Raw genomic sequence first — 57671 nt, 5'->3', positions numbered from 1 at the left:
CTAGACAGAAAAAAATATATCAAGTACTGAAAAACTTTTATGAAATAACAAAAGTACCTATCATATGTAATACTTCGTTAAATGATAAAGGTGAACCTATCATCAATAATATCGAACAAGCTATCAATTTCGCTCTACGTAAGAAAATATATGTTATGTATATTGATGGGAAACGGATTGAATTGATGAATCATGAAAACTATGGTATTAAAACTCCTTTAAAAAGGGATGTAACTTTGTATATGTGGAAAAACAAAGAAGAATATAGAAAGTTTGTCAAGGATTATAACCCATATGATATTTCTTTAAGAGCTATATTTTATTATATTCATACTAAAGTTAACGATATTCAGTTATTACAAGATAAAAGAGAGTGTAAGAGGTTAGAAATCAAATCCCAGATGTTTTTTAATACCTTATCACCTTTTATGAAAGCTGATTTGAAAAAAGCTTTTAAAGATAATAATTATTATAAAGAATTGGAGGAGGAGTTAGGACTATGAACATTGGAGTAATAGGAGCAGGAGTAATGGGCAGAGGTGTAGCATTAGCTTATGCTCAATATGGTCATAATATCGTATTGGTGGATAAAGAAGAAAATATACTGGAAGATGCTAAGAAACAAATAAAAACTGATTTCCGTTTTCAAGGTATGTATGGAAAGAAATGTGAAGATACAATAGAAAATATTCTCGGACGTATAACATTCACTACTCAGTTGGAGAATGTTAATAAGTGCGAGTATATAATTGAGAATGTCACTGAGAACTGGGAGATAAAAAAGGATATATATACACAATTAAATAAGATATGTAATGAAAGTACACTATATGCAGTCAATACCTCCTGCTTTTCCATAACTCAAGTTGGTGCTCTCATGAATAAACCAGAAAATGTGATAGGTTCCCATTATATGAATCCAGCACATATCAAATCAACAGTAGAAGTAATAAAAGGATATCATACATCGGAAGGAACAATAGATACCACATTGAATCTATTGAAGTCAATTGAAAAAGAAGGCGTTGTAGTCAATGATCTTCCTGGATTCGTATCCAATCGTGTATTGATGCTGACAGTTAATGAAGCTATCTATTTGGTACATGAAGGAGTAGCAGAAGCAAAAGATATTGACAAGATATTCAAACAATGTTTTGGACATAAGATGGGACCATTAGAAACTGCTGATCTGATTGGTCTTGATACCATTTTATTTTCTGTAGAGGTTCTATATGAAAGCTATTGCGACAGTAAATATAGACCATGCCCATTATTGAAAAAGATGGTAAATGCTGGATTACTTGGTAGAAAAAGTGGAAAAGGATTCTATGTATACAATTATTAAAAAGGAGAATGAAGGATGAATAGAGAGGAAATCAGTAATAAATTAAAATCATTTTTAAGTAAATTTTTTGGTAAGAAAAATGTTGAGTCATTAGGTGATGATGATGATTTCTTTAGTTTAGGTTTTGTTAATTCATTGTTTGCTATGCAGCTCATAACATTTATGGAAACAGAATTTGACGTGACTATTGATGTGGCAGAATTGAATATGGATAACTTCAATACATTAAATAAGATTATCAATATTATTGAAAATAAGACTAAGTAACTTAATAGAAGGGAGTTATGGTTACATGTCAGATAAAAATAAAAAAATAAAGTGTGTAGTATGGGATCTAGATAATACTTTATGGGATGGGGTTCTTATTGAAGATGGTGAAGTAACATTAAAAGACAATATCCTGAACATAATAGAACAGCTTGACCATAGAGGTATTCTTCAATCCATATCAAGTAAGAACAATTATGAAGATGCTATGACCAAGTTGGAGGAATTCGGTATAAAAGAATATTTCTTATACCCTCAAATCAGTTGGAGCAGCAAGTCTCAAGCCGTAAAAGAAATTATCAGCTGTTTGAATATAGGTGCGAATACAATAGCTTTTATTGATGATCAAAATTTTGAAAGAGATGAAGTCAAGAACTCTATACCAGAGGTTTCATGTTTTTCAGCAGATGAAATAGGAGATATCTTGGATAATGAATTATTCATTCCCGATTTCATCACAAAAGATTCAATGAGAAGAAGAGAGATGTACATAGCCGATTATCATAGAAAAAAAGTTGAAGAGACTTATCAAGGACCACAAGAAGATTTCTTGGCATCTTTGAATATGAACATCAGTATAAGGAATGCAAGAGATGAAGATTTGGACCGTGTAGTTGAACTTACAGAAAGAACCAATCAGCTAAATACAACAGGTTATACCTATTCTTATGAGGAATTGAAACTTATGCAGGATTCTGATATTCATAAATTATTGATCATTGGACTTGACGATAAATACGGAACTTATGGAAAAATTGGTATCATTTTAATTGATACAAGTAATGAACAATGGGTATTGGAACTATTTATCATGTCATGTAGAGTCATGTCGAGAGGCATAGGAACTATTTTACTTAATTACATTATGGATATGGCTCAGACAGCAGATAAAGAATTGTATGCTAAATTTATTCCAACAAATAAGAATAAAATGATGCAGTTGACATACAATTTGGCAGGATTCAAAGTGTTTGAGAAAAGAGATGACTATATTCTTATGAAGAATGACTTAACTAGAATACAAAAGATACCTGAATATGTCACATTGGTTTCAGAACTTCATGAATATGAAGAGGATGGGAGTAGGAGGATATATGGATAAAATAGCTTTAGTATTTCCAGGTCAAGGAGCCCAATATGTGGGTATGGGAGAATCTTTTTATAATAATTATTTAGTATGCAGGCAGACTTATGAAGAAGCCAGTGATATATCGGGAATGGATGTAGCCCAATTATGTTTTAAGAGCAGTCTTTCAGCTCTTAGCAAAATGGAAAATATGCAGTTAGCTGTAACAACAACTTGTGTTGCCATTGCTCGTGCCTACTTCTACGAATATGGAATGACCCCACAGTTCTGTGCGGGACATAGTGTAGGGGAGATTTCTGCATTTATAACTTCGGGTGCTATCCGTTTTTCAGATGGTATCAAGATATTAATGAAGCGTGGAGAGTTATTGAAGGAAATATATGACCAACATATGGGAACTATGCTGATTGCTGAAGAGATTGATTATAAAAGTGTGGAACAATTGATTGATGATACTAAATTACATAAGGAAGTTTTCATTTCATGTGAGAGTTCCAATAATCAGATACTAATCAGTGGAACCAATGAAGGCATTGAAATAATGCAAGAAAAACTTCTTGATAGTGATGCAAGGATTACACCTCTTATAACAAGTACACCTATGCATTGCCCTCTAATGGGAAGTATAGAAAAACAATTTTATGATTACCTCCTTGGATTCGAATACTTTCCTTTTAGGATACCTGTAATTACTAATATTCAGGGTAGACCTTTTAGTGATCCACAGCTCATTCCACAGATTATGTCCAAACATCTGACTAATCCTGTTAGATGGAAGGATATAGTTGAATGTATGAAGCAGTATGGGGTATCTGTATCATTAGAGATGGGACCCAAGAATTTAATTACGAATCTTATTGAGAATATTGCGCCTGAGATAACATCCTACTGTTTCGGTAAGAAAATGGACAGAAAATATTTTCATGAGAATTTCCTAGCTGATGAAAATTATAAGAAGGATATTCCAGAGTTCATGAGCAGGTGTTTAGGAATTGCAGTAGCAACTAGAAATAATAATACATCCAGTGAGGAGTATCAAAAGGGTGTAGTTGATAATTACAACAATATCAAAAAACTCCATAAAGATATCACCGACAGTCATAGAAAGATACTAAAAACCGATATGGAGATGGCATTACAATATCTGGAAAATATATTGAACACAAAAAAAGTTCCAGAGAAAGAACAAAAGAATTGGATAAAACAATTGCTGGATGAAACAAGCAATTATTACCTGTTAGAAGAATATTATGCTTAATCTAAATCTTAGGATAAAGTATATGTATATATAATGAATTAATAAATGATTATTAGTATTTTATGTGGAAAGGATTGAAAAACATGATACTATACTGTGTTCCACATGCTGGAAGTTCAGCGCTCAATTTTTATCAATGGAAATCACATATAAGAGATAATATTAAGATAGTTCCTCTAGAATTGGCAGGAAGAGGTGCTAAGTCCGAGCAACAATTATATGGATGTTTTGATGAAGCCGTAGATGATTTGATAGAAGATATCATGAATAACAAGTCTGATGAAGATTATGCACTATTCGGACATAGTCTAGGGTGTTGGTTAGTTTATGATATATACTTCAGATTAATTGAAAAAGGTATGAAACCACCAGTACATATATTCTTTTCAGGTAGATGGTCTCCATTAACCAAGAAAGAAAAACTTATGTGCAAAGACATGACAGACCAAGAGTTCATAGAAAAAATTGGGGAAATGGGTGGTACAAGTAAAAAAATAATGAATTCGGCTGAATTTCAAGACAAGTATCTTAAAATATTAAGAAGTGATTTTGATATTATTGAAAACTATAAAAGCAAACAAAACAAATTGATTGAGAGTGATATTACCATACTAAGTGGTACACAAGACAGTTCTATCAAAAATTCAGATCTGCTTAAATGGCAAAAGACGACGAGCGGGATGTGCACTATATGTAAAGTTAATGGAGGACATTTTTTTCACCTCGAGAATATGCAAGAGACCATTAACATCATAGAAAGCAAACTGGAAGTTGGATAAGCAGCATTCATAGGAAAATGAAAAAAGGAGGAATATTATGAAAACAATAAAAAAGTTACTCTATGCTCTAAAAGATGAAAAACAAAAAGGAGTATACTTTATTCATTCAGATGATGAGGATGTTAAATTTACTTCCTATCATGATTTATTTAAACAGAGCCTATGGATGAAAAATTATCTATATGAAAGAGGTATCAGACCCAACGATGAAGTTATTTTATCTACGGACAACTCCGAGTGGTTTTATATTACGTTCTGGGCATGTATATTAGGAAATTTCAAGGCTGCCCCATTAAGCGTCAGTAGTGATAATCTAGATAATCTTAGGGGTGTACTAGAAGTTTGCTATCATGCAGCTATTGTTACGGATAATGAGACCCTGCTGCAAGAAATAGATAAATCAGACCTTAAATTGAAAGCTTGTATATGTTGGGATGAAGGAATGTCAGAAAAACTGAATGAAGTGTTGATACATACAGAATCAGAAATTGATGATTCGGTAGTATGCTGTGAAGAGAATGATATGGATACGGCATATATTCAATTCTCTTCTGGTTCAACCAGTGATGTAAAAGGAGTAGGAATAACTAATGCAGGTGTAATACTAATCGCTGAAGGTTTTAATATAGCTAGACATCTGTGTGAAAAAGATGTATTTGTAACTTGGGTTCCTTTATACCATAATTATGGTTTGTTTTTCAATATACTCTTACCAATCAATTTCGGTTGTGATGCCCATGTTATCGATACACAATATGTGATAAAGAACCCTTTATTCTATCTAGAATACTGTAATAGAGTTAAAGGGACTGTTTTATCATCAACCAATTATTATCTTAAGTTCATTTGTAAGTTATTACAGGAAAGAGGAGCTGAAGATTATTGGGACCTATCTTCAATTAATACAATTATGTTAGCAGCGGAACCCATCTCAATGAACTTATGTAATCAGTTCACTGAATACTTGAAAGACAGTAAATTTCAAAGAATAGCATTGAATCCAGCTTATGGTTTAACAGAAGGTACTTTTGTTGTTACTCTTACTACCGATGATAGTTGTACTAGAAAAATCACTGTCAACAAAGAAAGTTTAAGTATCGGTCACCCATTGGAGATTGTCTCAGATGACGATCTATTGGCTTCTGAGATAATAAGCGTTGGTAAGCCTCTACCTTTTTTCCAGTTGAAGATACTTGATCTAGCTGGCAATACATTGGAAGATGGTTGCATAGGCTTGGTTTTCATAGCAGGGAAATGTGTATTAAATGAATATTATAATCGTGGACGGGACGATAATTTTGTTGAAGAGTGGTTTAATACAGGTGATATAGGTTTTATGTATGAGGGAAATCTATATATTACAGCTCGCTATAAAGAGATGTTCATATATAATAGCCTTAATTATTATGATAATGACATTGAGAAATATATTGAGAAATTGAATATTTTTGATGAGGAAAGGATAGTTGTGCATGGATATCGTAAAAACGTGGACGACATCAATGATGAAGTTATCTGTTTCATAGAAGGAAAAACCCCTATTGAAACCCTAGTCATTAAAATAAAAAGTGTTCTATCTCACATAAACAACGATCTAGGAATATATATTACTGATTTTGTACTAGTAGACCATATCCCAACTACAGTAAGTGGAAAAATACAACGTTATAAATTATTGAAAAACTATATAAAAGGTGAGTATGATTCTCAAATAGCTGAGTTAACTAGGGAAATAAAAAGGGCTAACAATATTATGGAATGTGATGTATCTTCTATTGAGAATTTCATCGTAGATACTCTAGAAGATATTGTAGATACTCAGATTGATTATAGTGCTTCATTCATATCTATGGGACTAGATTCACTTCAATTATCTAAATTGCATATGGCTATCAACATACAATACGGAGATTGCATTGCCATTGCAGAGATTTTTGAATATACCAGAATCGAGACATTGGCAGAATATATAATGGAGAAGATACATATGAAAAGAGAAACGGAAACTCTAATTAGTTAGGGAGAGTGAATATGAAAAATAAAAGTGATAAACAAATAATAGAACAAAGGGAAGATATTGCTATTATTGGTATCGGATTAAAAATATCTTGGGCCAGAGATTTAGAACAATACTGGGAAATAATTAACAATAAAATATGTTGTACTGAGGACTTCCCCAAATATAGGGCAAAAGGTGTTGAAGGATTGGTAAACGTTCTTTATAACAGTGACAAAGAACCAAAATTCCATCAAGGCTCTTATATCGGAAGAATTGATGAATTCGATAATGAATTTTTTCATCTATCTCCAAGAGAAGCTTCATTAATGGATCCTGCCCAACGTGTATTTCTGGAGACCATAAGAAATACATTTGATGATGCAGGTTATACGGCTAGACGGCTAAAACAGTCAAAGACAGGAGTGTTTCTAGGGTATACCTCATCATCTTTAAAAGATAATTATATTGTTGATATAGTTTTTAATCATCGTGATCTATTGCCTTATTCAATGACTGGTAATATGGCACCTCTAATTCCATCAAGGATTTCACATTTGCTGGATTTAAAAGGACCTACTATGGTTATGGATACAGCATGTTCTTCAGCTCTTGTTGCTGTTCACGAAGCTTGCGAGCATATCTTGTCAGGTAATTGTGAAATGGCTATCGCGGGAGGACTTAAACTTAATGTCATGCCTTTGATAATGGACGACATGAGTATAGGGATAGAGTCATATGACGGTAAGACAAGAACCTTTGACTCAGGTGCAGATGGATCTTCCATGGGTGAAGGATGTTGTACTATTCTTTTGAAGCCATTACATTTGGCTGAAAAAGATGGAGACATCATATATGCCACTATTAAATCAAGTTCCATTAATCATGATGGTACAGCTTCAGGTCTGACAGCACCTAATCCAACAGCACAATCAGATGTTTTGGTGGATGCTTGGAACAAGGCTAATATCAATCCTGAGGACATACAATACATAGAAGCACACGGTACTGCCACAGGATTAGGTGACCCTATTGAAATACAAGGAATAAATAAAGCTTTTAGCAGGTTTACTGATAGAAAACAATTTTGTGCTATAGGAGCATCAAAAAGTAATCTAGGACATATGTACGAATGCTCAGGATTAGCTGCATTATTGAAAGTAGTCGCATCTATGAGGCACGATATAATACCTGCTACAATTAATTTTATGACTCCTAATATAAACATTGATTTTATTAATTCACCTGTCTATGTAAATACAGAAACAAGAGATTACGTAGATAATGGAAAGAAATATATCGCTGGAGTAAGTGCTTTTGGCTTAAGTGGAACCAATTGTCATGTTGTATTGGAGAAATACGATAAGAACAAAGAAGATAAGACCATATCCGTTGATAAGCCAACACTCATCAATATTACTGCCAAGTCAGATTATAGTCTTAATGCTAAGATTGATAATTATCTGAACTATGTGAATGAAAATTATGACCAATTGGACTATTATAATTTTTGTTACAATGTTAATCTCTATAATGATATATATGACAGAAGAGTAGCGTTTGTCGTAGAAAGCAAAGAAGAATTAAGGGATAAATTAGAATACATCCATAAAAATGGATTGAATCAATATGAAGATAAAAAAATATATCATCATATTATTGAAAGGAATAATAATGATTATAAAATTCGTAAAGCCATAGCAAAAGAGATAGACGATCTGACAAATAAAGTCAATGAAATCTTACAGAGAGATGAGTTAAAGCGAAATGATTATGAAAATGCATGTGAGCACATAATTTTGGGTGCTATTCCAGAATGGAAACATATGTATTCGGATTATAAAGGTGTACATATTCCTTTGCCAGTGTACCCATTCCAACGAAAAAGATTATGGCTGCCTGAAAAAGTGTACAAGAATAAGAAGAAATTATACTATACCAAAGATTTTAAAATGGAACATATCGTAAATATCAATAATGCTCCAGAGAACACTTTGATTATTGCTTGGGATGAGACCAGGTTAGATTATTTGGAGCAATCAGTAATGAACAAACAAAGTGATGCAGAAACTATTTTATTAAAAAATATCAATGAATTAGAGCAAAACAAGGAAGTAATTCTAGAAAAATTAAATAAAACTTCTCATATTATATATTCAGGATATGAATGTGATTCAGAAAACTTGGATAATCTTGTTACAATGCAAGAAAATAATCTACATACCTTATTATGGTTGGCCAAATTTATCAATAATAATGATAATCAGTCAAATGTGAAGTTAGTGGCTCTATCAAGCAATGGTATTGGAATTACTGGTGATGAAGAATTATTGAATCCACAGAATACAACGGTTTTGGGATTAGGTAAATGCATATGTAAAGAATTCAAGAAAATAGATTTCTGTTTCCTTGATTATGACAATGAAACAACTACTGACTGTCTTATTCAAGAAATCAACTCTAAGAATAAAGAGAATGTAGTAGTCTATAGAAACAATATAAGATATGTGGAAAGGTTAAAAGAAATCATTCCAACAAGTCATGACAATAGTAAATTGACAATTGATTCAGGTGTATACGTCATTACTGGTGGACTTGGAGGAATAGGATATGAGACAGCAAAGGAAATCTGTGAAACAACAAAAGATACTACAATTATAATTTTCGGCAGAAGTGACCTTAATACTAATGGAGATATTAATCCAGATGACAAAAAAATGATAGAAAAGTATAATAGATATACTATTTTGTCTCATTTGTCCAAAAATATAGAATACTTCAGTTGTGATATATCTGAATATGATAGAATGCAAGAGATATTAACAGCAGTAAGAAAGAAATATGGAAAAATAAATGGTGTCATACATGCAGCTGGAATCGGTGGTGGAAAATTAATTGAAAATACAACCACACAAGATATTGACGCAATGCTTAAAACCAAAGTGTATGGTACTTGGAATCTGGATCAATTGACTAAGGAAGATAATTTAGATTTCTTTGTCCTATATTCTTCTATTGCCACTGTTTTCACTAGTATTGAATTATCTGCTTACACGGCTGCAAATACATATCTTGACTATTTTTGTCAATACAGGAATGCCAATAGAAGTGGAAAGACATATACTATCAATTGGGCGACATGGTCCGAGACAGGAATGTCAGTAGAACATAATTTTACTGTTGATACATTATTCAAGACCATTACGACTAAAGATGGAATAAAAGGTTTTATGGATGTCTTAGGATGTGACTATACTAATGTAATAATTGGTGAATTGAATTTTGACAGCCAAATAGCTTTGATGATGAACAATTATCCAATCAAGTATTCAGATTATATTATGGAGCAGTTAGCTGCTTTGAAGGATAAGAATAAGAAAAAGGCTGGAACGAATAGACCTAAACTCATATCAGGTACAGAGGATTCTAATTACAGTGATATTGAAGTGGAAATCGCCCGCGCATGTCAAGAGGTATTGGGGTATGAAGAAATTGATATTAATGACAATTTCTTTGAAATGGGTGCAGATTCCATTCTTATGGGACATATTTTTAATATTATTAATAAGTATTATCCTGACCAATTACAATTGATGGATTTATTTGCTTATCCTAGTGTAAGGCAATTATCAGAATATTTGGATTCCAAACAGGATGTAACCTCTAAAAGAGATAAGGAATCTAAAGAGAGAGTTAAAAATGTACCATTACACAGTGGCGAGAAAGATGTTGCAATCATAGGTATAGGAATTGATTTTCCTTGTGCTAAAAATATTGATGAGTACTGGGATCTGATTATCAATGGAGTCAGTGTAGTAAGGAATATCCCGGAAAAAAGAAGTAAGGACATTAGAAAACATTTTAGATATTTAGGCATGGAAAAGGATGAAATCAAATTCAATAAATGCGCCTATTTAGAGGAAATCAACAAATTTGATTACGAACTCTTTAACATGTCACCTAGAGAAGCTAAATTGATTGACCCTATAAATAGACTTTTCTTGCAGTGCTGTAACAGCGCAATTGAAGATGCAGGATATGGGGGATTGAAGATAAGAGGAAGCAACACAGGAGTTTTTCTTGGTTACACAGCTAATCTGGGTAATCTGTACAGTCGTATCTTATATGAAATAGACGCAGAATTATTCGGAGAATCATTACCAGTAAATCAAGTAAGTATGGCAGCAAGCCGAATAGCTTATGTGAATGACCTTAAGGGACCTACTATGATTATTGATACAGCTTGCTCATCTTCATTGGTTGCTATGCATACGGCATGTCAACAAATACGAAGTGGCGAATGTGATATGGCCTTGGTTGGAGGTGCATCCATTACACTGTCACCTTTAGCTTGTGGATTTAAAGTCGGATACGAGTCCAGTGAAGAAAAGACAAGATCTTTCTCAGAAGGAGCTATGGGTACTGCTGTTGGAGAAGGTATCGGAGCGATATTATTAAAACCTCTATCGAAAGCTTTGGAAGATAAGGATAGTATATATGGGGTCATCAAAGGAAGTTCATCCAATCAGGATGGAAGTTCATTCGGTATAGCTGCTCCTAATTATCTTGCACAATCAGAAGTAATACAAAAGGCTTGGCTACAGTCGGAAGTAGAACCAGAAACAATCAGTTATATTGAAGCTCATGGTACTGGTACAGCATTGGGAGATCCTATTGAGGTTAAAGGTATTACTCATGCTTTTCAATCCATAACAGATAGAAAGCAATTCTGTGCATTAGGTACAATCAAGCCGAATATAGGACATCTTAATGAAGCATCAGGAATAAGTGGTGTCATTAAAGTCATATTGATGATGAAATATGGAAAGTTACCACCTACAATGTTTTTTCAAGAGCCTAATGAGAATATTGATTTCATTAATTCACCTTTATATGTTAATGCAACCAAAAGAGAGTGGAAGAGTAAGGATACCCCTAGACGAGCTGGAATCACAGGCTTAGGAATGAGTGGAACCAATTGCCATGTTATTCTTGAAGAACCACCAAAGGTTGAATATGAGGAAATAATTGATAATATTCATAATTTCTTTGTTATATCAGCTAAATATCAAGAGGGATTAAGAATTATGGCACAGAATTTACTTGATTGGCTATGTCATAATGAAGATAAGAATCTATATGATGTATTATATACTCTTGCTACAGGAAGAGGTCATTATAATCATAGAGTAGGATTCCAGGTAAATAGTATAAGCGAACTTATTTCTTCTTTGAAAGCTTATCTCAATGATTGTGATGAACATAATGAAATTCATGAAGGAAAATATGCTATAGTATCTGAGAATAAAAAGAATCGACAAGATTTTGAATTGACAGTAGAAGAACATAAAGCATTGAATCGTAGGGCAGAAGAACTTCTAGAAGATGTTATATATAATAGTGATAACCAATGTGAAGAGGAATTGTTGGAAGCTTATACGAAAGGTGCTGATATTGATTGGTTCAGACTGTTTGATAAGACAGGATGCCATTTGCATATGCCAACTTATCCATATAAGAAAGAGTATTGTTGGTTCGCACCTCCTTCTGATCCAGATGAAATAGAAAGTGTTAATTTTGATGGTTTCTATTACACCATGAAATGGATAAGAGAAGATTATCAAGAAAGTAACCTGGATAATAGTCAATTAGGAAAAACTTATATGATTTTCCATAGTAATTATTCTGATATGCATAATATAGTAGACCTTCTGACTGAACGAGGTATTAATGTGATTCAAGTATTCCTTGGTAAAGAATACAAGAAGATAGATGATACAATTTATGAAATCAATAATTCTCTTGAATCTTGTGTACAATTATTTGAGGCGATTAAATCTTATGATATACATAAAATCATACACATGGCTTCCATAAGTGAAAAAAATAATAAGATAGTAAACGCCAACTTAAAAGATAGAGGATATGAGTATATTGAAGAAAGCTTGGATAATGGTTTCTATCATATCATTAATATCATTAAAGCAATGATAAATACTCATTATAATAGGAATCTTGAATTAATCATCTTGTCACAATGTGGTTACAGTATCAACAAGAATGAAAAAGCATTATATCCTGAAAATGCTGTAGTACTAAGTATTGGTAAGGTAATAGAACAAGAATATCCTAATATTGAGTGTAGAGCTATAGATATTCAAGATGTTGATGATATGCCATTGGTAATAGATGAAATTCTATCTAAAGACAGGAAACTTTATTTAATCGGATTTAGAGAAGGTCTAAGATATGTGGAATACTACACAGAAGAAACAGTTAATCCTCAGAATGATATCATTAGAGAGGATGGTAACTATATTGTTACAGGCGGTTTAGGTGATATAGGTATAGAAACGGCTAAATATCTATCAGAAAAAGGTTGTAGGAGTGTAATTCTATTCGGTAGAAACGGTTTCCATCCTAGAGAGGAATGGAATTCACCTAACCTAAGCGACAGGGATAAAAACAAGGTATCCATTCTTAAGGAAATAGAAGAGAATGGTGTCAATGTATTTATTTATGCGGTAGATGTTTCGGATTATGATGGTATGAAAAATGTCTATCAGCAGATAAAGGAAAATGTAGGTAGAGTTCATGGTATTTTCCATTCAGCTGGAATTGCTGGTGCTGGTTATATACTAAGAAAGGAAAAAGAAGAATTCGCGCAGGTATTAGCTCCTAAGGTAAGAGGAACTTGGATACTTGACCAGTTGACTAAAGATGACAACTTGGATTTTATGATGTTATATTCATCGTCAGTCACTTTCTCAGGAGAAGCAGGTCAAAGTGATTATGTAGGTGCTAACTCTTATCTAGATGCCTTCACTGATTATAGGAATGCTAGAGGAGACAGAACCTATGTTATCAATTGGGTTTCTTGGAAAGAAACGGGTATGTCTGTAAGATATGGTATTAATGTAGATACTATCACAAAAGCGTTAACCACAGCTCAGGCTATTCACTATCTTGATCGATTGTTACAGAGTCCGGTGAGAAAAACAGTTATTGGACAGTATAATATCACTGAGAATCTATTGATTATAGGTGATTACAGTAGAAATAGGATTTCAGAGGATATTCAAGATAAGATGGAACAGCTTAAGAAAATCTTCATGAACAGAGATGAAGGAGATCGTATACTTAAGGAAGATGGCTTTGAAGTAGCTCAAGTCAAAAAAGGAAAATTGCTGATTCTTCCTCATAGCGAGAAAACTAAGCATTTAAATGATGAAGATGACCTGAACCTTGAAAATAAAGTTATTTCAAACAATATCGAGGACATACAGGATAATTTATGTAAGATATATTCTAGAATCCTTGGATATGATGATATTGATATCTATGACAACTTCTTCGAGATGGGTGGAGATTCCATTCTATTAACTAGAATGCATGGATATATTGATAACCTATATTCAGATACGGTAAATGTGGCGAATCTATTTGAATATACATCAATCTATACTTTATCACAATTTATTCATGATGAGCTGGTTAAGAGAGAAGCAGCTGATGAAGTAGGTGAACAAAAAGGTATTCTAAGTAAATATAAAGATACTGAGTGGACAGGTGAATTAAGCTATGCTCAAAAAAGAATGTATGTAGTGTATAAAAGAAGTAAGAATAAAAAAGTATATAATAATCCTTTTGTATATAAGATGGATAAAATGGAATCGAAAGAAATTTTTTACTATCTTATCAAAACACTTATGGATAGACATGATATCCTTAGGACAAGTTTTTATTTTGATGGAAAATCAATATGTCAAAGAGTCGAAGAGAATATTGAACCAGATATTACTTATTATTACAAAGAGAATATAGAAGATATCGACTATAATGAATTATTGACTGAATTCGATTTAGGTAAGGCACCACTCTTCAAATTGATAGTTATTGAACTTGGTGATGGTAGCTGTGTATTGTTTTTTGATATGCATCACATCATTATCGATGGTTATTCATCAAGCATCATTAATAGCGAGTTGAATGATATCATTACTTATACACCTTTAGATGAAGTTACATATCAGTATAGACACTATATTGAATATGAAAAAGATTATGTGAAATCAGCAGAGTATAAAAAGATGGAAGAGTATTGGAACGATCGATTGAAGGATTATGCACGAGAAAACTATTTACAAGAATTGAAAGCAGATGATATACAAGAACAGTGGGGAAGTTTTAACCTGACATTGGATAAAAAGCTGATAGATAATCTTGAAAAAGTTGCTAAGATGAATAATGCTTCATTGTTTTCCATGTTATTGACGGGTATTAATTTATTGATTCATATGTATGATTCCAGCGAAGACATAATCGTAGGGGTTCCATGTATAGGACGTGTACATGAGGATGTCATGAATATTGTTGGAATGTTTACGAATACTCTTCCAATGAGAAATTACCCAATGGCAGATAAGATGTTGAGTGATTTCATTGGTGAGATAAGACAAAATATCAATAGTGACTTGGCAAATCAATGCTATCCATATGATAAAATGGTAGAGAAATATAGGAAATTACATAAAGATGGTAGTTCCAACTTGTTTAATATCATGTTTGATTATGAGAGTTCCAATATGGATATTGTAGAAGGAGAAAGAAGAGGTTCAGGAGATATAATCCTTCCAATTAGTTTCGCCAAATATGATATTGATATACAAATCACTAATAAGAATTCTTCTCTAGTTATGAAAGTTGATTTCACTAATGAATTTAGAGAAGAAAAGGTTCATGAATTTATTAATAAGTATCTAGCCCTATTGGATAGACTTACTAAAATAACAGGAAAAGAAAAAATAGGTGATATTATATCGGATGTAATAGAAGGTAAATTTATTATTACGGCTTAGTGAGGAGAATGAATATGAATAGAGAAGAAATTAAAGTTAAACTATTAGAGTATATTAAAGAAAAGCTTGAGGCTGATGATATTACAGAAACCAGTAAACTCGAATTCTATGATGAATTCAGCTCCATTTTTGTAGTTGAGCTTATATTGTTCATAGAAGAGAACTTTGATGTTGAGGTATCTTATGAAGACTATAGTTTGGATAAATATTCAGATGTATCAAGCATTGTGGATCTGGTTATAAGAAATGAACGTAAGGATTGATGATACTTCACTATAAAATCTAACAAACAGCACAATATGTTGAATAATAATATTAGAAATTTAACATATTGTGCATATATAGATTTAGTTGGAATTATGAAGTCTCCAATAACAAAGCTGTATTCGCTTACGTCTACATGAAGGAATACAGCTTACTGATAAGCATAAGTTAGAGGGGTGTATATGAAAAAAAGAGTAAATCATAATATAGCGTTAATATATGGTAAAGGTTATAAAAGTATGCTCATAGTAGTGTTCTTCGGATCATTCATAGGTGCTTTGGCACAGCTTTTTTATACCTATGAGATAGGAGTTGTCATTGATTTATCCAATTATAACGAAATTATAAGAAACACTATTCTAATTGGTATTGCAGTTGTAGTTAGGGTTCTAGCAAGCTTCATAAATAAAAGAATCTCTTTTAGGGTACATAATAGATTCTTATATCAATTCAGGAAAAAAGTAACAGAAAAAATATGTTACTCCAATTATAAGGAACTTGAAGCAAGTGATGACAAGAAAATATTGTCTATCATATCTGCTGATGTTGCAGGGTTCAAGAAATGGTTGAATACTCTATTTGTTTTAGGTGAACTACCAGTAAAACTAGTATTATGTTTTGCATATGTGATTTATATGTTTTATGCAAGCAATAGCCTTATTGACTTAGCGGTTATTTTGGGGTTTATGGTTCTATCTCTAGTTTTAAATAATATTTTGTCTAAAAGAATATATTCCCTTACCATGAAGGAAAGAGAGAATGAGGGACAAGTCATCAATTATTTTATTAATTCATTGAACTTCAGAATGATGATAAAGGCCTACAATATGGAGAAAAAGTTTCTGCATGATAATAAAATCAAATTATCTAACTTAAAAAAGGCAGAGCGTAAATCCTATGTTTTTGACAGGATCATGAATTATTATGGGGCCATGAATGGTTATTTCGGTTTTTTATTTGTATTGGGTATTGGAGCTAAAAACATCATCAACGGAACATTGCAGTTAGGACAATTAGTTTCTTTACTTTTTTTAATGGATATAGTTGGACAAGGAATAACCATTATGCAATCTATACCTCCCAATTATCAGAATGCGAAAGCATCAGTTGATCGTGTAAATAGTCTACTGAATTTAAAGGATACTAAAGATATTAAAAAATCAGAAGAGAATATGTGCAATAATTATGTTGACTCTACCGTATATGAAATAAAGAATGTATCATTTAGTTATACGGATACTTATGTACTAAGAGATATCAGTTTTAAGATAAATAAGGGTGAAAAAATTGCTGTCGTCGGGAAAAGCGGATGCGGCAAGACTACTCTATTGAAATTATTATGCAATCTGTATGAACCACAAAAAGGTTCCATAGAGTTTATGGGACATGATATCAATAATATAGGCAAGAAGAACTATTATGAACAGATAGCTGTGATAACGCAGGAAAATTTTATTTTGGATGATACCATTGGTAATAATGTTCATATAGTTGATGAAAATAGAGAGTTAAAAGATGTTAAGAGAGCTATAGTTAAAGCACAATTAAATGATTATGTTGCTACTCTGGAAAATGGATTAGATACGGTTATTGGTAATGGTAGGCATACTTTATCTAACGGTCAAAATCAAAGGATCAATATTGCAAGGACTTTTTTGAAAGATAGTGAAGTTTATCTATGTGATGAACCAACATCGGCTTTGGACGAAGATAATACCAATAAAATTATGGATATCTTTTTTAATGACCTAAAGGATAAGACTCTAATTGTTATTAGCCATAGTGGCATTGATTTTGAGAGATTCGATAGAGTTCTGTTTATCAAGGATGCTGAAATAGCAGGTTATGCACCGCACATGGAACTAATGGAAAAGAATAAAGACTATAGTAGAATATTTACAGAGATGTGATTCAGGTTTCTAACATGGATATAAGAGAGGTAATGTATATGAAAGCTACTAAAAAAATGATAAGGATTATTAAACAACGTCCAATATTATGGATTATTGGTATATTAGGATATCCGGTGACGACTTTAGTTGCTCGCTTGATTTATGCCTATGGATATGAAAAGTATGTTGAGAAACTTGAAGATACGAGTATTACCTTAATGAATATTGTATTACTGCTGGTCCTTATTTTTGTAAGTTTAATAATAGCCAATCTCCTTGAATACATAACTGCATTTTTGATAAAACTATTTCGTTTATCTGCAAGAGCCAACATACAGCAGGAAATCTACAGCAAGATGCAGAATGGACCAATAACAGAGACGTCCAAGTACGATAACGGGGAAGCGTTAACAAGGTATAACACAGATTCAGAACTAGCAGCAGCTATGGTGACAGATGATGTCGTACTATCAATTTATCCTATTATCGTTGGTTTAGGGTATATTACATCAATCATGCTAGTGAATATCTATATTGGTATAATGGTCTTAATTATAGGTATACTGATTATTTTCTTCAATAAATATTTTATCAAGTATCATAAAAAACTTAATCGAATGCATCTGGATGCTGAGGCCAAGTTCATGAATCTATACCAAAATACAGTAAGAGGGAAAATGAGTATACGTCTAATTAATGCTGAGAAGAAAATCAGTTCAAAATTGCAGGATAAGGCTAAGGATCTCAAATCAGTTGAAGATAAGATGGGAAAATTGGAATCTTATAAAATCATTACGTTAGATTTATTTTCCTATACATGTTCAACTCTTATGATACCTATAGCATGTCTATTTAGTGCAAGGGGATACATGACTATTCCAGAAGTGATTCTGGTTACTCAACTATGTAGAGATATTGTAGTACATATATCAGGATTTGGTAGAGCTGTATCTAATTTAAAATCTCATGAAATTTCCTTGGACCGTGTTTTGGATATTATGGATATTGATGATGAGAACAACGGAATTTCACTTTCTTATGGCGAAGAGAATGAACCTTTGCTGAAGTATGAGAATGTAAGAGTGTTGTACGGTGATAAATGTGTATTGGATAATATCTCTCTAGAATTCTCTGAAGGGGAAATAGTAATGTTCTCGGGACAAAGTGGTTGTGGTAAATCAAGTCTTATCAAGGCATTACTAGGATTCGCAGAGTATAATGGCAAAATATTATATAAAGGTATTGATATAAGAAATTTTTCTATTCAGGAATTACGGAAAGAAGTTTCATATGTACCAGAAAAGGCTGATATGTTTGAAGGTACAGTACTTGATAACATACTATATGGAGATTTCGATGCAACGAGAGAGCAAATAATGGATGCCTTGTCAAAAGCGGCTATCCATAAAGAGTTGGATATGGACTATGAAGTTGGGTCAGAAGGGATTAATCTATCAGGTGGACAAAAGCAGAGAGTTGCAATTGCAAGAAGCCTAATGAAACAAGCATCTGTAATAATTTTGGATGAACCTACTGCAGCCTTGGATAGTGAATCCGAGAAAATTATTTTGGAGACACTAAAAGAATTAAAAAATCAAGGGAAATGTATTATAGCTATTACACATAGAGAATCCACATTGGCTATTGCCGATAGAGTAATATACATGTAAGCGTAGAGGTGTGTAGAGAGAAAGAGAGGATTTTTGAATGAATAACAATTATAGTATATTATACAATGAATATTTTTGTTTAGATGAGAATGATTGTTACTATGTTGAAGATTTGGATAATAGAATCTGTGAGTTTCTAAAAGTATTCAATGCCAAAAATATAATAATACCTACTTTCATTAGAAGAGATATTTTAAAAAAGAGTGGCTATTTTGGTAAAAATAAGCATCAATTGACGGCCGTAGCGGTTGCTCATCCAGATCATTATGAACAAATTGAAGCAGAGAGTGAGATTAAAGGTGAAACGGCTCAATTAAGTGGATTATATTTAACACCTGCAGCTTGTCTTCATGTTTACCCAATGTTCGAAAATAAAGTTATTACAGAACCTATGTGTCTTACTGCAAAAGGAAAAGTTTATAGATATGAAGGTGGGGATCATGATGGATTACAGCATGTATGGGAGTTCAATGTAAGAGAGTGTATATTTATTGGAACAGAGTCATACGTTAGAGAATCCTTAAAACAATTTGAAAATTGGTTGTATCAGTATGTGTTGACAATAGATAATGATGCAACTGTGCAACCAGCCTTCGATCATTTTTTTGGTTCTCCAAACCAATTAAAAGCATGGAAAAAATTCCAGTTGAAGAATCAAATGAAACGAGAATTGATTGTTCATGTTGATGATAAAGAAATTGCTCTTGCATCATTTAATTATCATGGTACACAATTCAGTAAGGCATATAATTTCGATGATAATAATGAGATAGTATCAGGGTGTGTAGGTGTCGGGCATGAAAGATGGTTAAAATTAATCAAGTGGATGAAGGAAAAGTAATTCCAGTATAGGTCTGAGGGGGGAGAGGACATGGAAATAAAACTACCTTTAGCAATACCACCTTTGACAGGTCGTATGCATATAGCTTTTCCATTAGCAATCATGTTGACTAAGGATACCAATAAGGTATGGTTCTATAATCACTATATTCAAATGATGTGTTCAAACACTTATGACAAATATGGGTTTCTGGATTATTCATTTTATGTGGGAAGTATTTGCAACGGGTGGTGGAACAATCCATTATTGGAAGTACAATATTTTAATACTGATATAGTTTTCAAGTCGAAAAAAGATATTTTGGATTTCATTATTAGCATGTTGAAGGATAATTATTACATACTGACTCAGGATCTTGATTATTTCAGAAAGAAGTTCCTTAAGAAACCGCGGACATCTTATCATTACATTTTCGGTTGTAATACAGATGAAAATGTACTGTATACGGTGGGGCATCAAAATGGATATCACGGAGGTAATAAATTATCTTTTAAAGATTTTGTAGATGATATGAAAACATATACCAACCAACAAATTGTTCTTTTGAAAGTAAAAGAATACCCGTTGGAAATAGATTTACCTTTTATAAGAAAACAAATCCATGATTATGTTTATTCACGAAATTCATCGGAGGATTTAAAAGTTTATCAGACCACCAATACAACCTTTAGTTATGGATTAAAAACTTATGATAATATATTCAGCTATTTTAATAAGTTACTTGATGGTAAGGTTAAAAATGATATTAGAATACCTCATATATTGTGGGAACATAAAAAGTGTATGTATTTAAGGTTAAGCTATATTGATACTAATGTATTTAGTATAGATAAAGAATTGTTGGAACATTTCAAAGAGCTATCCAGAATTACTTCTCTGGCTAAGAATTATATGGTTAGATCATTAATAGATGATGATCCGAAATATATAGAAAAGCCATTCAACCAGATTAGATCTTTGAAAGAAGAAGAACATAAACTTATGATGGATTTGCTAGATATATTGCCAGGGGAAGGAGATTGATTATGAATATTGTTATTGAGGAGAATCCCGCATACGACTGTTTGGATATGTTAATAGCAGCTATAGCTAAATATGATAATAAAGAATATAGGTTAATGTTTATTGATGCATGGCGTTTTCTATATAATGATATTGAATGGGATTATCTTGGAGATAAAATGGCGCAATTTTCTCTGAAATGGGCATATTTAAAGAAATATCATGGAATGAATGTAAATGTTATTAAAAAGAATACACATACAGAAAAAGTTGAATTCATAAAGGAACAAATTAAACTTGAAAAACCTGTAATCATGAAAATTGATGTATTTTATTGTCACTGGATAATTAGAAGTTACAAAGTAAGACACTCAGATCATTATTGTATCGTAGTTGGCATAGATGACGAGAATGTCTATATAATTGATTCATATGGTATAAATAAAAAAATAACTTTGCCTTATGAAGATTTTGTTGCTGGAAGTTCAATATTTTTAATATTTGATTATATTTCTAATGTTGAAAAAGTGAATTGGAAACATCTATTAATAAAAGAATTGAAATGCATAAAAAGATATGATATGATTAATTCTATTTTGGAATTCTCTAAAGATGTACAAAAGTATTTTGACGCAAATAAAGAAATTCAAAATACTGGGAATATGAACTCTTCTACTACATTACATAAAATTGGTCAAGTATTACGAAATAGGCGGCGTTTTGCCCTTTCACTAAGCTGTTTAATGGAAAGATATGATATAGATAACTTGAATTTTATCATAGATAAATTATTATATGTTGCAAATATATGGGGTATGGTATATGGAATGATGATGAAGACTAGTCATATTGATGATCCATCATATTACATAGGTAAGATCACTAATAAAATAGAAAAAATAGCTGGAGTGGAACAAGGAATTATAGATGATCTATATCTAATAATAGATGATAAACCTATACAGCCATTTAATCCATATAAAAAATATGAAAAATGCAACATCAGCAAATATTATTATTTGAATTTAACAAATGATTTTAATAATAACGCTATTGGATATAAAGAAAATCAGAAATGTTATCCCGATTTAACAGGGGATGATAGATTCATAGTTATAAATGATGAGATAAAAAAAGGATATTTAGAAATAGATAATATGAGATTCACATTGCCTGATTATATAAATGGAACATGTGATAATATTGAATGCTATTCTCAAGTATTGGATATAGCCCAAACAGATGGAAACAGTTATGATAATATTTTTATATTAGGATGTTGTGATATTGGGAGTCATTCAGATGACATTATAATTAATTACAAGGATGGTACTAAGGAGATTAAAGAACTAAGATTATCCTCTTGGCTCAGTGAAGCACGTAGATTTAATGATATATTGGCATGGATAAGTCAAGGTGCTGTAATAAGAGGGGATATGATTAAGTGTTATGATTTTGATATTCATTTATATGCTAATTTCATTGATGTTAATCCTAATAAAATCATTGATACTATTGAATTACCTTATTGTCCAAACATACATCTCTTCGCAATTACACTAGCAAAAAAGAGTAATTAAAATGTACAAATATGACATTTAATAAATAAGCCTCTATAATATTAATTAGGTAAATAGAATATTATAGAGGTTAATATTAACTTACAAATAAAGTAGATAACTTAACTTTTCCACCTTTAATTTAATGCAAACTAATAAAGGGCTATTTTCGCAATTTTTTCTCTATCAACTCTATTTTTGCAATAAGGACAGGTATGATCTTTTGTTCCTTTATTTGAATATCTTTTAATAATGATATTATTGTCGTTAGGTTTTCCTTGCGTTTTGTCAATTTGTATTTTAAGAGAATAGTACGTATTGAATAACACATTTTTTGAACATCTAGATATTGGATATAAATTTCTTCTAATCCAATAGCAGCTTTTTTATACTTATCTAATAGAAACTGAATCCTTAGCACCATACACTTTTTATGTTCCCACAATATATGAAATGGTCTAATATCGATTACCACTAAATTATTGTACAATAATCTGAGATAAGTAATTAATTGATTATATATGTCCATTCCATAAACCAAGTTGATATTAGGGTTTCTAATTGCAGTATATCTATAGTTGGAGTTTTTACCATAAAGGTATTCGATTAATAGATTTTTAATAGATTTCAAGTCTAACTCGTATAAAAAACCATCTTTAGCTTTCATATGTAAGAATTTGATATCATGTTCTTTAGATGCTTGTTCAAATTCGGAATAACTTATTTTGCTACTACAAAAAATGCCTCTGAAATCAAAACCTAATATATCATACTCCTTCTTAATATTATCGAAACCGAAAATCAAATTTTCATGTGGGTAATGTTCCTTTTGGTATGAATAACGTTTAGGTACATAGAATTCATCTAGATGGCAGACAATATAGTTATTTTGAATTAATGAATTAGTAATGATTTGGTCTTTATTTAAATTGCAATCAATAAATGTTTGACTAGATATGGAATTCCTATTTAACCATGGTATACCAGGATATACAGAATCAACCCATGGCATTCCCGTGATAGCTGTACATATGGTAAAAAAATCAAAAAAATTAGTTTCGAGTTGAGTATTGCATACCAGTTGTATATAGTTGCAAAAAAACCAAGGCATACATTTAGCATGATTGAAAATTATTGATAATGGGAAGGCATGTACTACATAGCCAATAATTGGAGGCCTAGTAATTGGTAATTTTTTTCTATTCATATATTATAGTCTCCTTAATCAAATAAGTTGGAAATATCTCATTGAAACATTGTAATATTTGGATTGAATAAATACAAATATGGTTAATGGCGCTTATATTTGTATAATTATATCAGCTATATTTGTTGGTGTCAATTAATAAGGCACATTTCTGTATTTTATAATTTTATAGATAAAGCCACAAATAATTAACGAATATCCTTGCATTCATATGCCAAATAACTTAAAATAGGTTTATCATGTGATGTGAGGTTTTTTTATGGCTAAAAATAAAATAATTATAATAGGTGGCGGAGCTTCTGGCTTAGTAGCTGCAATAGTAGCTGCAAGAAATGGAGCAAAAGTGACTATACTAGAAAGAAAAGAAAGAATAGGTAAGAAAATTCTAGCTACTGGAAATGGAAGATGTAATTTAACGAATTTAAAGTGTGTTTCTGACGCTTTTCATGGTGGTAGTGAAGAATTTATTAATAACATTTTAAAACAATTCAATACAGAAGATACATTAGCTTTTTTTAGTGAATTAGGAATATATCCTATAGAGCTTGAAAATGGTAAGATTTATCCGAATTCATTACAAGCTGGATCAATAGTAGATGTATTACGAATGGAAATTGATAGATTAAAGATTAAATTAGAATGTAATGAAGAAGTAATGGAGATAGAGCAAAAGAACAATTTCGTTGTTCATACTAAAAATGACAACAAATATTATGGTAATAGAATAATCATATCAACAGGTGGAAAATCTTCTCCAGATTTAGGTTCTAATGGAAGTGGATTCACATTAGCAAAATCACTTGGACATAAGATCGTTAAACCAATACCTTCTTTAGTTCAAATGAAGTCAAATGCTGGTTTCCTAAAACAATTAAAAGGTGTTAAAGTTAATGGATTAGCTAAGATTATAGAGGATAATAAAATACTTCGTGAAGAATATGGAGAAATTCTTTTCACTGATTATGGTATATCTGGTCCACCTATACTTCAGTTAAGTCGGATAGCTTCTACTTTAATTCACGATAATATAAATGTGACAGTAGATATTGATTTTTTTAGAGATATGACGAATGAACAGTTAGATAAAATGTTAATGGATAGATTGACTTCTATGTCTAATAGAACTATACAAGATAATTTTATCGGATTAATAAATAAAAGATTAATCAATGTTATTATAAAAGTATCTGGTATACAATTAAATAAGAAATCAGGTGACATTACTAGAGAAGAAAGAGCTAGACTAGTTAATAGTCTAAAAAAATTCACTTTAAATATAACAGGAACAAACCAATGGAATCAGTCTCAAGTCACAGCTGGAGGGATATCTACCAGTGAAATAGATAACCATACTCTTGAATCCAAGTTAGTAGAGAATATATTTCTTGCAGGAGAGATAATTGACGTCGATGGAGATTGTGGAGGTTACAATTTACAATGGGCTTGGAGTACTGGGTTTATAGCAGGAATGAATGCTAGTAAATAGCAAATAAAATAATAATACGACTTATTGAAAGGATATATATATGTTACGTCTACAACAAATAAAATTACCACTAGATCATAAAGAGATTGATATCTACAATAAAATAAAAAAAGAATTAAGGATAGTTGATGAAACCAAGTTCTCATATAAGATAGTTAAAAAATCAATTGATGCCAGAAAAAAGAATGATATTAGAATAGTATACACTGTTGACATTAAAATAAAGAACGAAGGTAGAATACTCAAAAATAAAAAAATTCGTTCAGTAAGTCTCGTTAGCAGTAAAAAATACAAATTTCCCAATAAAAATACTGATTTGAATAATAGACCTATTATCATTGGTTCTGGACCTGCAGGATTATTTTGTGGACTTATATTAGCCGAGAATGGTTACTTACCTATTATCCTAGAGAGAGGTAAGGATATGGACAGCCGTATTAAGGATGTAGAACAATTTGTGCTAACTGCAAAATTATCTACGGAGTCCAATATACAATTTGGTGAAGGGGGAGCTGGTACATTTTCTGATGGAAAACTAAATACTCTTGTGAAAGATAAATTCCTAAGAAATAAAAAAGTACTGGAAGAATTCGTTGAATGTGGAGCACCAGAAGAGATTTTATATTATAATAAACCCCATATCGGTACAGATTATCTTAGAAAAGTTGTCAAGAACATTAGAAATAAGATAATTGAATTAGGTGGGGATGTGCGATTCAATAGCAAGGTCACTTCATTAATGGTAGATAATGATTCAATAGCAGGAGTTATCATAAATGATGATGAAAAAATATTATCAGACAAAATTATTCTTGCTATAGGACATAGTGCAAGAGATACTTTTTCTATGCTAAAAGATAATAAAATTCTTATAGAAAAGAAACCTTTCGCAATAGGGGTTAGAATCGAACATCCACAGGAATTGATTAATAAAGCACAATACGGTAATAGTTATGAAAACAAAAATCTTCCTGTTGCAGATTATAAATTAACCCATCATTGTAAAAATGGAAGAGGAGTATATTCATTTTGTATGTGCCCAGGGGGTTATGTGGTTAATGCTAGTTCAGAAGAAAATAGAGTCGTAACAAATGGTATGAGCAATTATTTACGAGATGCAGAAAATGCTAACAGTGCACTTCTTGTCAATGTAACTCCTATGGACTTTCCTGAAGATGATGTACTGGCTGGTGTAGCTTTCCAAAGAAAGTGGGAAGAGTTAGCGTTCATGGCAGCAGGAAGTAATTATAATATACCTGTACAGAAATCAATAGATTTCATAAATAATAGAATTTCTACAGAAGTTGGTAAAGTAAAACCTTCTTTACAAGATAATGCCAGTTTAGCCGATCTCAATGAGTGTTTGCCTTATTATGTATGTGATGCCATTAAAGAAGGAATAGCTGCTTTTGATAATAAAATAAAAGGTTTCGGATTAGATGATGCGATTCTATCAGGAGTTGAAACAAGATCTTCATCTCCTATCAGGATAATAAGAAACAAAGATTTTGAGAGTAATATAAAAGGATTATATCCATGTGGTGAGGGAGCAGGTTATGCAGGTGGCATTATGTCTGCTGCAATGGACGGAATAAAAGTAGCAGAGGCTGTAACCTCCAAGTAGATATAATGTTAATCTTGATAAAAATATCTTACCTTTATAAAAAGCCAATCCAGTATCAATTACTAGATTGGCTTTTGTACCATAGGTATTAATGATTATAGTTCATATATCTTGCTATATTTTTCTTCTAAATAATCAGTATAATATTTTGCATTGAGGGACTCACCTGTTGCTTTTTCAATTATCTGAGATGGTGTAAGTAACCTTCCGTATTTATGAACATTATCTCTTAACCAATTCCTTATGTTTGCTAGATTACCATTTTTTAGGTCATCATCAAAATCTATTGATTTTTTCATGGTATGTGTTAATTGTGAAGCATAAGCATTACCTAATGCATATGAAGGGAAATATCCAAAAAGTCCTTCAGACCAATGTACATCCTGTAATATACCTTCAGCATCATTTGGAGGTACAATTCCCATATATTCTTCATACTTCTTATTCCATAGTTCTGGTAAGTCTTTGACTAGAACCTTATTTTCGAATAATAATTTTTCTATTTCGTATCTTATCATGATATGTAGAGAATAAGTCAATTCATCGGAATCGGTTCTAATTAATGATTCTTCTGTTTTATTAGCTGCCAAATACATATCTTCACATGATACATCTTTCAAATTATCAGGAAATGTTTCTTTTACTATAGGATATAAGAATTCAATAAATGGTTTTGACCTTCCGATAACATTCTCAAAGAAACGTGATTGGGATTCATGTATTCCCATGGAAGTTCCAGTACCTAGAGTCGAGAAATTCAATTCTTCTCCTATGTTTTGTTCATAAATGGCGTGTCCGCCTTCATGTATTGTACTGAACAATGCTGGTAGCAAATTGTTTTCAAAATAATGTGTAGTGATTCTTACATCGTTTCTATCGAAGTTAGTAGTAAAAGGGTGTTCACTTTCTGCCATGATACCAGAATCCATATTGAACCCTAATTGCTCTAAGATACTTTTATTAAGTTCTTTTTGTTTTCCTATAGGATAATTCTTTTTGATGAAGCTATCATCAATTTCAACTTTTGATTCTTTTATCTTGGAAACTAGAGGGACAATACTATTTTTCAATTGACTAAAAAATTCATCTAAAATATCTGTAGTCAAACCTTTTTCATAATCATCTAATAAAGTATTATATGGGTGTTTCTTATATCCTCTATATTCAATAAACTTTTTATTGAATTCAATAACTTTCTCAAGATGTGGAGCAAAAGTTGAAAAATCGTTATTTAGCTTTGCATCTTCCCATGCAGCACTTGCTTTTGCTTGAACTTCTGTATAGTCAATTACAAGTTGTTGTGGTAATTTAGCTGTTCTATCATATTCATCACGGAATTCTTCTGCTTTTCTCATAGTTACATAATCAAGTTCGCTTTTATGATTTTCTAGATAAGTTAATAGTTCATTGAACTCATCGTTCACGATAGTTTTATATGCTTCTCCTGCTAGTATGGATAAAGTTTTTGCTCTGCCTTCTACGCTATTTTTTGGTGCACCTGTTGAAGCATCCCAATGTATAAGTGCTCCTGCATGATTAATTGCATGTAATTTATAGTCGATATCATTAAGTTGTTTGATTGCCTTATTAATGTCCATAAGATATCACCTCTCTTTTATATTTGGAACCTTATTTTTCCATAAATACATTATAACAATAAAATAATGATAATGGAACTTATTTTCCTTGATTATTTTACCTATGTCATGTAAAATAGAAGAAGTTTATTATTGTAATACAATAAAGTTATGATAAATTACATAAATTACTGCAGAATATAAGGTGGAATTATTAATGAATATACGCGAGAAGTTAAGAGACAAAAAGAAAATAATAGTTAAAGTTGGTTCTTCTTCATTGACATATGAGGAAACAGGTGAAATAAATTATTTTCGATTAGAGAGACTTATTAGAGAAATAACGGATCTGAAAAATATGGGTAAAGATGTTATTCTAGTAACATCAGGTGCTATTGCTGTTGGAACCAAAACCATGAATTTACCTAATAGACCCAATTGTTTAGAAGAAAAACAAGCTGTTGCAGCTGTAGGACAAGCAAATTTGATGATGATATATCAAAAGATATTTAGTGAATATAATCAACATGTAGCCCAGATACTAATTACTAAAAATTTGATTGACCAGCCAGTAAGAAGACAAAATGCACAGAATACTCTTAATACGTTATTGAAAATGGGAGCAATACCGATTGTTAATGAAAATGATACGGTTGCAACTGAAGAAATAGTGTATGGTGATAATGATACATTATCTGCAATAGTTGGTAAATTAGTTAGTGCTGATTTATTGATTTTATTATCCGATATAAATGGTCTATATGATTCGGATCCTAGAAAAAATGATGATGCTAAACTTATTCCTCATGTTACGGAGATTACAGACAACATTCAACATATGGCTGGTGGTGCTGGTACGGTTAATGGCACAGGCGGTATGGCAACTAAGATTAGTGCAGCCAAAATAGCTACTAGCAATGGGATAGATATGGTTATTGCGAATGCCAGTGTTGATAATGTTATTGAAAAAATAATTTACGGAGAAGAGATCGGTACTTTATTCATAGCAAAATAGTACTTTGAATTTTATCATTAAATTAAAAATACTAAAGGATTATAATTACTAAATACATTGATAGGTAGAGTTATTTATATTTCCTATTAAAGCTTTTCGTTTAAGAAATGAAAAGAGAAGTAATATAATCCTTTAATTTTAAATTCTTTTAATTTCAAGTTTTATAATATAAATATTATTTACTACTAATTAATTTCTAGCTGGTTTTATCTATCAAACTATTAATTGATTTAACTGCAATCTTGTTAGATATTTCTATTACAGGTATATTTTTTTCTTGTACTTGACTCATTAAGTTATCTATTATTGAACTCAATATCTTAGCATCTTTTTCACTAACTTTTTTAGCATTTTCAGATTCTTTTTTCCATTCACTTTCTAATTTTGTATAAAAACCATTAATGTCATCAAATTTCTTTAATTGAGCTAGATATTTAATTTTATATAGATAATATTTTAATTTTATAAGTCCAGCTTTTTTATCTTTTTCTTCTAGAGTCAGAACATAACTACAATATTTATAAAGGTCAGCTGCTTTATTTTGTATAGCTAAATCATTATCAGTTGTTACTAGTTCAGGATATTCTTTTAACAACTCTTCTTGCGGTAAAATGATTTCTTCTGGTTTTTCTTCTTCTTCAGATTTATTTTCTTCTCCTGCTGTACTGGATGAACCACTACCAGATGATTCACCACTACTTTCACCATCACCACTACTAGAACCACTTGATTTAGAAGTATCTTGCCCCTGTGATTCTTCTTCTCCACCTTGAGAGCCCTGTTGGGAAGACATTTGTGTGATAAGTTTGATTTGACTCTTTTCAACATCAATAGCAACTTTCTGAATCTTTTGTTTATTAGCTTCATCAGTTATGTTTTTACTTAGATCATTAATTAAGGCTTTGAAATCTACTGCATTTTCATCATTATCGGTAATATAATATATTCCAACTTCATTGGCTTTTTCATGGAAATTAATTAGTTCTTCATAACATTTTATATAATCTTTTTGTTCTAGAAGGTCAATAATTTCATCAGTAATATTTACTAATTGGTATTTTAATGATTTATTTACAAGAGTAGAATTTGTTTCGTTTTCTTTTTGTTCACTATTTGAACAACCAGTAATGACCATTATTAATAATATAAATGGTATAATAATTTTTCTATTCATCTTATTCACTCCAAGTTTATATAATATTGTTGGACTATAGTTATTATTTGATATTAGCTGTGAAAAAATACAATTATAATATAAAAAAAAATAAAATAAGGGGCATCATAATAATATTTTATAAGAAAAGCTTGATTAGTTACGTATTTGAGATTAGAATAGACATAATAAATATATAACTGCAATGAATGATTAGTAGTAAATGACAGGAGGAAAATATGGAAAAGAAAAAAATAGACCGTATTAATGAGTTATATAAAAAAAACAAAATCGAAGGGCTTACTGATGAAGAAAAAATCGAACAATCACTCCTTAGAGAAGAATATCTAGAATCTGTAAGAAAAAATTTTAAAAGCACAATGAATACCATTAAATTAAAAGATGAAAAAGGCAATATAACTCCGTTAAAGCCTAAACATAAAAATGACTAAAAAAGAAATAAGGGAATGCTATCTAGATAGACGTAAAAAAATGTCTAAGGATGATGTGATTAATAGAAGTATGGTTATATATAATAAAATAATAACCAGTGAGTTATATAAAGAATGTAATGAATTGTTTATATACGTAAGTAATTTTAATGAAGTTGATACTATTAAGATTATTGAAAAAGCATGGGAAGATAATAAAACAGTAGCTGTCCCTAAGGTAGAAAAAAAGGGAATCATTAAATTCTATTATATTAATTCTACAAAAGATTTAAGAAAAGGTAAATTCAATATATTGGAACCTAGTACTTTAATAGAAGCAGTACCATCAAATAAAACTCTTTTTATAATGCCTGGAGTGGTATTCGATAAAACTAAAAATAGAATTGGTTTTGGCGGCGGTTATTATGATAGATATTTGTTTAAATATAGAGAAGTTTTTATAAATATTGCTATATGTTATGACTACCAGTTACTGGATATGATTCCATCTGATGTTTATGATGTTAAACCAGATTATATTTTTACAGAGTTACAAGTTATTTAATAGATTCCTTTACTATTTAACAGTAAAATAAATTAACAGAGGTGAATTGACATGAATGAATTAAACATAAAAGGTCAAAAAGCAAAAAAATCTAGTTTTACACTGGCACAATTATCTTCAAATGATAAAAACAAAGGGTTGAAAGCAGTTGCTGATGCCATATTATTAAACGAAAAGGATATAATTGAAGCTAATAAAATTGATGTGTCAAATGCAGAAAAAAATGGTGTGAAAGGTTCTTTGGTTGATAGATTGACTCTTGATTCTAATCGTATAAAATCTATGGCTGAAGGTATTATGAAGATTATTCAACTAGATGATCCTATTGGTGAAGTAATGTGGATGAAAAAAAGACCTAACGGTCTTGAAATAGGGAAAAAGATTGTACCACTTGGTGTTATAGGAATTATATATGAAGCAAGACCTAACGTTACCGTAGATGCTTTCGCATTATGTTTTAAAACTGGTAATGCTGTAATTCTTAGAGGAGGTAAAGAAGCTATAAATTCTAACCTCAAAATCATAGAAATCATTAAAAATGCTTTAATTAGTGTTAACATGCCTAGTGATGCTGTGTCACTCATTGAAGATACTAGTAGAGAATCAGCAACAAAAATGATGAAACTTAATGAATATCTGGATGTATTGATTCCAAGAGGAGGAGCTGGACTTATTCAAGCTGTTGTAAATAATTCGACAGTTCCTGTAATTGAAACTGGAGTAGGTAATTGCCATTTATATGTAGACGAATATGCTGATTTGGAGATGGCAGTGAATATTTTGGTTAATGCTAAGACTCAGAGACCTGGAGTATGTAATGCATGTGAAAGTATTGTAGTCCATACGGACATAGCAGCGAAATTTTTACCTACAGCATGTAAAAAACTTAGAGAACATAATGTGGCTATTGTAGGAGATCCTATAGCGAAATCAATTGTACAAGACATTGAACCTGCTTCTGAAGAAGATTATGGAAAAGAATACTTAGACTATAAGATATCAATTAAAGTTGTTAACAATATAGATGAAGCGATTGAACATATTAATAAATATAATACTAAACATTCTGAATCAATTATTACTGAAAATTATTCTAATGCAAGAAGATTTTTGAATGAGATTGATGCAGCAGCTGTTTATGTTAATGCTTCTACTAGGTTCACAGATGGTTTTGAATTCGGTTTTGGAGCTGAGATTGGTATCAGCACCCAAAAACTTCATGCTAGAGGTCCTATGGGGTTAAAAGAATTGACAACATCAAAATATGTGATTTATGGAAATGGACAAATAAGAGAATAATATATCTGTTATATAAATAATATAAAAATAAAATTTATATAGACAAAGATTATTATAATAAGTAATTTATTTAAAGCTAAAGTTGTCATATATTTGACAACTTTAGCTTTATGTGAAATTTATTGGTCATCATCTATAGAATCGTCTTCTTCTTCTTCAATAAGCTGCATAAATGTTTTGGATACTATATCAAATTCATCATCATCTTCAATATTATCAAGTTCGATATCATCATCACTGGATGCTATATATTTATAAAGAAGAACGTCATCCTCATCCTCTGGAAGTAAAGCAATATACTCATTATTGTTTGCTTCGAATACCCCCAAAACTAAGCATTCAAGAGTTTCGTCATTGTCAAGAGTCAATGTTATAGTCTCATGATCATGTTCATGCTCGTGATTGCAACAATTTTCCTCATGGTCATGACAATGGCAATCCTCATGCTTTGAATTGTGTTCATTATTGCAATTACAGTTGTTATTATTTTCTTTACTCATTATAATTCTCCTGTCCATATAATTATAATTAATTATATTTAATATTTTAACTTTTTATGAACTTAATATAATTGATATATGAATAAGTTCAATATTAGTTTGTTAAGTAAGATTAATATTATTGAAAATCTACCTAATCATTATATTATATATATTAGCATATTGAAAGGGAAAAATTAATAGATATCTATGTTTTTCACTCTAATACCATATCTGGATATGATTAATAATCATTATAATAATATTATTATTTGTATTTTCCCCATTTTTCCCAAATAATATCCTAATATATATATCATATAATTGATTTACGCTATATACAAAAAAGACAAATATATATATAATAAAAAATATATTGCGATAAAAATCTAAATAAAATGATGAATTCTATCATGAATTTATACATATATAATTTTTAGTTAGGATAGGAGGAGCAAAATGAATAACAAGTGGTTACAATGGGCTAAACAATTACAATCGATAGCTCAGTCAGGATTAGCATTTTCCAAAAATGAATTTGATATTGAAAGATTTGAAAAAATAAGGAACATCAGTATAGAAATAATGAGTGAATATACAGAGTTAAGTAATGACAAGATTAGAACATTATTTGCTAACGAATCAGGATACCAAACTCCTAAAATAGACGTTAGAGCTGCTATATTCAAGAATGGCAAGATACTGTTAGTTAATGAAAAGAAAGATAAAAGATGGTCAATGCCAGGAGGATATGCTGATATAGATTTAAGTATATCCGAAAATGCGAAAAAGGAATCTATGGAAGAAGCTGGAGCTAATGTAGATCCAAAACGTATTATAGCTGTTCTTGATAGAAATAAATATATCAAAGATGATTATCCATATGCCATATATAAGATATTTGTTGAATGTGATTATATAGATGGTAGGTATACTGACAATTTAGAGACATCAAATGCAAAGTTTTTTGAATATGAAAATCTACCTGAACTGTCTGTAGGTAGAAATACTAAAGATCAGATTAAAATGTGCTTTGAAGCAAGAGAAACAGATATACTTGAACCAATATTTGATTAGGTTACTATAAGAATATGAACTATGGAGGTATACAATGAGTGATTACATACATGAATTAAGAAAAGAGGTTGGTAATAGACCTATAATACTCAGTACATCAGGTGCTGTCTTAATTGATAATAATAATAGGTTCCTGATGCAACATAGGACTGATAATGATACTTGGGGACTACCTGGTGGTGTTATAGAATTAGGAGAAACAGTAGAAGAAGCTGCAAGAAGAGAAGTATTCGAAGAAACTGGATTGACAGCTTATGATCTTAAGCTATTTAATATTTATTCCGGTGAAGATCAACATTACACTTATCCCAATGGAGATGAGGTATATTATATTTGCATAACTTATTATACTAGAACATACGAAGGCAAAATAAAAATAGATGGAATAGAAAGTAAAGACATTAGATTTTTTGATGTTAACAATTTGCCTAAAAATATAAGTAAGCCTGTTAAATGTATTGTAAATGACATAGTTAATAAGATTACTAATGAATCAGTCTAAAAAGTGTGGAATATTAATTATATTCCACACATCCATTACAAGAAATATCTTCTAAAACAATATTATTACTATGAATTAATTTTACTTTGATTTTTGCAGACATACTTTCGATGATTTTCCTATTCATATCTCCATTTTTAGGTGCTGTGAGTATATTGTTATTACTACAAAAGGTATTTATCTGCAATGTGTAATTACCTTGAGTAATCTCTACATGTAGCTTATTTCTCGAACACAGCAATTTCTTTATTCTAGCATTTAGATAGGTTGCGAATCTATATTCTTTACCATTAACATATACTACACATATTAATCCTGTAAAAGTCCGTTTGACAAAAGGTATAGATGCTATGGAACACATTAAACTTGTATTGCTGTTTGCAAATGTATTTGAATGTATCCACACCCACTGTTTTGGAAAAGATGTACCGAAATCTTTTTCTAGATATCCGGTACCATTATTAAAATTGATAACCTTGCCGTTAACATTCAGATAACCTTTCAGAGAATGAGATAAACTAATCAAGCTGTGAAAGCATTCCATAAACGGAATATATCGATAATATCCCATAATTGTAGGTAACTTTACATTTCTTTTTATATCTGTAAATTCGCCAAGAATAATTTTACCTTTAATATTATAATGGATATGTTCAATATTAACTATTATTCGGGATTGTGAAAAAATACAGTTACCAATATTAATAACAAAGGGTTTATCAGAGTATGAAAATGATTTTATCGGATATGGAATGTATATTGGGAAATTATTCGAATTGTCAATGAACTGAATGAATGCATGACGTTTATAATGGTTATTACTAGTTGAAAACCCTGGGATAAATGAACAAGAATAATTATTGTCAGCATCTACACATTTGTAATACCAACCTTCAAAATAATGCCTTTTATTTATATTACCTTGTACACAAATGGGATTATAAAGTTTATACAGTTTATTCTTCTTCATAATCATCAACATCCAATTCAATTCTTTTTAGATTTTCATTAGCCGGACCATCTATAAATGTTCCATCATAATTAAAACGTGAACCATGACATGGGCAATCCCATGTTTTTTCAGCATCATTAAATTGTAATTTGCATTTCATATGTGGACAAGTAGTGTCTACTAAATATAATTTATTATTCTCATCACGATAAGCACCAATGGTTCTATTGTTAACTTTAATAACTATACCTTCAGTTGGTTTTATCCTGTCAATTTCTTCAGAAGTTACTTTATATCTACTAGTTATGAATTCACTGCCAGAATTTACTGAGTCAGTAAACATATTTTTAATACTGTCCATTGTAAAAGTACGTGAAGGATTAAAAATATCTTGCCAAGGGTTAGTACCTTCTACTATTAAATCCTTTATGATCATAGCTGCTACTGTACCATTGGTCATCCCCCATTTACCATATCCTGTTGCTACATAAATATTATTATAATCTTCATTCAATAAACCAATATAAGGAATTTTGTCTATGGTGATATAATCTTGGGCAGACCATTTACATTGCATAGTTACATCACAGTATAATTCATTAGCATAATCCATGAGGATCTTATAATTATTATTTTCATCTTCATTTTCACTCTGACCGGTTTTATGAGTTTGACCACCTATTAGTAATAATCTATCATTGGCATCTTCTGTATATCTAAAAGAACGAGTATTTCTATCACAGCTTATATACATTCCTTTTTTTAACTTGGATTTGCCATCAATACCTATAACATATGAAGTATAAGGTGACATTCTAGCAAAATATAAATGACCTTTTGAGAAAAAAGGATAGTGAGTGGCTATAATTATGTTATTAGCAGTAATCGTATTAGAATCAGTAGTTACAATACTCTTTTTGGGGTCAATATCTATAGCTTGTGTATTTTCATATATCTTACCCCCGTTTTTCACAAAAAGACGTGCTAATTCTAAGATGTATTTTCTTGGATGAAATTGAGCCTGTTCCAAAAAACGTATTCCTCCGTCAATACCAAAAGGAAGGTCAGTAGAGTCAACAAATTCCGCAGGCAAACCTAGGCTTAGTGCCGCCACTAGTTCTTTGTTGATTAAAATATTGTTATATTCATCTGTAGTATAGACGTAAGATGGTTCTATATTAAGATCACAGTCAATATTATATTTACCTACCAAATCAATAATGAACCTTATTGCTTGTTGATTAGCATCAGCATATTGTTTCGCTAATTTTTCACCAAAATTGTCTATAAGATATGAGTAAATTAGATTATGTTGGGAAGTTATTTTACCAGTTGTATGTCCAGTAGTTCCTAGACATATTTTTTCTTTTTCTATTATAATCGTTTTGAGACCTTGTTGTTGCAAAAGAAAAGCAGTAGTAATTCCTGTAATACCGCCTCCAATGACAACACAGTCTACAGAAACATCTTCTACTAGTTCATCATAATTCGTAGTAGGTGTTGATTTAATCCAATATGAGTCATATTCATACAAGTGTAATCCCTCCTAGAATGTATTAAAATATATTATAGTTATTACCAAATTGAATATCAGTTAGTCAAAGTTCATTAAGTAAAAAATATTTAATTGAATGTTTTAGTAAAACTTGTAATGAATGGCAAAATCAAGTATAATAGGAACAAACGTTCCTAACACAATATTGTAAAAGTAGGTGGTAAATTGATTTCGTACATAAAAGGAACTCTAGAATATATTGGTGATGATTTTATAATTATTGAGGCTCAAAATATAGGCTATGAGATAAAAATATCTATATCAGCAATGCAGAATTTACCTAGTATTGGTGAAAGTGTTAAAATGCATACTTATTTATACGTTCGTGAAGATGCTATGTTATTATATGGATTTCTGACAAGAGATGATCTAGAAGTATTCAAGAAGTTAATAACAGTTAATGGTATAGGACCGAAAGGGGCTCTGGGTGTATTATCTACTATTACTCCTGATGAATTGAGATTTGCTGTTATTGCTGATGATGTAAAAACTATATCTAAAGCACCTGGTATAGGCAAGAAAACAGCTCAAAAATTAATATTGGAGCTAAAGGATAAATTGAAACTGAAAGATTACATGGATAATGTAAGTTCAGAAGTTGATAATAGTCAAGTCACATTATCATCTACTGTTAAAAATGATGCAATTGCGGCATTAGTTGCTCTTGGATATACAAGTACTGAAGCAGTGAAAGCTGTAAGAACAGTTAATATAACAGAGACAACAACTGTAGAAGAAATTATTAAAGGTGCATTAGGAAAATTAGCAAACTTTTAATGGCCGTCAAAGGAGTCAATTGATAATGGATAAAAGAATAATAACAACGGAACTAATTGATGAAGATCTTAAGATAGAACAGAATCTGAGACCTAAATTACTATCAGATTATATAGGACAAGCGAAAGCAAAAGAAAATATGAAAGTATTTATAGAGGCAGCTAAGCTTAGAGAGGAACCATTAGATCATGTATTACTATATGGTCCTCCAGGATTAGGAAAAACCACTTTATCATGCATCATAGCAAATGAAATGGGAGTCAATCTGAAAATAACTTCTGGTCCGGCTATAGAGAAACCAGGAGATATGGCAGCGATACTCAATAATCTGCAAGAGGGAGATATACTATTTATTGATGAAATACATAGACTCAATAGACAGGTAGAGGAAGTTATGTATCCTGCCATGGAAGATTTCGTTATTGACATAGTCATTGGAAAAGGTCCATCAGCAAGATCTATAAGGCTTGACCTTCCTAAATTTACATTAGTTGGTGCAACAACTCGTATAGGACTTTTAACATCTCCTTTAAGAGACAGGTTTGGTGTAATTAATAAATTGGAATTCTATACTCTAGATGAACTGACTCATATCGTAAAAAGGTCAGCAGAAGTACTTGATATTGAAATAGATGAGAAAGGTGCTGTAGAAATTGCAAGAAGATCAAGGGGAACACCAAGACTTGCAAACAGGTTGCTAAAACGTGTAAGGGATTTTGCTCAAGTTAAGTATGAGGGAGATATTACAAAAGAAGTAGCTGATTATGCACTTGATCTATTAGATGTTGATAAAAGCGGTTTAGATAAGAATGATAGAAAAATGTTACTTGCTATGATAGAAAAATATAATGGAGGACCTGTAGGTCTAGATACTCTTGCAGCAACTATCGGAGAAGAATCAGGAACAGTTGAAGATGTTTATGAACCATATTTAATTCAGTTAGGTTATATTAACAGAACACCAAGAGGAAGGGTAGTTACACCTTTATGTTATAAACATTTTGGAATTATTTTTGATAATAATGATAATACTTAACAAATTATTGACAATTATTTCCAATTGATATAAACTGTAGTTATAAGTAGTACAGGCTATAAATTTATATATAAATAACAGGGGGGCATTATGGATAGAGAATTACAATTATTAAGTGAAATTAGTAATAATGAACATGTGACCCAAAGACAACTAGCTAAAGAATTAGGTCTATCTCTTGGTTTGATAAATAGCATAGTACAAGACATGATTAATAAAGGATATATCAATGTAAGACAAATCAACTCTAGGTCTTTGAAATACATTATTACTCCTTTAGGTAAAAAAGAAAAAGACTTAAAAACATATGATGAAGTAGTAGTGAGTTATAAAATGATAAGTAGAGTTAGACAAATGACAAAAAAAATCATTGAAGAACAGATTGATAAAGGATACTTTGATTTTTATCTATTCGGTCAACATGATGAAGTGTATAAAATAGTGAAAATGAGTGTCATTGAGGCAAAAAGACTTTATGGCATAAAATATTTTGAAGTTGATACATTGAATGAGGTTAATAATGCCGAAGGAATAATTATAACTTGGAATAATGCTGAAGGAGTGACAATGGATAATAATAAGGTGCTTAATGTATTAAGTAATGTAGTTTAATTATAGTTAATACGTGTTAAAGTAGATTTATTATGTTATAATAAAACTTAAAGATATATGTTTAGGAACAATAATTCTTAATTGTCAATTATTGTTTCTTTGTGCTATAATAACATTAAATATAATTAATAGTTAAACCATTGAAGCTGTACTAAATGTTGTAATAGATATTTATAGTTTATTGGTTATGCTAATAGTAAAACAAGCTTTAATATGCTAGTAAAGGGGGTCTAGTATGTCACCGAAGAATAATACAAAAGTCATAATTGGAGGTAATGTCTATACATTATCAGGAAATGAAAGTGAAGAATATATTCAAAGAGTGGCTCTTTATATCAATAATAAACTAGATGAACTAAAGGCTTCGGAAAACGGACAATTTCTTAATACTAGATTGATGTCTATATTATTAGCAATCAATATTGCTGATGATTACTTTAAGGCAAAAGAAGATACTAATGATATAAATAAATCATTTAAATTAAAAGATGAACTAATCCAACAAAAAGAACTTGAAATTGAAGAACTTAATAAAACAATACATAAATTAGAAAAAGAAAAAGCTGAATTAATTGAACGTGCAGATAAATTTCAAGAAGACATGGAAAATTACAAGGCTGAACTAGATGAATATATAGAAACATTTGATTTAGAAAACGAGTAGTAATATAATGTATATTACTACTTTTGTTTTTAGAAAGGTGTTAAATTATGAATAAGAAACCAGAATTATTATCTCCAGCAGGTTCATTTGAAAGTATGGTTGCTGCAATAAATGCTGGATGTGATGCAGTATATGTTGGTGGTAAACAATTTAGTGCTAGAGCTTATGCCTCTAACTTTGACACAGAAGAACTAATTGAAGCCATTAATTATTGCCACCTAAGAGGTGTAAAGATATATATAACTGTTAATACTCTATTTAAAGATAAAGAGATAGATAAGCTTCTTGAATACATAAATATTATTTATGGAGCGGGAGTCGATGCAATAATTGTTCAAGATTATGGTATCAGCAAACTTATAAAAGAAACATTTAATGATCTTGAAATACATGCAAGTACCCAAATGACAATCCATAATCTAAACGGAGTTAAATATCTTACAGAATTAGGATTTAAACGTGTAGTGCTTAGTAGAGAACTAAGTCTAGATGAAATAGAATACATTACCAATAATATAGATACAGAAATAGAATGTTTCGTTCACGGAGCATTATGTTATTCATATTCAGGTCAATGTCTAATGAGTTCCATATTAGGAGGTAGAAGTGGCAATAGAGGTAGGTGTGCAGGAACATGCAGGTTACCGTATTCATTGTATGAAGAGAAAAACAGATTGAATCTCTCCAATGGGAAATACTTGTTAAGTCCAAAAGATATATGTACTATTAGATTATTACCTGATTTGATGAAAGCAGGGATAACTTCATTTAAGATCGAGGGCAGAATGAAAAGTCCGGAATATGTTGCTTCTGTTACATCGATATATAGAAAGTATATAGATAGATACTTATGTAATAAAGAAAAATACAAGGTAGATAAAGAAGACGAAAAAAAACTTCTTGAAATATACAATAGAGGTGGATTTTCTGAAGGTTACTATAAGAGTAGATTGAATATGATGTCAATGATAAAGCCTAATAATCAAGGTGTATATATTGGGGAAATTATTAATGTCAATAAGAAGAATAAGACTATTAAGATAAAGTTGAATAATATGGTTAACAAAGGTGACAAATTAGAAATATGGACAAGTAATGAGCAATTCCATTGTGTTTCCATAAAAAACGATTCAAATGAAAAAGTTATTACATTAAGAGATTATAATAGTAATATTATGGTTGGTAACTCAGTCTATAGAATAAAAAATAAAAAGGCTTATAATGAAATAAATGATAATACTATAAAGATAAATAAGAAATTAAAAGTCAAGGCTACTATTAAAGCTAGAATAAATACTCCTATTTCTTTGGAACTAACATATAACGATTATTATGTTAAAGAAACAGGGTGTGTAATTGAAAGAGCCAAAAATCAGTCTGTATCCATTGATAGGATAATAAAACAACTAAAAAAAACAGGTGAGTATCCTTTTGAATTTGATTTTACTTACATTGATATTGATGATGATATATTCATTCCAATTAGCGAGATAAACAAAATAAGGAGAAATGCCATTGAAAAATTAACAAATAGCATTCTTATGAAATATTCAAAAAAATTAATTGAAATAAATAGGCATAAGATTATTGAACCAAACAAGCTAACTAATGAAGCTAATGTAAATATACTAATTAGAAATTTGGATCAACTAGAAGTAATAAAATATTTTAATGTAAAGAATGTGTATGTGGAAAGTGAATTAGTAGAGTTAGAAGATATCAAGAAAATGATTGATCTGTGTAAAAAACACTATACTAGTATATTTATAGCTTTACCAAGAATATTTGATTATGATATTCAAAAAAAATATTTACCTAAATTAGATAAGATTAAGAAATTAGATATAGATGGTTATTTGATTAGAACTTATGGTGAAATGTATTTACTTCAAGATACTGAGAGAAAAATTGTCATTGATTACAACATGAATATAATAAATAATGAGACTATAGATGCATGGAGGGAAAAAGCTTCAATAATAACGTTATCCCCAGAATTGCATTATAAAGATATCAGTGGATTGGAAACAAATGATACCGAAATCATGATTTATGGATATCTCCCTTTAATGGTATCAAAACAGTGTGTAGTAAATAATAGTAGCAATAACAAAAATTTATGTTATAATAATAAAAAATATTATTTGAAAGATAGATATGGTAAGAAATTTTTCATTGACAGAAGATGTACTGATTGTATTAATGTCATTTATAATTCAAGCCCATTAATATTGTTAGATCAATTAAATAAAGTTAATAATCTAGGTATCAGTAATTTAAGGCTAGAGTTTACCAATGAAAATAAAGATTATGTTTATAAAATCATAAAATTATTATATAGCATTCTATATAATGTTAACGAATATGATACGAAAGATATAATAGGTATACTGGATATTGATGAATTCAATAGAGGTCACTTTTTAAGAGGTATAGAGTAGGTGGAAACATATGTTAGATGTGGTTATTAATATTTCAAGATTTATTTTTATATTGTTAGCAATATATTTTACTTATCTATGTTACAAAATATATAGAAGTAAATACAATAAATCTGATAGAAGTAAAAAAACTAATAAACAATCGTTTACAAAAGAATATTATTTAAAAAATCAAAGGATTACTTTATTGGTTTCACATTTTCTAGGGTTTATGCTATTAATAGGTGCATCTGAAAACAATAAATTAGATTTATTAATTCTATATGTGGAACAAGTCATATTTTTTATGATATTATGGTTCATTTTGAAAAAATTATATAATAACAATTATTTATTATGGAATACCTCATTATATTTACTATCTATTTCATTTATTATTTTGGCACGTATAGATTATAATGTAGGATATAGACAATTTAAGATAGCTGTACTGGGTTACTTGGTGGCCATCATAGTGCCAATATTTATTGATAGGTTAACCTTTATCGATAAGTTGGAATGGGTATATATTGGGATATCTATTGTACTTCTTGTTACTGTTACTTTTGTAGGTACTGAAAAACACGGTGCAACTAACTGGATATTAATTGGCAAATTAAGTATTCAGCCATCTGAGATAATTAAAATATTATTTATATTGTTTTTAGCTGCATATATGAGAAAAAGAGATAAAATCATACATGTGGTAATAGCAGCGATTCCATCATTAATACTTATAGTATTGCTGGTTTACCAAAAAGATCTAGGAACTGCATTAATATTTTTTATAATATTCATTTCTGTAATATATATTTCCACTAATAAGCCTTTTTATTTCTTAGGAGGTCTATCAGGAGGTATTTTGGGAGCTTTTGTTGCTTATAGATTCTATTCTCATGTTAGAGATAGAGTAGAAGCATGGATCAATCCATGGATGGATATTGATAGAAAAGGATATCAAATAGCACAATCACTTTTTGCAATAGGTGCAGGGGGATGGTTGGGCAAAGGATTAACAAAAGGAATGCCAAAAATAATACCTGCTGTTGAAACAGATATTATTTTTGCAGCGATATCTGAAGAATTTGGTAATATATTTTCTATATTATTAATTGCTATTATGGCTTTGTTTTTCTTATGTGGTATCAAGATAGCTAAAAATGCAAAAGACAATTTTTATATGTTATTAGCAAGTGGAATCAGTTGTACCTTTGCATTTCAGATGTTTTTAATACTTGCAGGTGTTACGAAACTTATTCCTCTTACAGGTGTTACGTTACCTTTCGTAAGTTCTGGTGGTACATCTTTAACAATGTCTATTGTAATGTTAGGTATTTTAGAGGGGATACACATAAAGAATCAAAAGGGTGAAGTGAATGGGAAGAAAAAAACAAGAAAACAGAAAAGATAATAAAAGTTTGAATAATATTTCATATATTTTTATAGGACTTTTTATAATATTGATTTTCAATATATTTAAATTTGTGATGTTCGATAGTGATAACATTGCCATCAATTCCTATAATCCTCGTATTGAAGAATTAGAAAAAAATATTATAAGAGGTAAAATATTAGACGCTAATGGTAATGTATTAGCTGAAACTATGGTAGATAAGGACAAACCCTATAGGATTTATCCTTATGAAAATATTTTTTGCCATGTAATAGGTTATTCTAATCTGGACAAAAGTGGGATTGAAGCTTTGGTCAATTACGATTTATTAAAATCCAATGTCAACATTATAGAAAAAACAGTGCAGTCAATCTCCAAGCAAAAAAGTGTTGGAGATAATGTTATAACTACACTTGATGCAGATTTGCAAAAAAAAGCTTATGAATTATTAGGTAATAGAAAAGGTGCAGTTGTAGCTGTAGAACCTTCTACAGGGAAGATATTATGTATGGTTTCAAAACCAGATTATAATCCTAATTATATTGAAAGTAACTATAATGACTTAAGAAATGATGATGCGAATTCACCTCTTATCAATAGAGCAGTAATGGGACTATATCCTCCTGGTTCAACTTTTAAAATTGTAACTGCATTAGCATATATTAGAGAGAACCCCAATTGGAAAGATTTTAATTATATCTGTAAGGGTAAAGATTATTTTGGACAGAACACTATACATTGCTATTCCAATACTTGGCATGGTGAAGAAAACCTAGAAGATGCTTTTAAAATGTCGTGTAATACTGCATTTGCCAATATTGGAACAAGTTTGGATTTAGTGAAGTACAGGGATGTAGCAAATGGATTACTTTTCAATAGTCAGATTCCATATCGTGGATGTAAAAAAAGTAGTTTTGGTTTGGATAGCCAATCTTCCATTGAAAAGGTAGCTGAGACGGCTATTGGACAAGGAGAGACATTAATTACGCCTTTCCATAATGCTTTAATAACTTCAGCTGTTGCTAATGGAGGTATATTAATGAAACCTTATATAATTGATCATATTGAAAACTCAAAAGGTAAAATTATAACTAAGAATTTACCTGAGTTCTATACAGAATTTATGAGTGTAGATGAAGCAGATACGATAAAAGAATTTATGGAAAAAGTAGTAAGTGAAGGTACTGGTAAGACTTCAGCTGTACAAGGTATTCAAGTAGCAGGTAAAACTGGTTCTGCTGAAAATGAAGGTGAATATCCTCATGCATGGTATGTAGGATTCGCTCCATCAGATAATCCTCAGATCGCTGTTTCAGTAATAGTTGAGAATTCAGGTACTAGTACAAGATATGCAGCTCCCATAGCAAGGCAATTATTTGAACTATATATTAATAAGCACAAAATGGAGTAAGTTAAAAATATACAGTTGAAAAAAGTTAGAAAAAATTGTATACTTTTTAAGACGAGACATTTAATTAAAAAAAATGTTTAGACGAATTACCCAAAGCTAGGAGGCATTTTTATGATTGAAGCAGTTAGTTGTGGCGGAGTGGTAATTCATAAAGGAAAGATATTATTACTTTATCAACATAAATACGAAGGCTGGGTGTTACCAAAAGGTACTGTTGAAGATCAAGAAGAATATAATGATACAGCTATAAGAGAAGTACGTGAAGAAGCTGGAGTTAAAGCAAATATAATTAAATATGTTGGAAAGAGTCAATATTCCTTTATGATTGCCAATGATACTGTTGTTAAAGACGTACACTGGTATCTAATGAAGGCCTATAGCTATTATAGCAGACCACAGAGAGAAGAATTTTTTACGGATTCTGGGTACTACAAGTATCATGAAGCTTACCATCTACTAAAATTCAGCAACGAAAAACAGATTATCGAACAAGCATATAATGATTATCTAGACTTAAAGAAATGCAATATGTGGGGAAACAAAAAATATATCTAGATAAGAGTACATGTTAAACATAATTAACCTACTTTATATTTAAAGTAGGTTTTGTTATGTTTTTTTATTGATAAAATTAATATTCATAATTATTCTAAATCCTTCCAAAGAAAATCTTAAGAATTTCTTCATAAAGTATTTATAAAGAACATTCCAATATTTGATATATTTATATATAAGATCAAGTGGGATTTATCGACAATATTGTATATATATAATAATGCTCTACTAATTAACTAGAAAAGAGGTCAAAATAATGGAAAAGAAGAAAATAGCAATTTTATTTGGAGGATATTCATCAGAATATAATGTATCATTACAATCGGCTAATGCCATAATTAAAAATTTGAATAGCGAGTTATATGAAAAAATTCTTATAGGTATTACTAGTAACGGTTTATGGTATAGATTTTATGGAAACATTGATGAGATTGAAAATGATACGTGGCATATTAATAAAAATGAATGTGTACCCGTTGTAATATCACCTAATAGAGATTTTGGTGGAATAATAGAATTTACGGATAACAAAAATAGATTTACTGAAATTGATGCAGCTTTTCCCGTATTACATGGTAAAAACGGTGAGGACGGTACAGTACAAGGAATGATAGAGTTGGCAGGTATTCCACTTATTGGATGTGATACATTGAGTTCTTCTTTATGTATGGATAAGAATAGAGCTCACAAGTTGGTTAAGCAAGCAGGTATAGATATACCTGATTCAGTAATATTCAATAAGGATGACAATGTAGAATATATATCCTCGGAAATCAAACATTTGAAGTATCCTTTTTTTGTAAAACCATTAAAAGCAGGTTCTTCATTGGGTATTACCAAAGTAAATAAAAAAGAAGAGTTATCAGAAGCAATAGATCTAGCATTTTCTTTTGATGATGAATTGATTATTGAAGAAAATATAGATGGATTTGAAGTGGGATGTGCCATATTAGGTAATGAACAATTAATAATCGGCGAAGTTGATGAAATAGAATTGAGCGACGGTTTCTTTGATAACATTGAAAAATATACACTCAAGAGTTCAAAAATTCATATGCCAGTAAGAATAGGTACGACTGAAAGTGATAAAATAAAAAAAACAGCAGCCAAAATATATAAAACTCTAGGCTGCAAAGGATTTGCAAGAGTAGATATGTTCTATGATAACGGAAGAATAATATTTAATGAAGTGAATACAATACCTGGATTTACAGCACACAGCCGTTATCCAAATATGATGAAAGGAATTGGACTGTCATTTAGTGATATTTTAGACAAGCTCATTGAAATAGGTATAGAATAATGGAATCAATCAAATTATACGCAGAAGACATTCATACTGGTAGTTTAGTTCTCGTTAACAAATCATACCCTGTAGTTGATAGCGATAAAAATAAACTTCAACTTGCACCAATGAACGAAAGACATCAAAAGATTCTACTTGAGATTAGAACAGCTAATGTATTGAATTATATGATGAAAGACATAAGATGTGAGGCTGAGATAGTTCCTGTAAGTGGTTATCGTTCATTAAATGAACAAAAGAATATTTACAAGGATTCTATATTGGAAAATGGTATAAAATTTACAAAGGATTTCGTTGCCATTCCGGGTCATAGCGAACATCAAACAGGTCTAGCTATAGATTTAGCTAGAAAACAAGAAAATATAGATTTTATTTGTCCTGACTTTCCATATGAGGGAATATGCGATTATTTTCGTAAAAAAGCACCTCACTATGGTTTTATACAACGTTACAAAAAAGATAAAGAATCAATTACAGGTATTGCTCATGAACCATGGCATTTCCGTTATGTAGGTTATCCTCATTCACAGATAATGAATAATCTAGATTTGTCACTTGAAGAGTATATTGAAACTATAAAAGAATATCCTTATGATGAAAGATATTTTAGTTATGAACATAATGGGAAAATTATGAAAGTATCTTATGTAGACATTTTATCCTATGGATATAAATCTATTGAATTACCAGAAAAAATATCTTATATGATTTCTGGTAATAATGTAGACGGGTTCATTATTACCACTTGGAGGGAGGACCAATGAATAAAAAGGAATATGCAGGGATAGATTATTTTAGAATCATAGCTGTGTTATTAGTTATTGCCATTCATACATCACCTTTATTGAGTATTAGTCGTATTGGCAATTTTATATTAACGAGAATTATTGGTAGAGTAGCTGTTCCTTTCTTTTTTATGACTTCAGGTTTTTTCTTGTTCAATGAACTAAGTAAACGAAGATTATATGGTTTTCTTCAGAAGATTGGTTTATTATATGGTATCTCAATAATTTTGTATTTACCCATAAATATATACAATGGTTATTTTGCTCAAGATGATTTACTGTTAAATATTTTAAAAGATATCATATTTGATGGTACCCTTTACCATTTATGGTATTTGCCTGCAATAATGATAGGAGCATATATTTCATTTCACTTGATAAAACGACTAGGCTATAAAAAAGCGTTTGCATTAGCTATTATTCTATACATCATAGGTTTATTAGGGGATAGCTATTTCGGATTAACCAGATCATTTAAACCATTGAGGGGATTATATGAGTATATATTCATGGTTTCCGATTTTACACGTAATGGTGTATTTTTTGCTCCAGTCTTTTTAATACTGGGTGGAATGATTGCTAAACGAAAAAAACAATGTTCAATACAGTTTTATATGATAGGTTTTTTTACAACATTATTACTTATGATTGTAGAAGGATTATATATCAATGGTATAAGATTTCAAAGACATGATAGCATGTATATACTACTGATACCAACTATGTTTTTTCTGTTTAATATGCTCATATTGTTTGAAGGCAAATCTTTAATTATATTACGAAAAACAGCAATGATTATCTATATAATTCATCCCATGGTTATTATTGGTATACGTCTAATTGCTAAACTGACCAATATGCAATCTTTATTAATAGACAATAATCTTGTTCATTATATAATAGTTAGTATACTCTCATGTATATCAGCTTTATCAATTGCTATGTTCCTACAAAAAAAATGTGTATACGTAGATAATGGAAAAGCTGAAAAAGATAAAGATAGAGCTTGGATTGAAATTAATTATAGTAATCTTAAGCACAATGTCACTGAGTTAAAGAAGACTATGTCAGATAAATGTGAATTTATGGCTGTTGTAAAAGCAGATGCTTACGGACATGGTGCTATAAAAGTATCAACATATTTAAATAAAATAGGTATAAGATCATTTGCAGTAGCCACAATAGATGAAGGTATCGCTCTGAGAAAACATGGCATTATAGGAGATATTTTGATTCTAGGATATACTGATGTTTCAAGAATCCAAGATATCATATCTTTCAATCTAATACAAACAGTTGTAGATTATGAATATGCAGGAAAATTAGATGAATATGGATATTCTATAGAAGTTCATATCAAAATAGATACAGGAATGCATAGAATAGGTGAGAATGCAAGTGATATCAATAAGATTTCTGAGATGTTCCATTATAAAAATTTGAATGTGAGTGGTATATACACACACCTATGTGTTGCTGATAGCGTTAAGGAACAAGATATCAAATTTAGCAATGGTCAGATTAATTCTTTTAATACATTATTGGACAAGCTAAAAGTAAAAGGTATTAAATTGCCTAAAGTACATGTTCAAAGTAGCTATGGAATTCTTAATTATCCAGAGTTGGATTATAATTATGCAAGGATAGGAATTGCACTTTATGGTGCAATAGATACAGTTAGAGATAAAACCAAAGTCCAGCTTAACTTACGCCCTGTTCTGTCACTAAGAGCTAAAGTTGCTTTGGTTAGAAATATAAACAAAGACGAAAGTGTTAGCTATGGAAGGACATTTACTGCAAAAAAAGAAATGCTGATTGCTGTTATAGCTATCGGATATGCTGATGGTGTTCCTAGAAATCTATCTTGTGAATCAGGTAATGTATTAATACATGGATTCCGTGTTCCTATAATAGGTAGAGTCTGTATGGATCAGCTTATTGTAGATATAACTGATGTTCCTCAAGTAAAACAAGGAGATATTGTTACCTTGATTGGAAAAGATGGTAGAGATAGTATTTATGTAACTGAGGTGGCTAATAATTGTAGTAGTATCCCAAATGAGATATTAAGTAGATTAAGTTGCAGGTTGAAAAAAATATACATTTGATATATTATATATTGAACTGCATATACTAAAAAATTAGCAAGGAGATTATTCATGTATAATTTTATAGAAATAGATAAAGAACAATTGAACGAATTCAATTACGAAAATAGGGGACATATTTTCCAAACATCCTACTGGGCAGATTTAAAAAGCGAATGGAAAGCAAAATATTTTGGAGGATATGATAACAATGGGAATCTATTGCTATCATGTGTAATTTTATTAAGAAGGATACCATATATCAATCATTATATGGGATATATACCTAGAGGATTCAACTGTAATTATGAAAATAAAAACTTAGTAACTGAATTCACCAAGTTTCTAAAAGAATATGGAAAGAAAAATAAAATAGCATTTATATCTATCGATCCAGATATTCATCTGAATGAAAATGAAGAACAAATTGAATTGGGGACCCAGATAAAAAATATATTAATTAATACTGGATACAATCATAAGAATACAAAAAATTTCGAGAACATACAACCTAATTTTGTTTTCAGATTGTATTTCGATATGGAAAAAAACTTAATGGATAGAAAGAAATCTATATATGATAACTTTTCCAAGAAAACTAAATATAATATTAAAGTAGCAAAAAAAAGAGGTCTTAGTGTAGAAGTATATGATAAGAATAATATTACAGATAAGATATTAAGTATATTCCAAGAAAAAATGGTGATTACAGGTAAAAGAGATAATTTCATAACTAGACCAAAAGAATATTTCAAAAACATGATTGAAAAAATTCCATATTGCAGATTATATATGGTTAAATATAATTATGATTCCGATTATAATAGATTAAAATCCAATCTTGACCAGCAACAAAAAAATATAGATAGATTAGAGAAGAGAAAAATAAATACCCAGTCATTGCTGCAAGAAACTATGGCAGAACAAGAATTGGAAAAGCTAAACAAAAAAATAGCAGATATAGAAAAAAGAATTGCCGATTGTCAAAGACAGATATACAGTTTTAGCAACAGAATAGAAGATATCTCTGAATATAAAGGACAAGAAGACATCTATGTAGCTGGTGCGATATATTTATATTATGGAGGCAAGGGTTGGTATTCTTATGGTGCTTCTGACAATATATTACGAGATACAATGCCTAATTACATTATGCAGTGGAAGATGATTGAAGATACCATAGATCTGGACTGCTATATGTATGATTTTAGAGGAGTATCAGGTGATTTGAATCCAGATAATCCACTATATGGACTCTATAAGTTCAAAAAAGGTTTTGATGGTGAGTTTGTGGAATTTATCGGTGAATTTGATTTAGTTATAAATAATTTAGTATATAAACTATTTAGATTCATTTTGCCCAAATTCAAAAAAATCAGATTCAAGATAAAAAGTAAGGAAAAGTAATGGAAGCTATTGTATCGAACACTAAAAAAATGGAGACATCAATATATTTGATTGATTTATTATTTTTATAGAATCGATATTTCCCTTCAAGTAACAAACAGAGACAATATGCTTATTATCTATTTCATTCTGCCAGAATAGACAAGAATTAAATTCATTTTCAGTCATTAATTCTATATCTTGATTATTTATGGAAAATGAAAATGAATTTAATGGAATAGATAATCCTTTTCCATCAGCTTTTATATAACTTTCCTTTAATGTCCAAAGTCTATAGAAATAATTTAATCGATTATTCTCTTTTTGATTCATCAAGTCAGTATATTCAAATTCTGTATAGAATTTTTTTGCAATGTTAAAATCAATGGGTTTAATAACTTCCACATCTATTCCTATAGGGTGATTATCAAATGCACATACAACCCAATCGCCAGAATGGGATATATTATAATGGTAACCTTCAGGCCTAATAAGATTAGGCTTTCCGTATTTATTAACGTCGAATTCTAATTGTTCATTTTTTATGTTCAATTTATTACATATAACGTATCTTGCCAATAAGTCTCCAAATAGAGACCTTTGAGCATCCTTTTTAGATCTAAATTTCAGAATTTTATTCTTTTTTTCTGATGATACGATACACAAAAGTTTATTAAAAATATTTTTATCTATATCATCGTTTATTTTTATTCCATATATACTAACCATCATAAACAGTCCGTTTCTATTTTATATTACTATATGAGTTCTAATTATAAGCTATATAAGCTTTTTTAACTTTATCAATATCATACCTTTGTATTTTTATTATTAAGTATATAAACTTATTATAGTGTAGGTAGATTATATAGTCAATCTTAACTAATATATTCTACATCAAACAGTATTTGACAAAATATTTTCATACAAGTTATAATATAGTTACATATTATTAATGTAACTGTGTTTTTAAAATCAGCTCTAAGAATGGAGTGAAAATATGGAGAATATTTATGAAGAACTTATAAGTATGAAAAAAAGGGGTCAAAGTTGTATCATGGTTACAGTTATTGAAATGACAGGTAATACCCCTGTGACGGTCGGGAAAAAAATGCTTGTTGATGGTAAAGACAATTCTATAGGGACTGTAGGAGGTGGAGCACTGGAATATTATGCAAAGCAAAAGTGTAGAGAATTGCTAATATCTCAACAAAGCAAGTTGGAAAAATATATTTTAAATGAAGGTGAAGTAGTTACAGAAGGAGAAACCGTATTACCAATGGCATGTGGAGGTAGAGTCACTTTGTTTTATGAATACATAGGGGTTAAAGCGAAAGTATATATCTTTGGCGCCGGACATGTGGGACAAGCCCTTACAAAAGTATTAAGTAAAATGAATTTTTATATTACGGTTATAGATGATCGTAAAGATATATATGATACTGTAGAATGTGCTAATAGAAAAGTTCAATCTACATATGTCAATTTTATTGAAAATGAAGAGTTGGATTTGAATAGCTACATTATAGTATGTACTCCTTCTCATAAAAATGACTTTAATGTCATTAATAAAGTTTTAGAACTTAAGTTAAAACCTAAGTATATTGGTATGTTATGTTCACAAGTGAAATTGAAAACATTTCTAGATAAAATTCATGATAAATTTGGGAAAGTAGATTTGTCTAATCTTTATTCTCCTATTGGGTTAGATACAGGCGGATGTTCACCTGAAGAGATAGCAATTTCAATAGCATCAGAAATTCTTGCAATAAGTTATGGTAAAAAAGGCCATAAGCATTTAAGGAATAATGGATTAATAGATAACTAGATGCATTTTATTATGTTGTTTGTGGAAAGGAATGCTTATGATAAATGTTATAACAGGAAAAATCAATTCAGGTAAAACAACGAAAATCATTAATTTATATGATGAATTGCAAATGGGAGATGGCTTTGTTTCAATAAAAAATATGATTGGTAATAAAGTTCATAGTTACGAGATAATGCAATTATCTACTAGGCAAAAACAGCTTATGGTTCTAAGAGAAGATTTTTTAACAGACTCTTGGTGTGAATCTTGTAAAATAGGACCATATAGCTTTTCTAAAGACACTTTAGAAAATATAGAGAATACTATTAGAAAGTTTATCAAGAAAAATATTACACCTATATTTTTAGATGAGATAGGACCTCTTGAATTACACAATAAGTGTTTCCATACAATTTTTAGGGAACTATTAGATAATAACTGTGAACTATATATAACAATCAGAAAAGATTCATTAGAAGAAATAATTAAAAAATATGATTTAGCTAATAAAATAAAGGTATTAAACTAGGAAAGGATAGTTGAAATGAATCTTTTAAATGCATTAGAACTAGATACAAATAGTAAAAATATAATATGTTTGATTGGCGCTGGTGGTAAAACTACTACAATGTATAGCATTTCAAAAGAATTAATCAAGCAGGATAAGAAAGTCTTACTTACTACAACTACAGCAATTTATTATCCTATGTCCAAGAATTATGATAATTTAATTATTTCTAATGATCTGGGACAATTAATATTAGAATCCAAAAGATTGGCATTAGGTTCAATAACAATTATAGGAAAAACAATTTTCTATAATAATGAGAAATTAAAAGGTATTGATAGAAATTGGGTCAAACCTTTATGTACAGAGGGTAACTATGATTCTGTCATTATTGAATGTGATGGCGCTAAAAGAAAATCAATTAAAGCACCAACTTGGTATGAACCAGTAATACCTAAATGTGCAACACTGATGATTGGTTGTATTGGGTTGGATATAATCGATAAGATGATAGATGAGAAATGGGTACATAGAGCTAATATTTTTTCTGGTATCGTTAACCAAAAATTAGGTGAAAGAATTAATTACGATACGATTTTAAAATTAATCCTTTCAAAAGATGGTTTATTCAAAGAATGCAATAAACATATTCCAAAGGTTGTTTTGCTTAATAAAGTATTTAATGAAGAACAGCTTTTACAAGCTCAAAAACTTGCTGAAAACATAATAAATGAAAGTAATGACATATCAAAAGTATTAATTGGAAATGTTAAAGAGGAAAATCCCATATTAACGATGGTGGAAGATAAATCATGATAACAGCCATTATATTAGCAGCGGGTTTTTCAAGAAGATTCAAAGAAGAGAAGTTATTGATTAAACTTAATAACAAGCCATTGATCAGTTATGTTGTAGAAACGGTAGTTAATATTGGTTTTGAAGAAATTATATTAGTATACCGAAACAAAAATGTTAAGAGAATAATCGAAAATCATGATATAAAATATGCTTATAACGAAATGTCATCCAAAGGTATGAGTAGTTCATTGAGATGTGGATTAAAAGAATCGTCCAATACAGATGGTTATATGTTTATAAATGGTGATCAACCTTTTTTAACTATTAGTACAATAAAAACATTAATAAAAAACTTTCATGAAAGAAATGAAAGTATTATTGTACCAAGATATAATGGCAAAAGAGGCAATCCAGTCATGTTTAGTTCAAAATGGAAAGAGGAACTAATGAATGTTACAGGTGATATAGGTGGTAGAAATATAATTAAGAATAATCCTAATGATGTATATTATGTAGATATAGCTAAAAACATATGCGGTATGGATATTGATACTTGGGAGGATTATTTGACTATCAAGGAGTTGATGGATAATGAATAAAAATTTGGTTATTGTCAGAGGCGGAGGAGACATTGCAAGTGGAACTATACATAGACTATCAAAATGTGGTTTTAAAGTGATTGTATTGGAAATTGAGAAGCCTACGGTTATTAGAAGAACGGTTTCTTTTGCTAATGCCATATATGAAAATGAAATTACAATTGAAGGGGTTAAGGCTGTTAGGGTAAATAGTATTGAAGAAGCTAAGGATAAACTTGATGGTAATATCATTCCGGTTTTAGTTGATGAGTATTGTGATAGTATAGATAGATTTCAACCTGAAATTGTTATAGATGGTATTCTAGCCAAGAAAAATTTAGGAACCAACAAAGCAATAGCACCTATTGTAATTGGATTAGGACCAGGATTTATTGCTAATAAAGATGTTCATGCTGTTATAGAGACTAATAGAGGACATAATCTCGGAAGAGTTATCTATGATGGAGAGACAGAAAAAAATACAGGAATTCCAGGTAATATAGAAGGGTATAGTTGGGAAAGAGTTATTCGTTCTCCTGGTATCGGTGTCATTGATACAATATCAGAGATAGGTGATATTGTTGAAAAAGGTGATTGTGTAGGTTATGTTAATGATTTGCCTGTTTTAGCTCCTATTAGTGGGGTTGTAAGAGGACTAATTAAAGCTGGTATAGAGGTTACTAAAAATTTTAAGATAGGGGATATTGATCCTAGAGGGAAAATTGATTATTGTTTTACTATATCCGATAAAGCTAGAGCAGTAGCAGGAGGAGTATTAGAAGCTATATTGACTTATAGAAAATAATTTTTTTCTATTAGAAAAGTCACATAGTATTAAAGTTAGATATTTATATTAATAAATAATATCAAAAAAATAATTAAATTATCAATTGACAATTATAGGATGAAAATATATAAAATGTTTAAATTCAATGAAGAGAAAAGTATCTTTATAATGGATCTAAAAGCGAGTAGGAGTAGAGTGGAAGTCCTATAAGGTCATATAAGGAGAAGAGGAACTTGGAGAAGCTGCCTGAGCTAATATTAGTTAGGGTTTGACGTTAACTGCGTTAAAGTTATAAGTGGATTGTTTTGCAATCAAGTTGAGTGGTACCACGGATTTATTCGTCTCTTTTTATATAAGAGGCGTTTTTTTTAACTATTTCTAGAAGGAGGTTTACGATTATGAAAATGATAGAGGACTTGATTAGTGATATATTAAAAGGTGCGTTTATGAGATGTAATTATGATTCAGTGTATGGGAAAGTTACATTGTCAAATAGACCTGATTTGTGTCAATTTCAATGTAATGGGTGTTTACGAGCAGCGAAAGAGTACCATAAATCACCGCAAGTTATTGCAGAAGAGGTTATGACTCAACTTGGGGATGTTAGCTGTTTTAAAAAATTAGAATATGTGAAACCTGGTTTTATAAACATTAGTGTAGATGATGGCTTAATTCTTGAATACATAAATGATATGGCTAATGATATATCATTTGGTTGCGAGAAGAGAGGAACTGGTACAACTATAGTTATAGATTATGGTGGAGCTAATGTTGCTAAACCGCTTCATATAGGTCATTTGAGACCAGCTATTATTGGGGAAAGTATTAAGCGTATAGGAAAATTCCTTGGATATACAGTGTTAGGAGATGTTCATCTTGGTGACTGGGGGTTGCAAATTGGATTAATCATCACTGAGATGAAAAGACGTTTTCCAGATTTGGTGTATTTTGATTCAAACTATGAAGGAGAGTATCCAAAGGAACCACCTTTTAATATATCTGAGCTTGAAGAAATATA

The 57671-nt window shown here is 30.3% G+C and carries 47 protein-coding genes and 1 other annotated feature (2 of these 48 cut by a window edge); of the genes, 40 read left to right on the top strand and 7 right to left on the bottom strand.

All coding sequences use genetic code 11. The features are described 5' to 3' along the window. From QMG30_RS12860 to QMG30_RS12795, 14 genes are all read left to right on the top strand, one after another. Nucleotides 1-503, top strand: the 3' end of a protein-coding gene (locus QMG30_RS12860) for a carbamoyltransferase C-terminal domain-containing protein (RefSeq protein ID WP_281815963.1). It extends 1495 nt beyond the left edge of the window; 503 of the gene's 1998 nt are visible here — the last part of the coding sequence; its start codon lies beyond the left edge, outside the window; the stop codon is at nucleotides 501-503. Continuing rightward, nucleotides 500-1345, top strand: coding sequence for a 3-hydroxyacyl-CoA dehydrogenase family protein (locus tag QMG30_RS12855; protein ID WP_281815961.1), 846 nt, complete (start codon nucleotides 500-502; stop codon nucleotides 1343-1345). Before QMG30_RS12860 ends, QMG30_RS12855 begins: the two co-directional genes overlap by 4 nt. A 15-nt stretch (nucleotides 1346-1360) precedes the next feature. After that, on the top strand, nucleotides 1361-1612 hold the full coding sequence (locus tag QMG30_RS12850) for an acyl carrier protein (protein WP_281815959.1): 252 nt from the start codon (nucleotides 1361-1363) through the stop codon (nucleotides 1610-1612). Between the two features lie 25 nt (nucleotides 1613-1637). Next, nucleotides 1638-2714 (top strand): HAD-IIIC family phosphatase, encoded by a 1077-nt coding sequence (locus QMG30_RS12845; protein ID WP_281815956.1) that lies wholly within the window; start codon nucleotides 1638-1640, stop codon nucleotides 2712-2714. Then, nucleotides 2707-3957 (top strand): ACP S-malonyltransferase, encoded by a 1251-nt coding sequence (locus QMG30_RS12840; protein ID WP_281815954.1) that lies wholly within the window; start codon nucleotides 2707-2709, stop codon nucleotides 3955-3957. The genes QMG30_RS12845 and QMG30_RS12840 overlap by 8 nt, the downstream gene beginning before the upstream one ends. Nucleotides 3958-4040: 83 nt before the next feature. Then, nucleotides 4041-4736, top strand: coding sequence for a thioesterase II family protein (locus QMG30_RS12835; RefSeq protein WP_281816090.1), 696 nt, complete (start codon nucleotides 4041-4043; stop codon nucleotides 4734-4736). 37 nt (nucleotides 4737-4773) lie between these two features. After that, on the top strand, nucleotides 4774-6756 hold the full coding sequence (locus QMG30_RS12830; RefSeq protein WP_281815953.1) for a non-ribosomal peptide synthetase: 1983 nt from the start codon (nucleotides 4774-4776) through the stop codon (nucleotides 6754-6756). Nucleotides 6757-6767: 11 nt separating this feature from the next. Then, nucleotides 6768-15590, top strand: coding sequence for an SDR family NAD(P)-dependent oxidoreductase (locus QMG30_RS12825; RefSeq protein ID WP_281815952.1), 8823 nt, complete (start codon nucleotides 6768-6770; stop codon nucleotides 15588-15590). A gap of 14 nt (nucleotides 15591-15604) precedes the next feature. After that, the gene (locus QMG30_RS12820) at nucleotides 15605-15853 is read left to right on the top strand and encodes an acyl carrier protein (protein WP_281815950.1); all 249 of its coding nucleotides are present in this window, start codon (nucleotides 15605-15607) and stop codon (nucleotides 15851-15853) included. Between the two features lie 183 nt (nucleotides 15854-16036). After that, nucleotides 16037-17764, top strand: a complete 1728-nt coding sequence (locus QMG30_RS12815; protein WP_281815948.1) for an ABC transporter ATP-binding protein — start codon at nucleotides 16037-16039, stop codon at nucleotides 17762-17764. Between the two features lie 38 nt (nucleotides 17765-17802). Then, on the top strand, nucleotides 17803-19416 hold the full coding sequence (locus tag QMG30_RS12810; RefSeq protein ID WP_281815945.1) for an ABC transporter ATP-binding protein: 1614 nt from the start codon (nucleotides 17803-17805) through the stop codon (nucleotides 19414-19416). A gap of 37 nt (nucleotides 19417-19453) precedes the next feature. Beyond that, a complete protein-coding gene (locus QMG30_RS12805; RefSeq protein ID WP_281815943.1) occupies nucleotides 19454-20257 on the top strand; it encodes a class-II aminoacyl-tRNA synthetase family protein in 804 nt (267 codons plus the stop codon). A 30-nt stretch (nucleotides 20258-20287) separates the two neighbouring features. Next, nucleotides 20288-21280, top strand: coding sequence for a hypothetical protein (locus QMG30_RS12800; RefSeq protein WP_281815942.1), 993 nt, complete (start codon nucleotides 20288-20290; stop codon nucleotides 21278-21280). Nucleotides 21281-21282: 2 nt separating this feature from the next. Then, a complete protein-coding gene (locus QMG30_RS12795; protein ID WP_281815940.1) occupies nucleotides 21283-22839 on the top strand; it encodes a BtrH N-terminal domain-containing protein in 1557 nt (518 codons plus the stop codon). A gap of 142 nt (nucleotides 22840-22981) precedes the next feature. Here QMG30_RS12795 and QMG30_RS12790 read toward each other — a convergent pair whose 3' ends face one another. Next, entirely contained in the window at nucleotides 22982-24025 is a 1044-nt protein-coding gene (locus tag QMG30_RS12790; protein ID WP_281815939.1) for a hypothetical protein, read from the bottom strand. A 259-nt stretch (nucleotides 24026-24284) separates the two neighbouring features. Between QMG30_RS12790 and QMG30_RS12785 the strand changes: the two genes are divergently transcribed. Continuing rightward, nucleotides 24285-25511 carry a BaiN/RdsA family NAD(P)/FAD-dependent oxidoreductase gene (locus QMG30_RS12785; RefSeq protein ID WP_281815937.1) on the top strand — a complete coding sequence of 409 codons (1227 nt, stop codon included), beginning with the start codon at nucleotides 24285-24287 and terminating at the stop codon, nucleotides 25509-25511. A 40-nt stretch (nucleotides 25512-25551) separates the two neighbouring features. Further along, a complete protein-coding gene (locus QMG30_RS12780) occupies nucleotides 25552-27135 on the top strand; it encodes an NAD(P)/FAD-dependent oxidoreductase (protein WP_281815936.1) in 1584 nt (527 codons plus the stop codon). 95 nt (nucleotides 27136-27230) lie between these two features. Here QMG30_RS12780 and QMG30_RS12775 read toward each other — a convergent pair whose 3' ends face one another. Next, complete coding sequence (locus QMG30_RS12775) at nucleotides 27231-28733, bottom strand: carboxypeptidase M32 (protein WP_281815935.1); 1503 nt, start codon at nucleotides 28731-28733, stop codon at nucleotides 27231-27233. A 196-nt stretch (nucleotides 28734-28929) separates the two neighbouring features. Between QMG30_RS12775 and proB the strand changes: the two genes are divergently transcribed. After that, nucleotides 28930-29727, top strand: a complete 798-nt coding sequence (gene proB / locus QMG30_RS12770) for a glutamate 5-kinase (protein WP_281815934.1) — start codon at nucleotides 28930-28932, stop codon at nucleotides 29725-29727. Between the two features lie 196 nt (nucleotides 29728-29923). On the opposite strand, the gene QMG30_RS12765 is transcribed toward proB, so the two are convergent. Next, a complete protein-coding gene (locus tag QMG30_RS12765) occupies nucleotides 29924-30901 on the bottom strand; it encodes a hypothetical protein (protein WP_281815933.1) in 978 nt (325 codons plus the stop codon). Between the two features lie 218 nt (nucleotides 30902-31119). Here QMG30_RS12765 and QMG30_RS12760 point away from each other — a divergent pair, with 218 nt between their 5' ends. The 3 genes from QMG30_RS12760 to QMG30_RS12750 are packed head-to-tail and all read left to right on the top strand — an operon-like array spanning nucleotide 31120 to nucleotide 33175. Then, nucleotides 31120-31332 (top strand): DUF896 domain-containing protein, encoded by a 213-nt coding sequence (locus QMG30_RS12760; RefSeq protein WP_281815930.1) that lies wholly within the window; start codon nucleotides 31120-31122, stop codon nucleotides 31330-31332. Continuing rightward, complete coding sequence (locus QMG30_RS12755) at nucleotides 31325-31876, top strand: 5-formyltetrahydrofolate cyclo-ligase (protein WP_281815929.1); 552 nt, start codon at nucleotides 31325-31327, stop codon at nucleotides 31874-31876. The genes QMG30_RS12760 and QMG30_RS12755 overlap by 8 nt, the downstream gene beginning before the upstream one ends. A gap of 51 nt (nucleotides 31877-31927) precedes the next feature. After that, nucleotides 31928-33175 carry a glutamate-5-semialdehyde dehydrogenase gene (locus tag QMG30_RS12750; protein ID WP_281815927.1) on the top strand — a complete coding sequence of 416 codons (1248 nt, stop codon included), beginning with the start codon at nucleotides 31928-31930 and terminating at the stop codon, nucleotides 33173-33175. A 119-nt stretch (nucleotides 33176-33294) separates the two neighbouring features. On the opposite strand, the gene QMG30_RS12745 is transcribed toward QMG30_RS12750, so the two are convergent. Then, nucleotides 33295-33675, bottom strand: coding sequence for a DUF1292 domain-containing protein (locus QMG30_RS12745; protein WP_281815926.1), 381 nt, complete (start codon nucleotides 33673-33675; stop codon nucleotides 33295-33297). A 438-nt stretch (nucleotides 33676-34113) separates the two neighbouring features. Here QMG30_RS12745 and QMG30_RS12740 point away from each other — a divergent pair, with 438 nt between their 5' ends. Then, a complete protein-coding gene (locus QMG30_RS12740; protein ID WP_281815925.1) occupies nucleotides 34114-34731 on the top strand; it encodes an NUDIX hydrolase in 618 nt (205 codons plus the stop codon). Nucleotides 34732-34765: 34 nt separating this feature from the next. Next, nucleotides 34766-35233, top strand: a complete 468-nt coding sequence (locus tag QMG30_RS12735) for an NUDIX hydrolase (RefSeq protein WP_281815924.1) — start codon at nucleotides 34766-34768, stop codon at nucleotides 35231-35233. Nucleotides 35234-35246: 13 nt separating this feature from the next. Here QMG30_RS12735 and QMG30_RS12730 read toward each other — a convergent pair whose 3' ends face one another. Both QMG30_RS12730 and QMG30_RS12725 read right to left on the bottom strand, forming a co-directional pair. Beyond that, the gene (locus QMG30_RS12730; protein WP_281815922.1) at nucleotides 35247-36203 is read right to left on the bottom strand and encodes a tocopherol cyclase family protein; all 957 of its coding nucleotides are present in this window, start codon (nucleotides 36201-36203) and stop codon (nucleotides 35247-35249) included. Beyond that, nucleotides 36190-37719 (bottom strand): FAD-dependent oxidoreductase, encoded by a 1530-nt coding sequence (locus tag QMG30_RS12725; protein WP_281815921.1) that lies wholly within the window; start codon nucleotides 37717-37719, stop codon nucleotides 36190-36192. Before QMG30_RS12725 ends, QMG30_RS12730 begins: the two co-directional genes overlap by 14 nt. 186 nt (nucleotides 37720-37905) lie before the next feature. Between QMG30_RS12725 and ruvA the strand changes: the two genes are divergently transcribed. The 12 genes from ruvA (at nucleotide 37906) to QMG30_RS12665 (ending at nucleotide 52193) form a co-directional block, all read left to right on the top strand. After that, nucleotides 37906-38517 (top strand): Holliday junction branch migration protein RuvA, encoded by a 612-nt coding sequence (ruvA, locus tag QMG30_RS12720; protein WP_281815920.1) that lies wholly within the window; start codon nucleotides 37906-37908, stop codon nucleotides 38515-38517. 25 nt (nucleotides 38518-38542) lie between these two features. Further along, nucleotides 38543-39553, top strand: coding sequence for a Holliday junction branch migration DNA helicase RuvB (gene ruvB, locus QMG30_RS12715; protein WP_281815917.1), 1011 nt, complete (start codon nucleotides 38543-38545; stop codon nucleotides 39551-39553). A 90-nt stretch (nucleotides 39554-39643) separates the two neighbouring features. Beyond that, the gene (locus QMG30_RS12710) at nucleotides 39644-40165 is read left to right on the top strand and encodes a winged helix-turn-helix transcriptional regulator (RefSeq protein WP_281815916.1); all 522 of its coding nucleotides are present in this window, start codon (nucleotides 39644-39646) and stop codon (nucleotides 40163-40165) included. 235 nt (nucleotides 40166-40400) lie between these two features. Continuing rightward, the gene (locus tag QMG30_RS12705; RefSeq protein WP_281815914.1) at nucleotides 40401-40829 is read left to right on the top strand and encodes a cell division protein ZapA; all 429 of its coding nucleotides are present in this window, start codon (nucleotides 40401-40403) and stop codon (nucleotides 40827-40829) included. A 47-nt stretch (nucleotides 40830-40876) separates the two neighbouring features. After that, the gene (locus QMG30_RS12700; RefSeq protein WP_281815911.1) at nucleotides 40877-43270 is read left to right on the top strand and encodes a U32 family peptidase; all 2394 of its coding nucleotides are present in this window, start codon (nucleotides 40877-40879) and stop codon (nucleotides 43268-43270) included. A gap of 10 nt (nucleotides 43271-43280) precedes the next feature. Beyond that, nucleotides 43281-44660 carry an FtsW/RodA/SpoVE family cell cycle protein gene (locus QMG30_RS12695; RefSeq protein WP_281815909.1) on the top strand — a complete coding sequence of 460 codons (1380 nt, stop codon included), beginning with the start codon at nucleotides 43281-43283 and terminating at the stop codon, nucleotides 44658-44660. Continuing rightward, complete coding sequence (locus tag QMG30_RS12690; RefSeq protein ID WP_281815908.1) at nucleotides 44626-46053, top strand: peptidoglycan D,D-transpeptidase FtsI family protein; 1428 nt, start codon at nucleotides 44626-44628, stop codon at nucleotides 46051-46053. Before QMG30_RS12695 ends, QMG30_RS12690 begins: the two co-directional genes overlap by 35 nt. Before the next feature lie 111 nt (nucleotides 46054-46164). Beyond that, nucleotides 46165-46608 (top strand): NUDIX hydrolase, encoded by a 444-nt coding sequence (locus QMG30_RS12685; protein ID WP_281815905.1) that lies wholly within the window; start codon nucleotides 46165-46167, stop codon nucleotides 46606-46608. A 256-nt stretch (nucleotides 46609-46864) separates the two neighbouring features. Continuing rightward, the gene (gene vanG / locus QMG30_RS12680) at nucleotides 46865-47911 is read left to right on the top strand and encodes a D-alanine--D-serine ligase VanG (protein WP_281815904.1); all 1047 of its coding nucleotides are present in this window, start codon (nucleotides 46865-46867) and stop codon (nucleotides 47909-47911) included. After that, entirely contained in the window at nucleotides 47911-48678 is a 768-nt protein-coding gene (locus tag QMG30_RS12675; RefSeq protein ID WP_281815903.1) for a M15 family metallopeptidase, read from the top strand. The genes vanG and QMG30_RS12675 overlap by 1 nt, the downstream gene beginning before the upstream one ends. Beyond that, on the top strand, nucleotides 48675-50807 hold the full coding sequence (vanT, locus tag QMG30_RS12670) for a serine racemase VanT catalytic subunit (protein ID WP_281815900.1): 2133 nt from the start codon (nucleotides 48675-48677) through the stop codon (nucleotides 50805-50807). Before QMG30_RS12675 ends, vanT begins: the two co-directional genes overlap by 4 nt. Nucleotides 50808-50858: 51 nt before the next feature. Beyond that, complete coding sequence (locus QMG30_RS12665) at nucleotides 50859-52193, top strand: peptidoglycan bridge formation glycyltransferase FemA/FemB family protein (protein WP_281815899.1); 1335 nt, start codon at nucleotides 50859-50861, stop codon at nucleotides 52191-52193. 21 nt (nucleotides 52194-52214) lie between these two features. Here QMG30_RS12665 and QMG30_RS12660 read toward each other — a convergent pair whose 3' ends face one another. Beyond that, complete coding sequence (locus QMG30_RS12660; RefSeq protein ID WP_281815897.1) at nucleotides 52215-52904, bottom strand: 4'-phosphopantetheinyl transferase family protein; 690 nt, start codon at nucleotides 52902-52904, stop codon at nucleotides 52215-52217. 268 nt (nucleotides 52905-53172) lie between these two features. Between QMG30_RS12660 and QMG30_RS12655 the strand changes: the two genes are divergently transcribed. The 6 genes from QMG30_RS12655 to argS all read left to right on the top strand — a co-directional run. Beyond that, nucleotides 53173-54000 carry an XdhC family protein gene (locus tag QMG30_RS12655; RefSeq protein ID WP_281815894.1) on the top strand — a complete coding sequence of 276 codons (828 nt, stop codon included), beginning with the start codon at nucleotides 53173-53175 and terminating at the stop codon, nucleotides 53998-54000. Nucleotides 54001-54037: 37 nt separating this feature from the next. Then, nucleotides 54038-54511 carry a nucleoside-triphosphatase gene (locus QMG30_RS12650; RefSeq protein WP_281815893.1) on the top strand — a complete coding sequence of 158 codons (474 nt, stop codon included), beginning with the start codon at nucleotides 54038-54040 and terminating at the stop codon, nucleotides 54509-54511. A 15-nt stretch (nucleotides 54512-54526) separates the two neighbouring features. Continuing rightward, nucleotides 54527-55306 carry a selenium cofactor biosynthesis protein YqeC gene (gene yqeC, locus QMG30_RS12645; protein WP_281815892.1) on the top strand — a complete coding sequence of 260 codons (780 nt, stop codon included), beginning with the start codon at nucleotides 54527-54529 and terminating at the stop codon, nucleotides 55304-55306. Next, nucleotides 55303-55887 (top strand): molybdenum cofactor cytidylyltransferase, encoded by a 585-nt coding sequence (gene mocA / locus QMG30_RS12640; protein WP_281815890.1) that lies wholly within the window; start codon nucleotides 55303-55305, stop codon nucleotides 55885-55887. The genes yqeC and mocA overlap by 4 nt, the downstream gene beginning before the upstream one ends. Beyond that, nucleotides 55880-56671, top strand: a complete 792-nt coding sequence (gene yqeB / locus QMG30_RS12635; RefSeq protein ID WP_281815889.1) for a selenium-dependent molybdenum cofactor biosynthesis protein YqeB — start codon at nucleotides 55880-55882, stop codon at nucleotides 56669-56671. Before mocA ends, yqeB begins: the two co-directional genes overlap by 8 nt. A 118-nt stretch (nucleotides 56672-56789) precedes the next feature. Then, nucleotides 56790-57002: a binding site (T-box leader), on the top strand. Nucleotides 57003-57051: 49 nt separating this feature from the next. Further along, nucleotides 57052-57671 carry the beginning of an arginine--tRNA ligase gene (gene argS / locus QMG30_RS12630; protein ID WP_281815887.1) on the top strand. 1150 nt of this gene lie beyond the right edge of the window, so the window shows 620 of its 1770 coding nt (coding positions 1-620); its start codon is at nucleotides 57052-57054; its stop codon lies beyond the right edge, outside the window.

This window comes from Vallitalea longa, assembly GCF_027923465.1.
Lineage (GTDB): Bacteria > Bacillota > Clostridia > Lachnospirales > Vallitaleaceae > Vallitalea > Vallitalea longa.
The sequence above is the reverse complement of the archived record's forward strand: the minus strand, read 5'-3'. Positions and strand labels throughout refer to the sequence as shown.

Bases quoted from the DNA above. Each gene is read 5' to 3' on its own strand.
- QMG30_RS12855 (WP_281815961.1), top strand. From the start codon at position 500: ATGAACATTGGAGTAATAGGAGCAGGAGTAATGGGCAGAGGTGTAGCA.
- QMG30_RS12850 (WP_281815959.1), top strand. From the start codon at position 1,361: ATGAATAGAGAGGAAATCAGTAATAAATTAAAATCATTTTTAAGTAAA.
- QMG30_RS12845 (WP_281815956.1), top strand. From the start codon at position 1,638: ATGTCAGATAAAAATAAAAAAATAAAGTGTGTAGTATGGGATCTAGAT.
- QMG30_RS12840 (WP_281815954.1), top strand. From the start codon at position 2,707: ATGGATAAAATAGCTTTAGTATTTCCAGGTCAAGGAGCCCAATATGTG.
- QMG30_RS12835 (WP_281816090.1), top strand. From the start codon at position 4,041: ATGATACTATACTGTGTTCCACATGCTGGAAGTTCAGCGCTCAATTTT.
- QMG30_RS12830 (WP_281815953.1), top strand. From the start codon at position 4,774: ATGAAAACAATAAAAAAGTTACTCTATGCTCTAAAAGATGAAAAACAA.
- QMG30_RS12825 (WP_281815952.1), top strand. From the start codon at position 6,768: ATGAAAAATAAAAGTGATAAACAAATAATAGAACAAAGGGAAGATATT.
- QMG30_RS12820 (WP_281815950.1), top strand. From the start codon at position 15,605: ATGAATAGAGAAGAAATTAAAGTTAAACTATTAGAGTATATTAAAGAA.
- QMG30_RS12815 (WP_281815948.1), top strand. From the start codon at position 16,037: ATGAAAAAAAGAGTAAATCATAATATAGCGTTAATATATGGTAAAGGT.
- QMG30_RS12810 (WP_281815945.1), top strand. From the start codon at position 17,803: ATGAAAGCTACTAAAAAAATGATAAGGATTATTAAACAACGTCCAATA.
- QMG30_RS12805 (WP_281815943.1), top strand. From the start codon at position 19,454: ATGAATAACAATTATAGTATATTATACAATGAATATTTTTGTTTAGAT.
- QMG30_RS12800 (WP_281815942.1), top strand. From the start codon at position 20,288: ATGGAAATAAAACTACCTTTAGCAATACCACCTTTGACAGGTCGTATG.
- QMG30_RS12795 (WP_281815940.1), top strand. From the start codon at position 21,283: ATGAATATTGTTATTGAGGAGAATCCCGCATACGACTGTTTGGATATG.
- QMG30_RS12790 (WP_281815939.1), bottom strand. From the start codon at position 24,025: ATGAATAGAAAAAAATTACCAATTACTAGGCCTCCAATTATTGGCTAT.
- QMG30_RS12785 (WP_281815937.1), top strand. From the start codon at position 24,285: ATGGCTAAAAATAAAATAATTATAATAGGTGGCGGAGCTTCTGGCTTA.
- QMG30_RS12780 (WP_281815936.1), top strand. From the start codon at position 25,552: ATGTTACGTCTACAACAAATAAAATTACCACTAGATCATAAAGAGATT.
- QMG30_RS12775 (WP_281815935.1), bottom strand. From the start codon at position 28,733: ATGGACATTAATAAGGCAATCAAACAACTTAATGATATCGACTATAAA.
- proB (WP_281815934.1), top strand. From the start codon at position 28,930: ATGAATATACGCGAGAAGTTAAGAGACAAAAAGAAAATAATAGTTAAA.
- QMG30_RS12765 (WP_281815933.1), bottom strand. From the start codon at position 30,901: ATGAATAGAAAAATTATTATACCATTTATATTATTAATAATGGTCATT.
- QMG30_RS12760 (WP_281815930.1), top strand. From the start codon at position 31,120: ATGGAAAAGAAAAAAATAGACCGTATTAATGAGTTATATAAAAAAAAC.
- QMG30_RS12755 (WP_281815929.1), top strand. From the start codon at position 31,325: ATGACTAAAAAAGAAATAAGGGAATGCTATCTAGATAGACGTAAAAAA.
- QMG30_RS12750 (WP_281815927.1), top strand. From the start codon at position 31,928: ATGAATGAATTAAACATAAAAGGTCAAAAAGCAAAAAAATCTAGTTTT.
- QMG30_RS12745 (WP_281815926.1), bottom strand. From the start codon at position 33,675: ATGAGTAAAGAAAATAATAACAACTGTAATTGCAATAATGAACACAAT.
- QMG30_RS12740 (WP_281815925.1), top strand. From the start codon at position 34,114: ATGAATAACAAGTGGTTACAATGGGCTAAACAATTACAATCGATAGCT.
- QMG30_RS12735 (WP_281815924.1), top strand. From the start codon at position 34,766: ATGAGTGATTACATACATGAATTAAGAAAAGAGGTTGGTAATAGACCT.
- QMG30_RS12730 (WP_281815922.1), bottom strand. From the start codon at position 36,203: ATGAAGAAGAATAAACTGTATAAACTTTATAATCCCATTTGTGTACAA.
- ruvB (WP_281815917.1), top strand. From the start codon at position 38,543: ATGGATAAAAGAATAATAACAACGGAACTAATTGATGAAGATCTTAAG.
- QMG30_RS12710 (WP_281815916.1), top strand. From the start codon at position 39,644: ATGGATAGAGAATTACAATTATTAAGTGAAATTAGTAATAATGAACAT.
- QMG30_RS12705 (WP_281815914.1), top strand. From the start codon at position 40,401: ATGTCACCGAAGAATAATACAAAAGTCATAATTGGAGGTAATGTCTAT.
- QMG30_RS12700 (WP_281815911.1), top strand. From the start codon at position 40,877: ATGAATAAGAAACCAGAATTATTATCTCCAGCAGGTTCATTTGAAAGT.
- QMG30_RS12695 (WP_281815909.1), top strand. From the start codon at position 43,281: ATGTTAGATGTGGTTATTAATATTTCAAGATTTATTTTTATATTGTTA.
- QMG30_RS12690 (WP_281815908.1), top strand. From the start codon at position 44,626: ATGGGAAGAAAAAAACAAGAAAACAGAAAAGATAATAAAAGTTTGAAT.
- QMG30_RS12685 (WP_281815905.1), top strand. From the start codon at position 46,165: ATGATTGAAGCAGTTAGTTGTGGCGGAGTGGTAATTCATAAAGGAAAG.
- vanG (WP_281815904.1), top strand. From the start codon at position 46,865: ATGGAAAAGAAGAAAATAGCAATTTTATTTGGAGGATATTCATCAGAA.
- QMG30_RS12675 (WP_281815903.1), top strand. From the start codon at position 47,911: ATGGAATCAATCAAATTATACGCAGAAGACATTCATACTGGTAGTTTA.
- vanT (WP_281815900.1), top strand. From the start codon at position 48,675: ATGAATAAAAAGGAATATGCAGGGATAGATTATTTTAGAATCATAGCT.
- QMG30_RS12665 (WP_281815899.1), top strand. From the start codon at position 50,859: ATGTATAATTTTATAGAAATAGATAAAGAACAATTGAACGAATTCAAT.
- QMG30_RS12660 (WP_281815897.1), bottom strand. From the start codon at position 52,904: ATGATGGTTAGTATATATGGAATAAAAATAAACGATGATATAGATAAA.
- QMG30_RS12655 (WP_281815894.1), top strand. From the start codon at position 53,173: ATGGAGAATATTTATGAAGAACTTATAAGTATGAAAAAAAGGGGTCAA.
- QMG30_RS12650 (WP_281815893.1), top strand. From the start codon at position 54,038: ATGATAAATGTTATAACAGGAAAAATCAATTCAGGTAAAACAACGAAA.
- yqeC (WP_281815892.1), top strand. From the start codon at position 54,527: ATGAATCTTTTAAATGCATTAGAACTAGATACAAATAGTAAAAATATA.
- mocA (WP_281815890.1), top strand. From the start codon at position 55,303: ATGATAACAGCCATTATATTAGCAGCGGGTTTTTCAAGAAGATTCAAA.
- yqeB (WP_281815889.1), top strand. From the start codon at position 55,880: ATGAATAAAAATTTGGTTATTGTCAGAGGCGGAGGAGACATTGCAAGT.